Raw genomic sequence first — 57,671 nt, forward strand, 5'->3', positions numbered from 1 at the left:
CCTCGGTGGCCTTTTTTTATGGGGGCAAAAAGTGTTTTAATAGCAGTTCGTATCCAAAGGGAAAACTGTGTTGAATAAACCAACTGCTAGCCCGTTTAAAATGCGAGGCGATAACATGACTCGTATCGAGACCTTTGTAGCTGCAGCTTTTGCATTTGCGGTTACTATGCTGGTGATCTCGGTTGGATCCGTACCAGAGACAATGCAAGATTTTGTGGATGCCACGAAACAAATTCCCGCCTTTACTGCTAGTTGTGCATTAATTATGTGGATTTGGCATTCTCATGCTGTGTGGTGTCGGCGCTATGGGTTAGAAGATGGAATGACGATATTTTTGAGCTCTGGCCTAATCATATTAGTGTTGACCTATATCTATCCACTTAGATTGATGATGCAAGCTCTATTTAGTAGTGTGAGTAATGGTTATTTTCCTATGGAAATGACAATCAATTTTGTGTGGGAATTGCGCTTTATGTTTGCTTTTTATGCGATTGGATTTTTGCTTTTGTCGATTAACTTTGTTGCCCTCTATCTTTATGCTCATAGAAAAAGAAACGATCTTGGATTAGATGAGGTTGAATGTTTTGACACTCAAACTGAAATCTATATTTGGTCTATTGGCACTGGGATAGGGGCGATTTCATTATTGTTTTCGTTAATCCTACCGGCTGATTTTATTGGCTTTTCCGGATATGTGTTGTTTGCATTATTCCCCTTTTTATATGGGCTAGGGTTCTATAGAACAACAAAAAGGGCGTCCATAGTTGCTAAAGTAGTATGACTATAAAATGTGGCTATTGACCTTAATTAATTGGTAAACTCAGGTTAAGGTAATTATTCAAGCTACAAGATGAAACCACTCTTTTTATTTTTATACATCTCGATTTTATGTGTGTCTAAGGTTAAAGCCGCAGATTTATCTGTAGGGTGGGAGTTGTGGTATCCCTATCAATATCACAATGAAAAACATCAACTTGTAGGATTAGATATTGATTCTTTTAACGCCATCATGGCTGAAGCAAAACTAAGCTTTTCTGCTGCTGAAGTTCCTTGGAATACACATCTCAATTTCCTTAAGTCAGGAAAGATGGACGTGGCAATGGGGGCGTCTTGGTCAAAAGAACGCGAAGACTATGCGTATTTTTCAAAACCCTACCGTAAAGAAACGGTCAACCTTTTTGTTAGAAAAGGTAACGCTAAAAATATCCATCTTGAAACCTTGTCTGATTTAGCGGGTAGCAAATACGTAGTAGGTGTAGAAAGTGGCTATTACTACGGTGAGGATTATGCCGAATTAATTAAAACAACTAAGTTTAAAAACAATATACATGAAGTCGTAGATCTCGAAGAAAATGTTACGTTTTTGATGCAAGGACATTTAGATGGCTTTTTGGTCGACCCTAACACTATGCAGTCCTTTGTAAAAAAATATCGCATGCAAGGCGAGTTCGAAGCCCATCCCTTAACGATTTACAGTACTGATATTTTTATAATGTTGAGCAAAAAATCATCTGACATCAGTACGTTGAATAGAATTAACCAAGCAATCACTACCTTAACTGAAAATGGCGAATTAAGCAGGATAAGTGATAGTTGGAGAACCTTACAGAGCGAAGATTGAAACGAGATAGAGTGATTTAACCCACCCTATGGGGATTTTTATTGTTACCTATTGAAAGCTAATACTAAAAGTTTTCCTTAATCTAACTCTAGACAACCTCTTTAGCCTTACTGAAACAGCGGCGGTTGGTGACAATAATTTTCACCAATCGCCGCGTATTATCTAAAGTCCAGATTACATACACCTAGCCGGTATTGCGCATGCCAACAGCTATACCTGCTATGGTTACCATCATAGCGCGCTCTAGGGTCGCGTCATGTTCGTTCTCATCTAGTTGCCTAATCCTCTTTAGAAGCTCTATTTGCAAATAGTGTAGAGGTTGCAAGTAACTGGCACGTATATTCATGGATGTTGTACCTTTAGGATCACTTTCCATAACCGTTTTTTGATTTAGTAATTGCAACAATAAATCTATGCTTTCTTGTAATTCGGTACGTAGGGCATCACCGAAGTGCCTAAGCTCCTCAGGCACAAGGTTTTGGTCGTATTCTTGGCTGATTTTCGGGTCAGCTTTGCTGAAAACCATGTCTAACATAGAGAGACGTGAATAGAAAAATGGCCAATTATCTAGCATATCGCGAATGGTATTTTCTTTGCCAGCGTCTAAAGACGTTTGTACCGCTTTCATCGAGCCCAGCCAAGAAGGTAAAACCATGCGGGTTTGCGCCCATGCAAATATCCATGGAATAGCACGTAAACTCTCAATACCACCTGTAGGTTTACGTTTTGCCGGGCGGCTGCCTAATGGTAATTTTCCTAATTCTTGCTCTGGTGTGGCCACGCGAAAGTAAGGAACAAAATTTTCGTCATGCCTGACGATTTTTCGGTAGTTATCTCGTCCGTCCGCAGCCATTTTTATAATAGCTTCTCGCCATTCTTGTTTAGGCGCAGGTGGCGGTAAAATTAAGGCTTCTAATATCGCGCTGGCGTATAACGCTAAGCTGCGCTGGGCTAAAATTGGCATGCCAAATTTATAACGTATGGTTTCGCCTTGTTCGGTAACTCTGAAACCACCAGTTAATGAACCAGGTGGTTGTGACAGTATTGCAGCATGAGCGGGTAATCCACCACGACCAATAGTACCGCCACGGCCATGGAACAAGGTTAATTCAATGTCATTTTCTTCTGCTAGGGCAACTAGGGACTCTTGTGATTCATACTGAGCCCAACCGGCAGCCATAGCGCCTGCATCTTTAGCCGAGTCTGAATATCCTATCATGACATGTTGGTGGCCTTGAATATAACCACGGTACCAGTCAATAGACAATAATTTTTTGGTGACACTTGCCGCTGCGTTTAAGTCGTCTAATGTTTCAAACAAAGGGGCCACTGGCATAGGCCAAGTTACGCCTAACTCTTTAAGTAATAGGTTTACGCTTAGTACATCTGAAGGCAGACTGGCCATAGAAATAATATAAATGCCAAAACCATCTTTGCCGTTTGCTGCAATCACTTTGCAGGTATCTAATACTTCCTGTACATCGTCACTGGCTTGCCAATTGGTAGGAAACAACGGGCGTTTTGAGCCTAGTTCTTTTAGCAAAAACGCTTGTTTATCATCTTCGCTCCATTGACCATAATCACCTATTCCTAAATATCGGGTCAGTTCTGAAAATACATCGGCATGTCTTTCTGAGTCTTGGCGTACGTCTAATTTAAGTAAATGCACGCCAAAACAATGCACTCTGCGAATAGTGTCTTGCAGATGGCCTTGGGCAATAACCGACATACCACAAGATTGTAGCGAGTGATAACAAGTCATCAACGGAGCAAGCAATTGTTCTTTGTCATTAATCCAGTCGCTCATATCCACAGGCCGATCTTTCAGCTTTTCGACTATGCCTACTTGGGTTTTCACTAATTTATCAAGAAGGGGTCTAATAAGGGCACGATAGGGCTCTAATACGTCGCCAACTTGTGCTCTAAGTGCTTCGTCACAATCGCTCATTGATAATTCAGTTTGTAAAATATCAAGGTCTTGTGCGAACAATTTGGCTGCGCGTTTACGAGCTAGCAATAACACTTGCTCTGTTACTTTTGATGTAACAAAAGGGTTGCCATCTCTATCGCCACCCATCCAAGAGCCAAATTTAACCGGTGAGACATCTAAGGGGATAGCCACACCAAACTTGTCCACAAAGCGTTTATCTAATTCGCGAATAAACTCTGGCACGGCTTCCCATAAAGAGTTTTCAATTACAGAAAACCCCCAACGCGCTTCGTCTACCGGGGTAGGGCGAATAGTACGGATTTCTTCGGTATGCCATGCTTGGCTAATCAGTTCAGCAATTCGCGTTTCAATTTTATCTCGTTCAGAATCCTGCAAATTCGAAACATGCACTTTGCTCAGGCATTTTGCTAATTCACTGTGTTTATGGATTAGTGTTCTGCGAGTGACTTCTGTTGGGTGGGCGGTTAGCACTAACTCAATATTTAAATGCTGCAGTGCTTTTTCAAACGTATCGGCTTGAATTTCGGCATTGTCTAAATGACTAAATAAGGTATTGAGAGGATCATTTGGGTCGTTGTTACTATTAAATTCTTGTTCCGCGATATTCGCCAAATTTAGAAATTGCGAAAAAGCGCGTCCTACTGTGAGTAACTCGTCATTCTTAAGCTCGGAGAAAAGTTGCTTAACACGCTTAGTTGAATCTTCGTCACCTTGGTGAGCTTTGCGACCATCCTTTCTGACTGCTTCAATTCGCTCTAACCAATGTTCACCTAACTGGTCACGTATTGTGTCGCCTAACACTGCACCTAAATTGCGCACTGTTCCTGTTAACTGGGAATCCAAAACCTGTGACATCTACGTCTCCAAAACTGATTAAAATCTTTAAGTACGATACTTATATGTAAACTATTTGTCTAAGTAAATAGCGCAATTATTCCTTCCAAGATATGCTTTTTGTGTAGTTTATCTATATACTGACGCGCTTTTACAGCAATAGTGTCAAGATCTCTTGAAGACAAGAGGCAAAGGCCAGTTAGGAGCCAAAGTGTCAGATAAATTTTCCAGCATACAAACACAAGCTAGTTACGGTATTGGTTTACAAATGGGTGAGCAATTACGCTCAAATCCTTTTGAAGGTTTGGACATTGCAGCAGTGCAAGAAGGTCTAGCCGATGCGTTTAACAATCAACCTGCTCAGGTAGATAACGATACTTTACGTGTTGCCTTCAATGAAATACATGAAATTATGCAAGCGGCTAAATCAGCTGAATTTGCTGAAGTGATTGCCGAAGGTGAAGCCTATTTAGCTGAAAACGCTAAGCGTGAAGAAGTGACAGTAACCGACAGTGGTCTTCAATATGAAGTCATTACTCAAGGTGACGGAGACACACCTACTTTAACCTCAACTGTGCGTACTCATTACCACGGCACGCTTTTAGACGGCAGTGTATTTGACAGCTCTTACGATCGGGGTCAACCAGCTGAATTCCCAGTTAACGGTGTCATTAAAGGTTGGACTGAAGCGTTACAGTTTATGAAAGTAGGTACTAAATTGAAATTGCACGTACCCGCGGAGCTGGCTTATGGCGAGCAAGGTGCCGGTGGTGCGATTGCACCTCATAGTACACTAATCTTTGATGTTGAGTTGCTTGATATTATTGCGTAGGCGATATCAGAGTTTTTGAAAAGGTCGGCGATGTCGGCCTTTTTATTTGGATGAACGCTTTGTATTAGTCAATCACACATCCATGATGATCGGCACCCAATCTCGACTTCCTTGTCGAGCTGTTCAACTGGGCGAAGCTGTGCTTCTAAATAATCCAGTTTCACCCTTTTTATAACGTCTTTAAATACTCCAACAAAGCAAGTTTTTCGTTTTCAGCAAGTTTAGGACCCACAATCCCATTTTTGCCAGAAGTTTTGTCATCGAACCAATGTCCAATATTTGTATTACCAGGTTGTCGGGTATCGAGCATAAAATGTCCATCCGAATAATCTGGCGTCAACTTGTAGGATTCATCCTCGTAGCGTTCAGTAAACTTACCTACACGAAGAGATTGAACGATCCCCACTTTTACTGCATCGAAGCCTTGATTACCAAGTTCAATAAACGTTGGTCGTTCAGTGGATAATAAGTCGTAGAGATTTGCAACAGAACCGTTATGTAAAAATGGTGCTGTGGCCCACACTCCGTTCAGTGGCCGCGCTTTATAACCTTTGCCTACTTGCAGACAATTAGGGCGCTGACCCTCCATATTGTTTTGAATGTCAGGCGATATGTAGTTTTGTTTGAACCACTGCTGATTGGTGCGCTGCACAAATGCACCTAACGCCAATCCAAAATTAGATGTTGCGCTGTCTTCTAAAGGTACATAGGTTAACCAACTTTTCCCCGAAGCTGGTTTGTCAACCCAGGTACACACATCATCATTTAAGTTTAACCCCGTAGTATCAACGGTACGAGTCTGGAGCACCATAGCTTGCGCCGGATCGGTCCCGATGATGCCAAGTTCAATGATATTCAAATTAATGTAAGCTGCATCCGTTTTGGCTGACGTACCATTTGATTGTATGTAAGAGATTTTTTGCCAATGCTCAGGCGTCCAAAATGCATCGTTATCTATCGTAGGTAAGTGACAACCTTGACAGAGTCGTCGATATAAATTTTTTCCTTCATTTGCAACTTGCCTGTTTATCGCTGGAAATTCATCAGGCCATTTAGGTGCTAATAGACCATTGAATTGTTTGCTTTGTGATGGGTGAGTTCCCCCAATCCATTCTTCCATTTTAACTAAGTTGGCGTAATCCACAGAAGAAGCAAATCGCTGTTTATCAGGGCCGCTAGTGTCAACATAGGAAGCAACTCCCAATGCCTCCCCAGCATTTCTGGTCAAGGGTTGCATAATAGAACCGTCATATTGTACCCAATCAAACCATGAAGTCGTCCAAATGTGTGGGTAATTTACCGGTGCATTGATTGCCGAGTAGTTACTGCGACGCGCCATATCTTCATCAAATACTTGATTACCAATGCGATTTAGTGCGTCCAATCGTGAGAATCCCTCAGTGACATTTATGGTGTCACTGTTTTTACCCAACAATGTCAAAGTTTTATCTAAATTTTCCTTCAAGGCATTGCGAGTCAGAATATTATCATTGCTACCAAGCACTTTGCGGGCAAATCGGTCAAATCGCCCATCTAAAATATTGACCTTGCTCGATAGTAGAGTTTGCCCTAATGCCGCGCCTAACGAACGAGTAAACAATCCCAAATCAGTGGTCGCTGGCGCACCATCAACGATGTAACGCTTGTTTTCATAGGTCATCTGGCCGGTATGGCAAGCGGCACATGTAAACCCCGCTGCAGTAGCTTTACGATCAATGCCCTCAAAATAAATGCTTTGAGTTTTGGCGATTCCAATAGGTAAACCTTGTGGGTTTTCAGAAGAGGGTTGCTGAGGGATAAACCCCAAACGCGGCATATATTCAGCCACGAAGTCATCTTCTTTACCAAAAAACAACAACCATGGTTTGCTTTTAGGTGCTTCTAAAGCCACTAACCAATTATATGGTACTGGGATGGTAGCGGTACCTTGCGACGCATAATGAAACCATTCTGATGATTCGTTCGGCCACCCCGAATCATTTAAATAATCTACATCCAAGGGGGCATATTGAGGCAGTTCCGGTGGTGTTAGTGCGTATCTAATACTATCGATTGCCCCGGTAATTTTTATAAAAAAGTAAATCACCACAAGGGAGACTAATAAAACCGAGCCGATTGACCATTTAAATTGGGAGATGCGAGAAAATAGCATAGAGTTGTCCTTGTAAAAATTAATTGTCTCTGATGCGCTATGTGATGTTTATCAATGCAAATACATTTTTCTTTTGTGTGATAACAAACATCTTGAGATTGCGCTTTCAACTTCCCTGACACTTCCAAGAGAATTTTTTCTACCTCTACGTTATAGCATAAGCTGTGCGATTTTCGCACAGCTTATGCTAATTAAAAATTGAATCTCAGGTTTTCTATAAGTATCGGTTGCCCTTGTCGGTGTTTGACTCGAATCCCTTCGAGAGTAAGACAAAAGCATCGGCGTTGCCGGCTAACAGTTTAGATTGGCTGCGCCCAAAATTAACATGCGTGTCGTTTTAATTCGTTTGAAGGACCCCTTATAAATTGCATCAACCGTGGTTTAGCCATCTATATTCTGTCTTCTTTAACCGCAGGTAAGTGTGCGAGTACTGGTGAAGCGAATCCCGTTAGTTGGGGGGCACTGACTGTGGTTGAATAGGACTCTTTTAAGATACTTACGATTTCATCTGCTTTTGGAGTATTACCCATAGCGTTATAAGCGGCTCGTTTGTAATTAAGTGCGCTGATTTGAGGAAAGGTTGCTGTGGAAATTGAGGCGATTTGGTCGGCTAAGGTAATGACCTCATCGTAGTTTGCAGCTGTCAAGTTAGCATGTGCGAGCAACATTAACGAACCTGTCTTAGGTTTTGGTTGACGTTGAATTACATCAGACATCAAGTCTAGCGCTTTTTGTGGCAGTCCCATTTTAATATAAGCCGTGGCAACGTGATGCTTCAAAAATAAAGCGTCTTCAATAGGTTGTTCTGGATACAGTTTATCGTAGGTAGCGGGAATTTCGTCATAACGTCCTAGTTTGTCTAACAGGTAACAACTCATTGTAAAACTCATCAGTTTTATTGAACGCTCCGATTGTTTGTCTGTTGCATGTTTTCTAGTGACATTCCATTCATCCAGATTGTTTAGAATGTTACTAATGAGCAGAGGGTCGTTACTCTTAGCTAGCTTAGTGACTTCCAGCAACTCATCAACTAACTCATTATGAACTTCATTTTTTCGATAGAGGCCAATTTTTGTTTGAGCTTTAGGTTTGCTTTCTGAGCTCAATTCATTTTGAACCAGAGGTTGTGTTTGATCGCTGATAGCGACGCCAACAAAGCTGGCCATGCTAATCCCTACCAAGAGAGTCAATAGATGTTTAGTTTTCATTTTATTTTCCTTATTTAACTTTTCTAAACGTTTGATATTAAAGTTTTTGCGGCTTTTTATAGTGATGGCGGCTATGTACCTCGTAGTTGTGACGGAGCCATTGAGTAAAATTTTAGCTAAGTCGGTCGAATATTGACCTTGTAACTGCTGACGACATTTTTCATCACAACTGAACTCTAGTTGTTCGCGGGCGATATTGGAGAATAGGTACGCAAAAGGGTTCCACCAGAAAAAACGTTGTGTAAAAGTGATAAACCACATCCAAGCTGGATCATGTTGCATGATATGGTTTAGTTCATGAGTCAAAATAGTTTGGGTGGTACTCGCATCGAGAAAGTTTTTATCAAGCCAGATAGTAGGGTTAATTGGGCCTGTAGCCATACCAGGAGATCCCCCGTCTAGTATTCGAATAGAAATATTTTGATGTTTAAAATCATGCTTTTCCCACAAACCATTGTTTTCTTTTGAGTTGCGACGCCAGTATTTTAGGTTGGTGTGATAGTTAGCTATATCTTTCACGAAGTAGAGTAAGCCTCCTAAAGACAAGAGTATAAAAAGTGTTTGGTAACTTGATAACTCATAAAAGACAGACTCAATTTTGTCTGCCAAGTTAAAAGTGTTTGGGGTGATTGACTCAATGGAACTGCTAATAGCAAAAGGGCGGTCATTTTCAAGCCAAACGAAAGAATTAAACACTTGGTCGGTTAGTGGACTCAGTGACTCAGACATGATTGGGATAGTTGTTATTAAATTCCAAGGCATAAACCAGCTGACCAATACTGAAATAGCGATATAAAACCGAAATCGTGCTGGAGAGTCTTTTAATATCTCCAGTAGGCATAAGGCAATCAAACTAATTGCGATATTAGTAAAAAAATAATCCACCATGACTATTCCCCTTTATTAGTTTTTCTGTTCGCGAGGAAGGTTTCTAAGTAGCTAATATCTTCTTCACTTAACTTGTCATCTTTAATTAAATGGGCCACTAATTGGCTACTGTTACCATGGAAAAAGCGCCTTACAAATTCAGGTAATAATTTGGTGGATATGGCTTCTTTTTTAATTGCGGCCGCAAAAATGATGGAACGTCCTTCGATAGAGGTGCGCTGGATCGCCCCTTTTTCTTCAAGTCGGTCAATAATGGTTTTAACCGTTGTATACGCCACATTTTTATCTTTTGTTATCCATTTGTGGATGGTTGCTGCAGAACTCGGACCTTCATCCCAAAAAAGTTGCATCACATCTAATTCAAAATCACTTAATTTCATACTTTACTCTCCCATAAACTACATTTGTAGTAGTTTTGTGCTACAAATGTAGTTTATAAGGAAAGCCTATGTCAATTAATTTTTTGAAACGAAAACTAATTTGTTGGTGATGCAGACGCTGCAAATATGAACGATATTAAAAATTCATTAGGTACACGCAAACTTCCTAAAGGACCAATGACCTTAATTTGACCTTTTTTGTCCTCAATACGTAATAAGAAAATTCTCAAACAATAAGAAATTAATGTTGCCGAATTCGGTCTAGTGTTTATAAGCTACAACACAGAGAGGTTTTATGAATCGTAGGAAATTTATTACGTCTACCATTGCAACAGCTACTAGCATAGGATTGGGTGGTACGGTATTTTCAGTTTTGAGTGAAACACCTTCTAAGAAGAGCAGAACCGCTATAGCAGTAGCGCAACAATGGCAAGATTTCTTACCAAAGGGTTACACTGGTAGTTTGGCCTTAACACCTATCGAACTAAGCGAACAAGAATGGCAAAAACGTTTAAGTTCGGCCGCCTTTGATGTGCTGCGAGAGGAAGGTACAGAACCTCCCGGTTCTTCTGCCCTAAATAAACAACACAGGGATGGAATATATGCTTGTGAGGGGTGTGAACTGCCATTATTTACTTCTGCAATGAAATACGAAAGTGGCACTGGTTGGCCTAGTTTTTTTACCCACATTCCTGGGCATCTAGCGACCAAAAGAGATTTTAAATTGATTTGGCCTCGCACTGAATACCACTGCATCCGTTGTGGTGGTCATCAAGGGCATGTGTTCGATGATGGCCCTAAACCAACAGGCCAGCGTTGGTGTAACAACGGTGTTGCACTAAAATTTTTACCAAAGTAAGGTAAATATAAACAATTTACTCCTTTGGCGGATTAAGACTTAATAGATGATTTTCTGGTGGTGGGTAAAAAAACTGACATCTACCCACGCCAGGTTAATTAGCTAATTAATATACTGCATTTCCTCATGCCGCAAGGTCAGCACTTCAAAGCCTGAAGAGGTGACAAGAATAGTGTGTTCCCATTGGGCGGATAACTTTCTGTCTCTAGTGATAACAGTCCAGCCATCATTTTTTTGTTTAGTTTTATAGGAGCCTTGATTGATCATAGGTTCAATCGTAAATATCATACCTTGCTGTAAGGTCATGCCAGTGTTGGGTTTGCCAAAATGTAGTATTTGCGGATCTTCGTGCATTTCTTGCCCTATACCATGACCACAGTAGTCTCGCACTACACTAAAACCATGTTTTTCGGCGTGAGTTTGGATGGCGTGACCAATGTCGCCAATGGTGGCGCCGGGTTTCACCGATTCGATACCTTTCCACATTGCATCGTAGGTCACATCAACCAGTTTCTTAGCTATGGGTAGCACATCACCTATCATGTACATTTTACTGCTATCGGCTATGTATCCATCTTTTTCTAGAGTGATATCTAAATTAACAATGTCCCGCTCACGAAGTTTTTTGCCCACAGACGGTACACCGTGACATACCACTTCATTTATCGATGAATTTAAAACATATTCATAGTCATATTGCCCTTTACTGGCGGGGCGCGACTTCAACTCGTTGATTATGTAATCTTCTACAAAATCGTTGATTTCCATGGTGGTCACCCCGGCTTTAACAAAATCGTCTAGTACCTTAAACACGCTCGCTAGTAATCTACCCGCTTCACGCATAAGAGCAATTTCGTCTTCGGTTTTAATTAATATGTTACTCATTGACTAGCCTAACTGAAGTTACGTTTTGAGTTTGCATTTCACGCTTGAGAATTTCTTCGTAAGTCATAGTGGGATTTTGTTCAGCTAATCTGCCAATTTTTATCCAGAACTCAGCCTGTGAGTTGATGGAACGCTCCATTACTGCGCTGTTTTTACGAACGTCTTCATGCAGTGTATCTGAAATTTTTACTATGCCCATAGAATATCCAATAAAATACGTTTTGCTATATATTGTAGTGTAACGTATTTATCTGTGTGGTGTAAATAAATGACTGGCGAGAACAGAAAAGTCTAGTGGCAATGTTGATTGGAGCTAATACATTGTGGTTTTAGTCCAAGAATTAACAATCTGTTAAAAGAAAGACTAAGGTAAGTCTGCTAGACTCCGCGGCTAATTTTTAAACATCGATCATTTATGAGGAATTCAAATGTTTGATTTGATCACCAATAAAGACAGCAACGTTAAAAACGACGTGTTGTCTGGGATCACTGTAGCTTTAGCGCTTGTTCCAGAAGCAGTGGCGTTTGCCTTCGTAGCAGGGGTTGAACCTATGGTGGGTTTATATGCTGCGTTTATGATGGGTTTGATAACGTCAGCGGTAGGTGGCAGACCAGGTATGATTTCTGGTGCGACTGGCGCAATGGCCGTGGTAATGGTGGCACTAGTTGCACAGCACGGCATTCAATACTTATTTGCGGCGGTCATCCTGGCGGGGTTATTACAGCTGATGTTTGGCATATTTAAGCTGGGTAAGTTTATCAGATTGGTGCCATATCCCGTTATGTTGGGCTTCGTAAATGGCCTGGCAATAGTGATTTTTCTAGCGCAACTAGGGCAATTTAAAGTGTTAGATGGTTTAGGAAATCAAGTTTGGATGCAAGGAGCCGCACTGTATTGGATGTTAGGACTCGTTGCCTTAACAATGGCAATAATCTTCTTTTTACCTAAATTAACTACCGCTGTTCCTGCTTCGTTAGTGGCAATTGTAGGTGTGACAGCGCTGGTTCATGGCCTAGATTTAGAAGCAAGAACCGTTATCGATTTTGTGCGCGACATGTTACCTGCAGACCAAAAAGAAACAGCCACTTTAGCCGGTGAATTACCTAGTTTTTCAATTCCTATGGTGCCCTTTAATTTAGAAACCTTGTATATCATTTTGCCTACGTCGATTATCTTGGCGTTAGTGGGTTTAATTGAATCCTTATTAACTTTATCGCTGATAGATGAAATGACCGATACCCGTGGACATGGCAACAGAGAATGTTTAGGTCAGGGTTTCGCCAATACAGTAAACGGATTTTTCGGTGGCATGGGGGGTTGTGCCATGATAGGTCAAAGCATGATCAACATTAACTCTGGTGGCCGAGGCCGTCTATCGGGGATCACCGCAGCTCTAGTGCTACTTGGCTTTATTTTGTTTGCGGCACCTTTGATTGAAATGATCCCTTTAGCCGCTTTAGTTGGTGTGATGTTTATTGTGGTGATTGGAACATTTGAATGGGCGTCATTTAGAATTATCCGTGGAATTAATAAAGAAGATGCTTTTGTGCTGTTCTTAGTAACGGCTGTCACTGTTATATCCGACCTAGCGGTGGCTGTAGTCGTGGGTGTGATAGTTTCGGCACTGGTTTTTGCATGGAAACATGCCACTCACATTAATGCACGTACTCACACCGACGAAGATGGATGGAAAGTGTATGAACTTGATGGACCGTTATTTTTTGGGTCAGTGTTACATTTTAAAGACTTGTTTGATCCCCAAAATGACCCTCAAGATGTGGTGATTGATTTCAACGAATCGCGAGTTTGGGATTCGTCGGGTATTGACGCAATCGATGGCTTGGCTGACAAGTATAAAATTCAAGGCAAAAAATTACATATCAGGCACATTAGCCCCGAATGTCGTGAATTGATGACTAAGGCTCAAGGATATGTAGAAATGAATCTAAATGAAGATCCTCGATATCATATTGCCACCGACAAATTAGACTAGATCTTAATTTTTCAGTTTTCTAAGCCCAGTTTTTTTACTGGGCTTTTTGTAGTGAGCAGGAAATCCCCTAAACAATCGCCTGACAAATAATCGCAATGATTAAGCCTCATATGAAATATCAATAAACCCTATGGGAAGTAATTTACATTAGTACTGTATTGGGTACTATATTCTCCAATCGGCGCGGGAGTTTTTAAATGGATCAAAGGAATAATTGATGTACAACTGCAACATTGCGGTAATTGACGACGACACCATCACTCTTGAATTAGTACAAATTATTCTTGAAGAAGTCACATCAGGTGAAATCGTCGTCTTTTCTGATAGCAAACAAGCATTAGAATATGTACAAAGCGACAAAATGGATGATATTTCCTTAGTGATGTGTGACTGGTTAATGCCAGATGTGAGTGGTTTAGATATACTAGCGGCGCTGCGCAAATCTCGCCCTAGTTGCCCATTTTTAATGTTAACTGCCAACGCAACTAAACAGCTGGTGGTTGATGCCATGCGCTTAGGCGTGAACGACTTTGTAGTTAAACCTTTTCACACCAACGATCTGATCAACAAAGTTGAGCAACTTATCCGTGATAATGAAGGGGCGTAAAGTCGCTTTCGTTATTTTTTAACCCTTTTCAATTGAAGTGATGATATCCATGCAGTTTGACAAAATTATCGATAGAACTCCTAGTTATGCGCTTAAATGGGCTAAATATAAAGACAGTGACATCTTGCCAATGTGGATTGCTGATACCGAATTTAGGTGCGCCGAACCTATTTTGGATGCGCTTAAAGCCCGCACCGAACACGGGTTAATGGGGTATACCTTGCCAGCAGATCATGTGGGCGCTAACCAAGCCGTAGTGGATTGGTTAGCACGGCAGTATGATTGGCATATATCAGCTGATAGCATTGTTTGGACGCCCGGTGTGGTGCCCGCATTTAACGTTGCATGTAAGGCATTATGCCAGCCTGGTGATAAGGTCCTGATACAAACCCCCAATTACCCACCGCTTATTGCCGCGCCTAAGCTAAATAATTTAGTTAAGGTAGATATTGGAACAGTAGAAATTGATGGACGTTGGGCAATCGACTTAGATGAGCTAGAAAAACAAGCCGCTGATCCTAAATGTAAATTATTTATTATTTGCAACCCAATGAATCCTGTCGGGTCAGTCTTGACTGAACAAGAACTACAACGTATCGCCGATATATGTTTAAGCAATAACGTGATGTTGTGCTCTGACGAAATTCACTGCGACATTATTTTAGATGAAAAAGCTAAACATATTCCAGCTGGAAAGTTACCCGACTTTAAAGGTCAAGCGATTACACTGATGGCGGCAAGCAAGACCTTTAATGTTGCTGGTTTAGGAACTTCTTTTGCGATCATAGAAGATCCTGCAACAAGGCAAAAATTTAATAGCGCAGCTAGGGGATTAGTGCCATGGGTAACCGTTTTAGGACTGACTGCTACCCAAGCCGCATTTACCGAATGTGATGATTGGCACCAAGAATTGTTGCGTTATTTACGTGGAAATCGAGATTATCTAGTCGCTGAAATCGCAAAAATCAATGGCCTAAAATTACTCGCACCTCAAGCTACTTTTTTAGCTTGGATAGATGCCAGTGGATTGGGTGTTGAAAATCCTCAAAAACACTTTGAAGATTTAGGTGTAGGACCTTCTCCAGGAGTGGATTTTGGAGATAAGAATTTTATTAGGATCAATTTTGGGTGCCCCCGCTCGCAACTAGAGCAAGCGGTGGCTCGCATTAAAGCAGGTTGTTAAAACCTAACTTTTGCACCAATCACAAACGAACGAGCTGGCAAAGGGGCGGTATCCTTTAGAAAAGAGCTATGTACTTTGGCGAGTTCGTTGGTGAGGTTATTGGCTTTCGCGAATAACGTTATATCTACATTGCTCAAACTTAGATAATAATTGAACGCTGCCGAGACTATCGTATAGCCGTCTGTCTGGGTTTCAAAATCCGCAATTTTATCTTGTTTAGAATATCGAGTAGCACCTAATTCAGCATGCCAATTTCCTTTCTCCCAATGTAGCTCAGCGCCAAATCTCATTGCCGGGATCCGCGGTAAATTTGTGTTTTCATCGTTACTGTGACTCAATTTAGCGCGAGTGTAATCAGTAAAGGCGTTGACCCTTAAATTGTTATTTAAGTGCCAATCTATATCAGCTTCAAAGCCGTAGAGTTCGGCATCTTGTTGGCTAAATATGTAAACAGGTGAGCCTTCATCATCATGCTCCTCTTCTTCATGAACTTCGTCGTGTTCTTCTTCCTCTTCTTCATGGTCGTGAAACTCTAGACCGGTATTTTGTTGAAATAAATAGTCATCTACTTGGTTATAAAAAATACTGACATTTGCGTGCAAGGTATCTGTTTGAATTCTATAGGTAATATCTATGTTGTTAGATATTTCCTTTTCCACATCAACGTTCGACTGTACAACCGAAAACTCCACATCATCGGGATCAGTGTCGTCTACAAGCAACTCAAACCCTGCTCCTACTTCGTATGTTGAAGTACTAATGTGTATACCGTTTGAAAAAATTTCTGATGATGACGGAGCACGTTCTGAACGCGCATAATTTAGCGCCAGTGATTGATCATTACCTAATTGATAAACAAATCCAGCCGATAAGCTACTAGCGGTATAGGTCAACTTGCTGAAGTTTGCGTCTACTTCGCTATGGGTAAAAAAGTCATTGTCAGGTTTGTGGGATACTCGCTCAACTCTTGCACCTAATTGCCATAAAAAGTCGCCAGATTCTTTTTCTTCTAGCACAAAGATTGCGCTACTACTTGTATTGGTTGAAGGTGTAAATGCTTCTTCACCTTCAGCAGAAAAGTCGGAGTCGTTGTAATGTAATCCAATGACACCTTGCCAACCGTTTACTTTAGCGTGTTTACCCCATAACCGAGATTCGAATGAATCATTGGTGAATGTTGTACCCACTTCACCATCTTCTATTTCACTGTGTTGGTAGTCGGTATATGCGTTGTGCCAATGGACTTCATTCAACCAGCCTGATAAATTTTTCCAGTTGACGACAGATTGAAATCTGTCTTGTTTCATTTTTGCGAATACCACTTCTTCTTCATGGCTTTCTTCATCGTGCTCTTCGCCTTCATGCTCCTCTTCATGTTCGTGCTCATGTCCGGGAATACCATAATCAGTATCCAGTTGCCCAAAGGAGAATGACGCTGAAACATCGTCTCCTATCCATCCAGCTCCGATTGAAAACCCTTGAGAGTCGATAAAAGAATTTTCTAGGCTATCAACAAGGTCACCGTCTTCGAGTTCAAATTCAGGTATATCATAGTCGTCTGTCTTACGAGTGTAGGCATCAAAATGCCATGCAAGGTTGTCTTGCCCACCATTTAGGTCAGTGGATAAAGTGCGTTCGTTGGACACAGAATCGTATAACGCACTCGCTTTCCCCGACAAACCATCTTGACGGGTATCAGGTAAACGATTGTCTACGACATTCACCACGCCACCTATTGCTCCGCTACCATACAATAAGGTAGCGGGGCCCCGAAGTACTTCAATTTGTGTTGCTGTAGAGGTCTCATTGGTGGTGATATGGTCTGGACCGACTCGTGATGCATCCGAGCTATCCATACCATTTTGTACTACTTTCACCCTTGGACCATCTAACCCTCTAATGATAGGACTACTCGATACTGGCCCAAAATAAGTACTGTTTACACCGGGCACAGATTTTAGCGTTTCACCTAAAGTTGCAGATTGATTTTTTTCTAATCGTTCGCCACTTAAAATTGATACAGGTGTACTCGACTCTAATACTGAACGTAAAAGCGGCGTAGAAGTAATCAGTAACGTCTCCACCTCATTTTCATCTTTTTGAGTAGGTTTATCAGCGGAGAAGACGTCCTGGCTAGACAGGCATGCTAAAACAACAAAGCATATTTTTGAAAGTGGGTAATGCATCATGGGTTCTCTGGGAGCGTATTAAAAGCGATGTTATAATATAACAATAAGTATTTATTGCAATAGGATTTTTATTCGTTGTTTGGGGTTGTTAGGCGGTTCGGTATTGTACTTACACTAGGCCTATGCTTAAGTTTAACTATTATAAATCAAATTATTAGGATCTATGTCGACTTTTGAATCACCTGAGTATGCTGTTTTGCGTGACCTTTGTGACTCAGCAACGCTTCGAGATGTAGTGCATCCTTACCCATTTATTCAAGGCTTAATTTTTGCTGTGGCCGCTGTGCCTGAAATTCCCATGCCAGAGCAGTGGTTGCCTTGGGCGATTAAAACGAGCAATCAACTTACTAGTGTCGAACAAGCTGATAACCTCACCGATGTTTTAATGAAGGTGTTACAGCAACAATTGAAAAATATGAGCGCCGAAAAAATTCAGTTACCCCAAGGGATAACATTTACTCAGAAAGGGCCAGAGAAGAGTGCAGTCGCCCAGTGGTGCCAAGGGATATTGTTTGGGCACAGTCAACTCGAGCCTGTTTGGCAAGCGGCTTGGAATAAAATGAAACTGAGTGAAGAAGCACAAATACAGCAACTTCAAAAAGACTTACGGCATTGTTTGTATATGTTTACTACCTTCGCGGATATTCCTTTGGCGGTTAAACAAGCCGAAAGTAGAGGCAACGATCAGTTACTTAATATTTTGCCTAAGATATTTTTGTCTTTTCCGCAGACTTTAAAAACTTATGTTGCGCTTTCAGGTCGCTTGGTGGACTTTCTACCTAATCAGTTCGAGACTTTTGAACAAAAATGATGGAACAAGCGTCATAGTGACGCTTGTTCGTAGATTCTGATTAGTTTTTATTTTCACTTTGTTAATCTGTATACTGCTGTTAAAAATCAACACCTATAATTTTAAGTTGTTGATTTAAAATAATAATATATAAAACCATTTGGGAATTAATTATGAAAATTATTACAAGGAGCAACAATGTTGCACTACTCACCTTGTGCTTGGTTATTCTGTCTGCTTGTACAGTTGACAATAAAATGAATACCGCTAAGCCTATAAAGAACGGCGTAAAACTAACTAACGAAGCCATATACGGTAGTTGGGAATACAATGCCAAGCGACCAGGAACAGTAAGGTGGTTAGATGAAGGCGCTAACTTTAGTGCCTTAGAAACTGCGCCAGGTTACGAAGATGCCAAGCTCGAAAAAGATCAATACGGTGATGACATCAAAGTGTACGAGGAAATTGTTAAATACGATCCTGCTACTTTGGAGCGAACAGTATTACTGCCCCTAAAACAACTGATTCCACCAGGCTCAGACAAAGCCTTAGCGGTAGATGATTATCAGTGGTCTAAAGATAAATCGAAAGTATTAATTTATACCAATGCCAAGTACGTTTGGCGAAGAAAAGATCGCGGTGATTATTGGGTTCGTGACCTTAAAACCAATGAGTTGTGGCAACTAGGTGGCAAACAATCAGCGCCAGCTGAAATGATGTTTGGGAAATTTTCACCTGACGGTTTGAAGTTTGCCTATGTATGGAAAAACAATATCTATGCCCAAGACCTCAAAACCCGAGAAGTGACGGCATTAACCAGTGATGCGTCAAATACTATCATCAATGGGTTATTTGATTGGGCTTATGAAGAAGAGTTCTCGATTCGTGATGGCTTCCGTTGGAGCCCAGATAGTAAACGTATTGCGTATTGGCAAATGGATACCCATGCAGCCAAAGACTTTTTGATTATCAATAACACCGACACTCTTTATCCTGAAGTGACGGCTATTCCTTATCCAAAAGTAGGTGAAGAAAATGCGGCGGCCCGTATTGGTGTGGTTAGCCTAGATAAGGCTAAAACTCAGTGGGTAGAACTACCAGGTGTCGCCAAAGACATGTATGTGCCACGCATGGACTGGGCTAATAACAGTGAGCAGTTATTGATTCAGCAGTTTAATCGTAAACAGGACACTAATACCTTGTTTTACGCAGATGCAGACACCGGAAAGGCCGAACCATTTTTAACTGAAAAAGAAGACACTTTTATTGAGTTAATGATAGAGCCTAAGTGGCTTAAAAACTCAGATGACTTTATTTGGCAGAGTGAAAGAGATGGCTGGAAACACATCTATCTTGTATCTCGCGATGGTAAAAAATATCAAGATCTCACGCCTGGGGAGTTCGATGTCACTGAATTGGTTTCGGTTGATGAAGCAAATGGGTGGTTATATTTTGTTGCCTCTCCAGACAATGTATCGCAACGATATTTGCAGCGCACGCGTTTAGACGGCAGCGGTAAGATGGAGCAGGTTACTCCAAGCCAATATAGCGGTAGCAATTCCTATAAAATCTCTGCCGATTCGAGCTGGGCTATCCATACCCATTCTTCGTTTTTGTCTCCACCGGTTTATAGCTTAATTTCGCTGCCAGATCACAAAGCGCACCATGTACTTGAAGATAACGCCGCGCTTGTTGCAAAACTTGCTCAGTTAAACATAGGTGACGTTGAATTTTACAGTGTTAAAGCCCAAGATGGCTTGCGTTTAGACGGGTATATGTTGCGCCCCGCTGCACTCGATGAAAACAAAAAGTACCCATTAATTCACTATGTTTATGGTGAACCGGCCGGGCAAACCGTGCGTGATGCTTGGCAAGGTAACCGCGGTATGTGGGGCATAATGATGGCTCAACAAGGATTTATTATTTCTTCTATCGACAACCGAGGTACGGCAGCACCTAGAGGCCACGATTGGAGACGCTCAATTTACGCTGGTGATGGTAGCTTGGAAACCCAAGATCAAGCTGATGCTATCAACGCCATGTGTGACAAGTGGAATTATATCGACTGTGACCGTGTGGGTGTTTGGGGGCATTCTGGTGGCGGCTCGTTAACGCTAAATTTAATGTTTAGGCATCCTGATGTGTTTAAAGTAGGTGTGTCTCAGGCTCCAGTGCCTGATAAAAGGTTATATGACTCTATTTATCAAGAACGTTATTCAGGTTTGTTAGCTGACAATATTGAAAATTATGCTCAAGTTTCGGCTATTACACATGCCTCCAAACTTGAAGGAAAATTACTGCTTGTTCACGGTACTGGCGATGATAACGTGCACTACCAAGGCAGCGAGCGATTAATCAATGAGTTTGTTAAACACAACAAGCAATTTGATTTGATGTCCTACCCGAATAGACGTCATGGTATTGTTGAAGGTAAAGGTACCTCATTGCACTTAAGCACAATGCGAGCGAATTATTTTATTAATAATTTGTAATCTGTTTAGATTAACCTGACTTGATAATACGGCGGCCTTTATTTTTTAGAAGCCGCCGTTTTTTTAGGAATTATTGTTGATAAAGAGGCTAAAAGAAGGTTTCGCGCAATCACCCGTGCTGCGTCCGGCTGATTCTTTTTGTCTCGAATCCGTCCGAGTCAGTTACTCTTTATCTATTCCACTCAAATGTGCCAAATCCCGTCATGCTACACTTGATTGGGAATCTCTACTCAGGTGCCAATAGCTGATTGCAGACGGCGAGGAATTACAAGCTATTACACGTCATTCCCGCGAAGGCGGGAATCTACTAATAGCGACCGTAAACTCAATTGAAATGTAATAAAGAAAACACAACAAAGTTATATTTTCACTCACTTTTTAATAAGCTGAAAAGAAGGCTCTTTATCGATTTCTCAGATGTTGATGGAGGTTCCCGCCTTCGCGGGAATGACGGTAGCTATGCGAGTGGATGTCACTGACTGCAATCTAATTTAAACCAGCAATAGGCGTGAACGTCTTCGGCTGTCTTCTGGTCGCTCGGAGAAGACAATCAGGTTACTAACCTGTCAACTTCCGCTTTTCACACAACCTGCGCTTATTGCAGTCTGTCAATTTGATGAAGTTCTATTCATAATCAGTGGTATAGCGAGTGTGGATTAATCGAAAATGCTTTATCTCTTAGATTTGGTTTTCAATTCAAAATCAAATTCTTGAGCAGAAATGACCAATCCTTCTTCATTTTCGCTAGGAAACACCGCTATAGCTACCTCGTCGTCTTCTAATCCTTCGGTCCAGCGACTATGCCAAGTGTTTAAATCAATCGCCTTAGGCGCACATTCAGCCCACTCTCCGGTGGCCCATGCTAGAGCAAAGGCTTCACTTGGCCAAACTGGGGTGCAATCTTCATCTTCTGTATTAAGCATTACGCAGCCGTCTTGATCGGTGAGTATCCATACTTGTTTATTTGCTACACATTCTTTAACTAAGTAACTTAAACGTTGTTCTGGGGTAAATTGCGAAATATTTTCTAAGGTATCTGACATGAATGATCCAAAATGGTTGGGCTGAAAAATAAAAGGCTAAAACAATTGCGCATTCTAGCCTTTTGTTACTGCTAATTCTCAACCATAAATGGAATATTTGCATTACCTACTTTGTTTTTTCCGTCGAGCGCGTAATTAAACAAACGATACTCACCCGCTTCATTAGGTGTAGTGAAGATCATGGTTACGAATTTTTCCTGCGTATCGGATGAGATGATTTGTAAAGGTATTACGGCTGGTTTTTCTTCGTGGTGGCCACCTTGACTGCGTACTTCTACTTCTTTCATTAATACCCATTGATGAGTGAGTGGGTCGCCGTCTGGATCGCTAACTTCCACCTTAACTTTGGCCGATTGGTTTGGTTTTAAACGCACGTTATCAATGGCTTTAGTGTTATTGATGGTGATGGCTGTTGACAGAGGAGCGCGGTTCGCTGGATAGTGACCAGTCCACATTCGGGTTAGTTCGTCTATCCGAGCAGTTTGTTCTCCTGATTCATTGAACATACCGTACCAAGTTGGGGTGCGTTCTTGTTTTTGCCCCCAGAAAAATGCGAATGAACCAATGATTTTACCGGTTTTGTCATTAACAATGACATCTTGCATACGTTTGGCCATACCCGCCGCTTTGATGGCACTTGGCTCTTCAATTTCGCGCCCCCATTTTGTGGTCGGTAACTCCCAATGTCCCATTGGACCAAATTCGGTCACCATGTAAGGTTTGTCTGCGTGACTTTGGGCATCAACCTGCGCAATACTGTCTGGCAATGTGATTAAGTCACCATAGGTCTGCACAGATAGTATATCGATATTGGGCGCATGCTCTAATACCTGTGCAATATCTTTTGGATTGGCACCAGCAAGGCTAAAAGACACTGGGTGGTTAGGATCGTTTTCATGAATATAATCAATGATGTCACCCATGGCGGTATACACCTTAGTGTTGACCTGTTTTAAAACGCCTTTTTCATCAAACAGAAGATTAGGCTCGTTATTAATCACCCACATCAATACGTTTGGGTGATTTTTATATTTTTCGACTGCTAGGGTGACACGTTTGTATTGCTCGGCTACCGCTTTTTCATCGTTGTAATCAAAACCTAATAATTCTTTACCGGTTCTGAAACCTACCGCAACCATCAGTCCAAGCTGTTCTGCCATAGCGAGCTCGCGTTCAATATTCTTTATGCCCCAAGTTCGAAAACTATTACCGCCCGCATCTTTTAAGGCTTTGACACTTTCATCGTTCTTATAACCCAAGCCTACTCCCTTCACTTCATAGGGTTGACCATTTACGGTTAGGGAGTATTGATTATCCTGTTTGATGACTTTAACCACAGAAGGTGATTGGGCGGCGCTATTAAAAGCAAACAAAAGGCTGCTTAGGGTCAAAAATGCTAGTGAAGAAATTACCCCTGAGGCCAAAGAAAAATGTGATTTCATAGTGTGTCCCGAAGTTTAAGAATAAATGACTAAGTAAGGTTGTGGATAAATTGTATTCTAGATGCGCAGCATTACGAACATAAACAAGGCATAATTCGGCCAGTTGGGTGGTTGTTAGGACTAAGCGGATGCACAAGGTGTTTTTTTGGAACGGTAATAAGTCTGTTGCTAGGCAGAGTTATGAATTGGCCTTATTACAAGCATGTTTAAAAGCCACTAATCAAGAATATGCATCAGTCGAGTTGCGAGTAGATAACACTGATTATCCTAGTGCCAAAGACGAAGCCAATATTTTTTCCAATGGTGCCGATATTTTGGTGACTGTGGCTGGAAACCTAAAGTTTAAAAACATCCAAAAGTGGGTGATCACTCAACCTATTACGAAAGGATTGTTAGGTTACAGACTGCTCATAGTTCGAGACGAACTATTGCCCAGTTTTTCTCAGGTTATTCACCATCAACAACTTCAAGTTAAGTCCATAGGTATACCTCAAACCTGGGCTGATGCCGAACTCTTTAGGTATAACCAATATAGAGTTGTCGAGAAGGGCAATTTTGATGAGTTGTTTATGCGATTAAAGAACGCAGAGTTCGATTACGTTGCCCTAGGAGTAAACGAAATTGAGGAAATTTTTAAGAATACAGCAGCCCCTTTAGGCGGCTTAAGTCTTGAACCATCACTAATGCTTTATTATCCGTTCCCGTTAGTGTTTTATGTCGCTGCAAACCAAGCCCGTTTGGCTCACCGGGTAGAAACGGGTCTCAACAAGATTATTGCCAGTGGTGAATTTGAGGTACTATTTAAGAAACATCACGGAGGGTTGGTACAGCGACTAAACTTAAAAGACAGAAAAACATTTACTTTGACTAACCCAGAACTACCGATTGAATTCAAAGGCTTTTCTAGTTCGTTATTAGATTAGTGTTGTCGTGTCGGTCCGAGTAGTTTTAGATACTATTCACTATTCACTATTCACTATTCACTATTCACTATTCACTAACCACCAATCACGCAGCAATACAGCATAAATTACGTCCCGCGTCTTTTGCACGGTACATCGCTTTATCAGCCCTGCCTATCCATTCAAAGCCTGTTTCATGGGGAGCGTACTGGGCAATGCCTAATGAAATGGTTACGTGTAGGTTCTTATCAAAACGATGTTGGTCAATAGATTCTCGTAGTAACTCAGCTAATATAGACGCTTTTTCTTGATTACTAAAATGTGAAATGACCACAAATTCTTCGCCGCCAAATCGATAAAGATGCTCATTTTTAGTCAACTTTTGACTCACTAAGTCAGTAAAGTCACGCAAAATATTATCACCTACACTATGTCCAAATTGGTCATTAATTTTTTTAAACTCATCTAAATCAATAATTATTAGACAAGGAGTCTGATTTTTGAGTTCGCTATCCTGTTCAGTTACGCGTAACAACTCTTCTTCTAGCGCTCTTCTATTGCCAGCCCCAGTTAACGGGTCCTTAATTGACAATTCTTTGAGTTGGTTTTTCTGGCGCAACATTCGGTCGGCAAAGGAATAACTAAACAACAGCGTAATCAGAGTTGAAAATACGTATTGAACAACAAAAATATAATTGAGTTGCTCCCATAAAAATATGCCTAATACACTCACCATGGCAGTGGCAATAATAAAAGACTGTTGTGGATTGACTAGAAAAAATATTCCTATGATCGCTGGATATAACCAGACTAATTGTTGAGGTCCTTTTAGGCCAATGGTCGCCACTACAATCACAACACATAGAAAGGCCAAAAACCTTCGCGCGAAAAGAATCTTACCAGTGAGGAAAACATAGATAAAAAGAAAGGCTGTAGACAAAACAGCAAACGAATCCAACAATGCCATTGCCCATTCACCGTGAAAAAACCTAATCAAAACGAATGGTGCAATACATAATGCTGAAGCACCACTAATAGACAATACGATATATTCTTCAGTCGATCTTATTCTACGTTTCATCATTAGTACTCTGCGCCTCGTTCTACTAACCTCATTACTTTACACTAAGTAATTTTAGGTCAAATGAAGTACCTAATTTTAATAGCCCTTATCAAAATCCAATACATACTGCAGGGCGTGACCATCTATATAATTAACATAATTATTACTAAATATGGCGAAAATTTCTTCAGGTATTGATTCTGCGGCAGTGTGCTGAGTGATATAGAGATTATCTAACTGCCAAAACGGGTGAGATTTAGGTAGAGGCTCTTGCGTAAATACATCTAAAACCGCAGCGTGAAGTGCCTTACTTTGTAGGGCCGCAATTAAAGCTCTGTCGACTATTGAAGCGCCGCGTCCAGCATTAATTAATACGCAGTGGGGCGGTAAATAAGATAGAAATGATTTATCTATAAGCCCTGTAGTTTTTGTGCTTTGTGGTAACAGGCATACTAAGTAATCCAGATCTGTAGCAAAATCCTGTTCTTCGTTGACTTTGTAATATTGATCAATGCCTTCGCAGTCATGGCTGTTTCGCGTATAGCCGCGAGTAATCATGGAGAAGTTTTTCGCCATATTAGCAACACCTTTGCCTATATCGCCTACTCCCATTATTCCTAATGTTTTGCCTGCAAGTGATTGATAACTGGGTGGCTCCCAAGTTCCTCGTTTTTGTGCTTCAACGAATCCCTTTAAATTACGGGAAAAATACAACAAATAGGCGAACACATATTCTTGCATGGCTCGCTGAAATACCCCTTTTACACCACATAGTTGATAGTCGTTTTTATCCACGGCAAACAATGGCGCATTCCCGGCCCAAGTAGATTGAAGCCATTTCAACTCGGTACACTGCGCCACAATTTGTGACGTTAGATCAGGATCGCCAAATAAAATATCTACTTTACTGTAATCAAAAGACTCAGAAATTTTGTTGTTTACTAGTACTAACTCTAGATCGGGCAACAGTGATTTTTTTATTAAAGCGCGATAGCGCTCTGAATCACGGCTTAAAATGGCAACCTTATGCATAGTTATTTATCTACCATGTAAAGAAAAAATTACTAAAATACATTATTGTGAAATTATATTTGTAAAAATTATCTATATTTAGAATTAAATTCGGATTACTGTTGTTTGAATCAATAAAAATACAAAGAGATTGCAACATGAGTACTACAGATACCGCTTCTGACAACGTAACTTCAAACACAACCGAACTCGCAAAAATTCTATCGCCAAAAAGAAACACCACGCAAGCCAATACTGTTGAAGAATTAACAAACGAACAGCTTGCCCATTTTGGGATAGATAAAAATAGCGAGTATGGCCAAGCGTTGTTTAATACTGCACAGCATTTATATTACACACAAGCCAATATGCAGCAACTTTGGCAGGTTACCAGTGACACCCTGGAAGGGTTGAGCAAGGAAAACAAAGTCGCCTATTTTAATGCCAAAAAGTTTCTGTCGTTTCAGATTGCCAAAATTCTCGACACCCTACAAAATCCGTTTCGTGCCACTTATCAAAGTTTAAGTAAACAATCCGGCTCTCAAGTTAGCAAGAGTCATTACCCATTGTTTGACAATGTGACCGCACTTTTTTCGGCTACTCCTGTTGTGGTGAGAACCGCTACCTATGTTTATGCTTGCACCGAATGGGTAGACGACGCCTTTCAAGGCAAAGAGTCAACTCACCAAATTTATTCACGCTTACTTAATCCAACGAACATTTCGCTGGCTAATGCGATAGTCGACTTAGAAGCAGGCCCTTACTCTGCAGATTATTTAGCCTGGAACTTTAACTCTGGTATGGCGGCAATTGATGCGCTGTTATCCAATGTATTAAGCCATGATGATGTGTTGATTGTATCTCGAAATGTGTATGGTGGGGTGTATCAGCTACTACATGACTTTTTTGCACGTGACAATCGCTTGAATGTGCAACTTGAGTGGTTTGACGGCTATACCGCACAAGAATTTTCTAGCTTTATGCAACAAACCAAAGTTAAACATGCCAAGCGCCTTGAGGCGGGGAATGACTTACATGTATACATGGAATCCCCCTGTAATCCTCACGGTTATGTGCTTGATGTTGCAGGGATCTGTAAAATAGCCCACGCATCAGGTCATGTAGTGATGTTAGACGCCACTCTTGCAACGCCTATCTTACATCAACCCTTGCAGCGACAGGATAAAGACGAACGCCCAGATTATGTAGTACATAGTTATACCAAAGACATTTGTGGTAGTGGTGCCACTACCGCAGGTGTGGTCATCGGCGAAGCTTATCGCATGTTCCAAGGTAAAGGTGATTGTGTAAATGGATACTCTTGGTCAAAAACCATGTTCTGGGATGTTTATTATATCAAAGGCGCGTTTTTGGACTCAGAAAAAGCCTTTGATGTGTTAACGGGAATGAAAACCCTAGAAATGCGCATTATGCAAAAAGTAATTAATACTTGTGTATTCAGTCAATTTTTGGCGTCTCACAAAAGTTTTAACGTTAATTGCCACGCCATTGACGGCCACCCTAATGCGGAACTAAGAGAAAGCCAAATGCGCCATGGTTGGCCATGCGCACTCTTTACTGTAGATATGCAAGGCACCGATATAAGCCGCGATACCTTTGTACGCTTTTTTGACGCCCTTGAACCAGCCTTTAGTCACCAAGTAAGCATTGGCCAGCACAATACTATTGTTTTATGTCCAGCACTGACTTCTCACAGTGAATTAGACTCACAAGCCCAAGCTAAAAGCGGTATTTATCTAACCACTATGCGTGTGGCAATGGGCACCGATAATGTTAGAGAGTTAATTGCACAAGTGATTAATAGTGCCAAGTTACACATCGATCCTGAAATTACTGGGTTCAGTGATTCCTTTATGTCAGCACAAGAAATCGACGATTTGTATTTGCAAACTTGCATGCGGGTGAGCCAACAACACTTTTCTAGTGGCGGAACGATGAGTGATATGTTGAATTAATTTTTAAGGATTTTCTTGTCACCCGAGTATGGCATACTCGGGTTTTTATTTAAAACGAGATGAGATAAAGCATGGCGGAGATAGAATTTCCAGCACAGCAAAAGCAACAACTAGTTCAAAAGCTTCAAAAGTATATGAGTGATGAGTTAGAAATTGAATTAGGGCAATTTGATGCAGATTTTCTTCTTGATTTTATCTCAAAAGAAATGGGCAAACATTATTACAACCAAGGCCTTTATGATGCTCAGACCGTGCTTGCGGATAGAATGGATTCTTTGGTTGAAGTGATTTATCAACTAGAAAAGTAGTGCGATATAACTAAGATAATTAAGTTGTGGCTTTCTTTAAGCCACAACTTGCCTGTTACATTCTAAGCATTTAGTAACATTTTCCTCGCATAATTGTTTTTATTCCTTGTGATATTCCCGTCAAAAAAAGGTAAATTAGCTGCACTTAAATTATCGCGGAAAAACCATGGCGTTCACCATCAACAAACTTAGACAGCAACCTGCTTGGATCGCACTGATTATTTTCGTTGTTCTTTGTTTATGGGTTGCATCGGGTATGCTTGAAGCACAAAACCAAGATAGCTCGGTCTCGCCCAAAAAGACCGAAACGTCGTTAGTTAAGGTGACGGTAGAACAGGTAACCGCCAACAAAGTGACCCGTGAAATCAGTTTGTACGGCAGAACCGAACCCGATCGTGTTGCCACCTTGCGCGCCGAAGTAAAAGGCTTAGTAACAGCCGTGCATGTGCAAGAAGGTGAGCGTGTTAGTAAAGGCCAAAAATTAATCAGCCTAGAAAAAAGCGACTACCAAAGTCGTTTACAGTCAGCTAAAGCAACGTTAAAGCAGCGCGAAGTAGAGCTAAAAGGTGCAGAGTCTTTAGGTAAGCAAGGCTATCAATCACAAACTGCTTTAGCTCAAGCTTCAGCCAATTTAGAAATGGCTCAAGCCGATGTCACGGCTTATGAATTAGCGGTATCTAGAACCCAAATAACGGCTCCGTTTGATGGCATTGTTAATGAACGATTTATCGAAGTGGGAGACTTTCTTAAGGAAGGCGACAAAGTTGCGATGCTTGTGGATTTAGATCCATTGGTTATTACTGCAAATGTCACTGAAGCCAATGTTAAGGGGCTCAAAGCGCAACAGCAAGCTTCTGGACGTATGGTGTCGGGTGATGTGTTACAAGGTAAAATTCGTTATATATCCAGTGTGTCGGAACTAGGTACCAACACCTTCAAAATTGAAGTGGAAGTACCTAACTCCGATTATTCTCAAATGGCTGGCATGAGTACCGAACTAGCTTTGCCACTGGAAACAACTTGGGCTATGCGGATTACGCCAGCGGTAATGGCTTTAGACGAACAGGGTAATCTGGGAGTCAAAATTGTAGTTGATGAACACGTAAAGTTTGTGCCTATTGATATTGTAAAAAGTGACAGCCTAGGCGTGTGGTTATCTGGCTTGGGTCAACAAGCAGATATCATAACTCTTGGGCACGGTTTTGTACGCGATGGCGATAAAGTAGAAGTGAGCCGTGTTGACGAAGGCGCTAACGGCGCTAACAGCCTTGCTTCAAAGGCTAACTAATGAATAATCTAATTCATGGTGCCTTAAGCCATAGCCGCACAGTATTGATGATATTTGTATTACTGCTGGTTTCTGGGGTAGTGACTTATTCGAATATTCCTAAAGAATCTAATCCAGATGTGCCTATTCCATTTATCTATATTTCAATTATTCATGATGGTATCTCCCCTGAAGATGCAGAGCGGATGTTGGTTAAACCTATGGAGCGAGAATTACGTGCTATAGATGGCCTAAAGGAAATGCGCGCGACTGCTGGAGAAGGGTTTGCCAGTATCAACCTCGAATTTATAGCAGGCTTTGATTCTGGCGAAGCGTTAGCAGATGTTAGAGATAAAGTAACCGTTGCCCGAGCAAAACTGCCCTCTGAGTCTGAAGAGCCGACTATTCACGAAGTCACTATGGCCGGGCAACAAGCGGCGATTACTGTGGTGTTGTCTGGACCTGTTTCAGAGCGAGCATTGGTGACCGTTGCCCGAGAATTAAAAAACCAATTAGAAGGATTAAGCGAAGTTCTTGAAGTGGATATTGGCGGCGATCGCGAAGACATAGTTGAAATAGTAGTCGATCCATTACTGATGGAGTCTTACGGGCTGGATCAAAGCGATATTTTAAACCTGCTATCACGAAATAATAAATTGGTACCTGCAGGCACAATGGACAATGGTAAGGGTAGTTTTGCGGTCAAGGTTCCCTCTGTTTTTGAATCAGTAAAAGATGTGATGGAACAACCGGTGAAAGTGCAGGGTGACAGTGTCATTACTTTTCAAGACGTAGCACAAGTCAGACGCGCCTATAAAGATCCCAACAGTTTTGCACGATTAAATGGTCATACATCAGTGTCGCTAGAGGTAAAAAAACGGCCAGGTGAGAATATGCTTGAAACTGTGGCTAATGTGAAATCACTAGTTTCTGCGGCACAACAATCCTCTATATGGCCGGCTAGTATTGAAGTGAGTTATACAGGTGATCAAAGCATTGACGTAAACATGATGCTGACCGATCTACAAAACAACGTGTCTAGCGCCATTATTTTGGTGGCTGTAGTTATTGTGGCGATTTTGGGTTTGCGCACAGCCATATTGGTGGGTGTGTCTATTCCAGGCTCATTTTTGACCGGAATTCTGATTATTTCGTTATTTGGATACACCTTAAATATGGTGGTGCTGTTTTCACTTATCATGGCTGTGGGCATGTTAGTTGATGGTGCCATAGTTGTGACTGAATACGCCGATCGCTGTATGAGTGAAGGCATGGATAAAAAAGCCGCCTACAGTAAAGCGGCGCAAAGAATGGCATGGCCAATAATCGCCTCTACTGCGACTACCTTAGCTGCCTTTGCTCCTTTAATGTTTTGGCCGGGCATGATGGGTGAATTCATGAAATACCTGCCTTTTACCTTGATCGCTGTATTGTCAGCATCACTGTTAATGGCATTGATATTTGTCCCAGTATTGGGTGGTGTATTTGGTAAACCGCGCTATGTCACCAAATTTGCAAAGCAACAAATGCTTGAAACTGAAACGGGTGACATAAAAAAAGTACAGGGTTTTTCAGGTAAATATATCCGTGTCTTAGCGACGGCTATTGCGCATCCGTGGAAAATATTGATGGGTGCAATAGTGGTTGCCATATTGTCCTTTACCGCTTATGGGATGTCCGGTTTAGGGACACAGTTTTTTCCTAACGTTGATTCCAAAGGGATTAATATTACCGTGCGAAGTGCGGGGGATTTATCGATTTACGAAAAAGATAAAGTCATCAAAACAGTCGAATCTCGATTGTTAGATATGGATGCAATTGAAACCCTCTATGTGCGAACCGGTGGTAGCGATCAAATCGGTTATTTGCGCATGAATCTATTGGATTGGCATTTACGTGAACACTCAGACGAGGTCCTAAAAGAAACCCACGCTAGGCTTGATGATTTAGCAGGTATGGATATTGAAATTACACCGGATCAAAATGGCCCACAGCAGGGCAAAGATTTACAAATTTTACTGTCTTCTCGTTTTCCTGAATTACTCGATGAAGCTGCATTAAAAATACGAGCCGCATTAAGTAATAACGATAAATTTACTTCTATTAGTGATACAGCGTCAAAACCGGGTATTGAATGGCAACTTAAGGTTAACCGCAGTGATGCGGCGCGATTCGGCGCAGACGCAACCCTAGTTGGCAGTACTGTTCAGTTTATTACTAATGGTCTAAAAATTGGCGAGTATCGACCAAACGATGTTGATGATGAGTTGGATATTCGAGTGCGTTATCCAATGGATTCCCGATACGTTGGTAAACTCGATGAATTACGTATGAAAACCGCGAGTGGCATGGTGCCTATCTCCAATTTTGTAGAACGTAGTCCGCATCCTAAAACCGACCTTATTCGGCATATCGATAGTCAGCGAGTGATTACGGTTGAAGCGAATATGGTCCCAGGAGAATTGTTAAGTATTGAACTACCTAAATTGCAGGCATTACTACCTGAATTAGATCTCGATCCTAGAGTGAATCTACAGGTAAAAGGCCAAAATGAACAACAAGATGAGTCAACCGTTTTTTTGCAAAATGCCTTCTTAGTGGCGTTGTTTGTCATGGCGATAATTTTGGTGACACAGTTTAATAGTTTCTATCAAGCCTTTTTGATTCTAAGCGCAGTATTGTTTTCAACTGTAGGGGTGTTTTTGGGTCTATTGGTATTTCAGCAACCCTTTGGAATTGTCATGTCTGGTATTGGTGTCATAGCGCTGGCGGGAATTGTAGTAAACAACAATATAGTACTTATCGACACCTATAACATTTTGCGTAAAGAGGGTCTTCCTTATTCTGAGGCAATCTTGCGTACAGGAGCACAACGTTTACGGCCGGTGTTAATGACAACTGTCACCACCATTTTAGGATTGTTACCTATGGTGGCCAAAGTCAATATCGATTTTGTTGGTCGTAATGTCGATATTGGGGGGCCTTCAACCGAGTGGTGGTCACAATTGGCTACAGCAGTGGCTGGTGGCTTAGCCTTTGCTACTGTGCTCACCTTAATTCTGACACCTTGTATGTTAGCCTTGAAAGCACGAAGAGAAGAGCGTAAGGCTTCAAAAAATACTGGGCGGGAAATTAACTACTCTGCTGAATCACTAGGTGATGCTTAAATGACGGTATACACACTTGTCATCAAACGGTCTCAAAAGTGAAATAATTTATTCAAACTGCAATGTTAGCTTAAGCCAAACCAGTTGGCCTAAGCAAAACTATGCAAATCAGTTACATCATTTATTTTGTTCTTATATTAGTAGGGTGTTATGTAGTTTCACGGCTATTGACTCGCCTGCAACTCTCCCGAGCTAAACATTCTTCTCTTCGAGGTCATAGCAAATGGTCGAGGCGTATTGCTGCCAAAATCCCCTTTTTTACCTATAGCGATTCTGAGTATTTCTGTACCGATGGAGCTCCCCATAACATCGCCTCGCTTAGACGTAATGCGATGCAAAAATTGCAAGATAATCTCGCAAAGCGATCTGCTGATACCTTGGCATACAGCGAGTCGATTGAACGCAGCATTTCAGATGTACGTTTTACTAGTCATTATCGTATTCCATTCCCGTATCGAAATCAGTTAAGCAAAACCTTTAAACTTGGCTCTATTGCTGATGAGTCTAAAGGTAACCAAATAAAAGACCTAGATGGTAACTGGCGTTATGACTTGTCGGGTTCTTATGGCGTCAATGTGTTTGGCTACGATTTTTACAAAGAATGTATGCAACTGGGCGCACAGCAAACCCAATCCCTAGGCCCCGTGCTTGGCGCATACCATCCAGTCATCGCTGAAAATGTGGCACAAATCAAAAAAATATCGGGTTTAGACGAAGTTTCTTTCCATATGTCCGGTACCGAAGCGGTAATGCAAGCCGTCAGATTAGCGCGATATCATACCGGTAAAACCCATCTTGTTCGCTTGTGTGGCGCCTATCATGGCTGGTGGGATGGGGTACAGCCTGGCATAGGTAATAATCGTAAAACCCACGATGTGTATACTTTAGAAGACTTAAGTGAACATACCTTACATGTGCTTAATACTCGCAAAGACATTGCCTGTATCTTGATTAATCCGTTACAAGCGTTTCATCCTAATTCTGACTCGGCGTCAGACGTGTCACTGATTGCAAGCGACCGTGATACCCATTTCGATAAACTGGCCTATAGCAAGTGGTTGACGAAAATCAGAGATATCTGCACCCACAAAAACATCGTGCTTATATTTGATGAAGTATTCACGGGTTTTAGATTAAGTTATCGCGGCGCGCAGGGCTTTTTTGGTGTCCAGGCAGATATGGTGACCTACGGTAAAACACTAGGCGGTGGATATCCTGTTGGGGTGTTAGCGGGTACTCACTCTCTAATGAAACGTTTTAAAGACGCTAAACCGGTGGACGTTTCTTTTGCTCGAGGCACCTTTAATTCTCATCCTAGTGTGATGGGTGCAATGCATGAGTTTCTCAAAAAAATTCAAGCGCCTGAAATTCAGACTTTATACCAAACCTCTGAAGTCACCTGGAGTCAGCGAGTGGCGCGTTTTAATCAGCGCCTATTAGCTGAAAAACTGCCTCTAAGAATTACCAACATGCACTCTATTTTATCGGTGATTTATACCCAACCTAGTCGTTACAACTGGATGTTGCAGTTTTACCTACGAGACTCAGGCTTAGAGCTGAGTTGGACCGGCACCGGGCGATTTATCATGAGCTTAAGTTATAGCGATGATGAATTTGAAGCAGTGATTGAGCGTTTTATCACAGCGGCAAAACAGATGTCTCAAGATGGTTGGTGGTGGACCTGTGATGCACTGACCAATAAAGCTATCAAGCGGCAGTTCTTAGGAGACATGTTAACGGCAATGTTTCCAATATTACGTCCTGTATTACCTGCACCGCTGCACAAGCTTAAAAGTCAAAATAATCCAAAGGCACCCAATAGCAAATTCGTAGCGCAGTCAGATAACAACTCAAGTCAGGTAGGTTAGATATGTTGATAACAAAAGATACACGAGTACAGCAAAGCTTTAGGCCGTCTTTAAACGTTGAATTTGATGTCTTTTTACAACAACAGAGCAAAAGGTTTGCACCTGAAAACTGTCTTAAGATTGATTTTCATTGCCATGATCAAAATAGTGACGTACCCGACGAGTTATGGGGGCGTATTTTGAGATTGCCAGAAACCTGGTTGAAAACCAAAAAGTTAGTGAAGTTGCTGCAGGCAAACGGCAGTCAAGTCTTAACCATTACCAACCATAACAACGCCCGTTCTTGTTGGGATCTTAAATCTAAAGGTATAGATGTTTTAGCGGCTGCGGAATTTACGTGTTTTTTCCCAGAGTACGATTTGTTTATCCATGTTTTAACTTACGGCTTTAACCAAGAGCAAGAAGAGATACTGAATCGTAAAAGACAAAACGTGTACGAGTTTTTACGCTACGCTGCCGCCGAAGATTTGCCAGTGATTATGCCGCACCCTTTATACTTCTATACTCGTAATGAAAAGATTGACCTAAGCCTGTTTGAAAAACTGGCAGTAATCTTTGCCCGCTTTGAAGTCTTAAATGGGCAACGAGACTTGTGGCAAAGCGTTCTAACGTTAAATTGGGTACAAAGTTTAAGTCCAGAAAAGGTCCTGAGTTATGCTAAAAAGCATAATTTAGATCCAGCTGAATTTGGCGTGGATCCCTATAAAGCTAAGGTCCTCACTGGTGGTTCTGACGATCATACCGGTATTTTTGCTGGGCAGTGCGGATCTTACTTATATGTGGAAAATTTGGCTGAACGCCTGAAAACAACTCCTGCCTCTGAACTTGCACTAGAAGCCATAAAAAATGGCGATATCGCACCCTTTGGGCAAGTGGGTGAAAATCAAAAACTGAATATTGCGTTGTTAGACTATTTCTCGCAAGTGGCTACCAAAATCAAAGATCCTGGTTTGTTTAGGATCATGCTGCACCGCGGTTCAACCTGGGACAAAATCGGCTGCTTTGTTGTCAGTAACTTATTGTTAGAAATGCAAAAACACAAAAAAACAATGAAGTTCTTTTCTTTTGTTCATGAATCCTTGCAAGGTAAAAAGCCAAGTAAGTTACTGAAATGGCAAGTATCCAAGGACTATAAGTTTTGCATCAATCAACTAGAAAAAATCGCCGACAGCAAAAAAGAAGGTCCTGAGATATTTACCGAAACGGTGAATACTGCCATCAGAGAACTATTTACACATTTGAATCGTTTGATCGCACAACGTGTGGAAGCGGCCATCAAAAATAGTAATGGTCTTCGCCTAGACAGCTTCTCTACAGAAGAGATCACCCGTAAATTTGAAGTGCCTAGTCAACTCACCGCCTTGTTTTTGGGTGAGGGTAAACGCCAAGACAACATGAGTAACGTACGGGTTGAGAAGTTGCTCGACAACTTATCATTCCCGATTTTAATCAGTTTGATTTTAGCAGGGTCGACTTTGGCGTCTACCCGAGTGTTGTATCAGAATAGACAATTGCTGAATCAGTTTGCGCAACACTTAGGCAAAAATCAGCACTCTAATCGCGCACTATATTTGACTGATACTTTGTTAGACAAAAATGGCGTTTCAACCTCATTAAGTGGCAAACTAAAAGAAATTCAACGTGCCGATCTACCAGTTGATTTTTTGATTTGTCATGAAGAGGCAGAGTCAGCGCCACATTTACATGTGGTGCGCCCTATTACTGAATTTGAAGTTCACCGCTATGGGGAACAAAAAATTCGTATTCCAGACTTGATGGAAATCGCCAATATATTTTATGACGGTGGCTACGACAGAATTATCTGTTCGACAGAAGGCCCAATGGCGGCGGTCTCTTTGTTTATCCAGCAAATGTTCAACGTACCAAGTTACTTTTTTATGCACACCGACTGGGTGGATTTTATTAAACATACCACCGATTTGAATCAACACGAACGTGACAGAGTGAGACGTTTAATGCGTGCCTTATATAACAGGTACGATGGTGTGTTTGTGCTTAATTCTGAGCACAAAGACTGGTTAACAGGTTTTGAGATGCAGCTTCCTGAAGACCAAGTATTTGTAACTGCGCATCACACTCAGCCAAGAGATTTAGGAATTCAAAAAGTGAGTAAGGCTAGCATTATTCCCGGTGCGACTGATGATACTCCAGTATTGTTTATTGCCTGTAGAATAAGTAAAGAAAAGGGGATTTTAGAGCTCCCCGAAATTGTTAAACAAGCCAAAAAGCGTATTCCTAATTTAGAAATTGTGGTGGCCGGCTCTGGACCTGCAGAACAACAACTCAAAGAAGCTTTGCCAGATGCTGTTTATCTTGGCTGGCAAGATAAAAAACAACTCGCTGCACTATATCTAGGATTGGATTTGTTTGTTTTCCCGTCACGCTTCGATACCTTTGGTAATGTCATCTTAGAGGCATTTGTGCACGGTATGCCAACGGTTGCCTACAATTGTAAAGGCCCTAAAGATATTATCCAAAATAACAAAAATGGCTATTTGGTAGAAGACATTGCCGCCATGAGTGACAAAATCGTTGAGTATTTTTCGAATGCAAATACTCAAGAAAACATGCAACAAAAAGCCTTACAGCGAGCCAGCGAGTATCAAGCTGAACCTATCATGCAACAGTTTTTACATGACATGGGGTTAGAGTTACCGGTTTTATACAACAATCAAAGAACGGTGGCCTAAGCGTGGTAAGCGGAGTACAAACTTTAACTAAACGAGAACAGCTTAATTTTTTACTGACTAACCGTATTCCTAGACGGTGGCTTACCTTCTTTATGGGCTGGTACAGCCAAATTCAAAGTCCGTTGTTAACTAAGCTTTCCATTTGGTTATGGTCGTTATTTGCTGAAGATTTAAGGCTGCAAGATGCTAAAAAGCAAAACTTTACTAGTTTAGGTGAGTGTTTTACTCGCGAACTTAAAGATGGCTTAAGACCTATTGCAATGGATCCGCAGCAAGTGGTGAGTCCATGTGACGCTATAGTGGGTGAATGCGGTGAGATACAAGGTACTAAGGTTTTTCAAGCTAAGGGCTTTCCTTATGATATCAGTGAGTTAATACCCAATATTCACTTAAATCATAAATACCGTGATGGTAAATACGTCACGCTGCGTTTGAAATCCAGTATGTACCATAGGTTTCACGCACCTGTAGACTGCAGTGTGAGTAATGTCACCTATATTTCGGGTGACACATGGAATGTCAATCCAGTGGCACTTAAAAAAGTACAAAAACTGTTTTGTAAAAACGAGCGCGCAGTAATCGAACTTAAAAATAATCACCCTACCAGCAGCATTACATTAGTGCCAGTGGCCGCTATTTTGGTGGCAAGTATGAAGTTTAACTTTTTGTCGCAAACTTTAAATTTGAAATACCAAGGTCCCAACGAAATTTCTTGTGATGCACAGTTTAATAAAGGTCAAGAAATGGGCTATTTCCAGCATGGCTCTACCATTATTTTATTCGCCACTAGTAATTACGAATTTTGTGAAGGCATTAAACAAGGAACGCCCATTAAGATGGGGCAGCCTTTACTTAACGGGCATTTAACCAGTTTTCCATAACACTTAGACGACAAAAAGGTCGTCGATTTTACATTGACTAACTAATAGGTATAAATATGACTTTTCTAGAAGAATTACAAAAACAACGTTGGGACGATCATCGCTATTATCACCATAATAGAATTAACCAATTCTTGCATTTACTTAGCGCCAGCTGTTTCATAGTAAGTTACATTTTGGTGTTTTACTTTCCGGCGGCTGCGGCGTTAGTGGGCTGGCTATTGGCAATGGTACTGCGCCAAACAGGGCATTTCTTTTTTGAGCCTAAGACTTATGATGAGGTCAATAAAACTACCCACGAATATAAAGAAAGCGTTAAAGTTGGGTACAACCTACAGCGTAAAGTTGTGTTGTTGTCCATATGGGCGCTGGTACCAATAGTGCTATTTTTTGAACCGACATTTTTTGGTATTTTCACTGCAGCCACTACTTTTGACGGTTTTATCAATAACATGGCGATCATTTGGTTAGTCGTGGGTCTAGGTGCGATTGTATTTAGAACTGTACACCTATTTAAATTGATGGGTGTTCAATCAGGTCTAGTTTGGTTTTCTAAAATTGCCACAGACCCTTTCCATGATATTAAGATTTACCATAAATCTCCTTATTATATTTTGAAAGGTGAGATGTACGACAACATGGATGATTGGTATGAAGATGCGTCATTCGAAAACAAAGCAAAAATCTAATTTATTCGTAAATAATTAAAAGTTTCGCAAACTTTTTTAGTTGTGTACTCGACTTAGATGTTGATTACACAACTAAAAGGTTTATTCATGAAACATTCCACTAAATTTCTAATTTCTTCACTCGTGTCATTGGTCGTTTGTCAGGTTGTTGTGGCAAAGGCAGATAACAATGCAAGTAATGACTACTCGGTAGTTGCATTCAAAAATTGTGAAATCGTAAGCCACCAAGCCATCACAGAGCAAGGGGTGAAGGCTTATCTTGGCTTGCAGCAACAACAGCAAAAAATGCATAGGTTAGAATTACCAATCCAAGGTATTGAGCAAGAAATGCAGCAGTATACGGATTCTATTGAAAAGCTCACAAAATTAGCCATTCAAGAAACTGATGAATCACTGTATATCGATAAAAAGTTGATGCAACAACAAAAGGTCGTAGCTAAAGAATTCGATGAGTTTATGCAAAAACATCAGCAAGACTTTGATGCCGTAGAAGCTCAAGGAATTGTGATTGGGCGATATGCTGATAAATTCTCGGATAGCATTAAGGATACGTTAGCGGGGTTCGATTACGATCAAGTTCAAGTGTTAACGCCAGGTAAAAGCCCTTCGACATCCCATTGCGATAAATCACTCAAGATGATTGCTATTTAAACGTGGTCCAAGTACTAAGTTGTGGGCAAGCCAAGCCATTCGTACATTTATTATCTGATTGTAAATATTAGGTTTTGCTACAATAAAACTTTAGCTTAATGAACAATTTAGGTTGCCTTAAACTGCAGTTCACCCTAATGTTTAAGGCAACTTTATTTGTCTAATTGTTCGATTATTTAAGGGGTTATTATGCTGAAATTGTATGGTTCTACTACTTCTCCTTATGTACGCCGTCTGCGTATTTGGTTAGCCAACACCGATCATGAGTTTATCAATTTGCTGATTTTTTCTGAGGATGACAGGCAGATTCTTGCGGCTAAAAATCCAACCATGAAAATTCCAATGTTAGAGGATGAAATCAACGGCAAAGAACAAGTTATATACGATTCGAGAGTGATATATCGTTATTTAACCGACAAGTTCGATGACCCAGTATTAAATTGGCAGCAAGAAAATCAACTGACGCTAATCGACTCCGCCAATGATTCTCTGGTGCAAATGTTTATTTTGTCTAACTCTGACATTCAAGCGGATGAAGATAAGCTGTTTTTTAAGCTGCAAAAGCAGCGAGTCAATGGCGTGCTTGTTCAGCTAAACGAAATGGTGGCGAAACAACAATTCGCTAGCTGGAATTATCCCGCTATATGCCTGTATTGTTTAATTGATTGGATCGAATTTAGAAATTTACATAATATGCAAGGTTTAACTGACTTGTTGGCGTTTCATGACGACAATGCACAACGAATTGAAGTCACCGCTACTGATCCTCGTAAATAAAAGGCCACTTATGAATCAACAACAAAAAATTGCCGCTGAAGCGGCTACTTTTAGACATTTACTTAAACACTTAGATGCCAACAAAGATGTACAAAACATTGATTTGATGGTGTTAGCCGATTTTTGTCGAAACTGTTTAGCTAAGTGGTATATGGCCGCAGCCAAGGAAGAAGGGGCTGAAATGGATTATGACCAAGCCAGAGAAAGGGTTTACGGCATGCCTTTTAGCGAATGGAAAGAAAAGTATCAATTACCGGCCACTCCCGAGCAATTGGCTGGTTACGAAGCGCGCCAAGAAGCGAAAAAAGCCGCAGTTGAGCCATCAACTTCAGGTTGCCAATAAGCCTTATTAAACTTTAGGTGTTATTAAAACAATATAGCCATATTCCATCGCGACAGCGGCAGAATATGGCTTATCTACACTTATTGCACTTGAGAGATAAAACTGTCGGTTGATCGGCGTACTTTTTCTAAATCAACCAACCAGTCACCTTCATCTGCACGGTAACCTAACGGCAACAGTACCACTGATTTCAATCCACGTTCCTTAAGGCCAAGTATTTCATCAACTTTCTCAGGATTAAATCCCTCCATAGGGGTGCTGTCTACTTTCATTTCAGCTGCAGCAATTAGAGCCGAACCTAAACCAATATATGCTTGTCGTGCGGCATGTTGAAAATTGGTTTCTGGATCACGTTTAGGGTAAGTGTTCAGCAACATTTGGCGATAGTTTTCCCAGCCTTCGTTTTTAAAACCACGTTTTTCGTTAACCAGATCAAACATAGTGTTGATACGTTCCGCGGTATAATTGTCCCAAGCTGCAAACACTAATAAATGTGAACCATCAGTAATTTGTTTTTGATCCCACGCATGGGGCACAATTTGCTCCCGTATTTCAGGATTAGTCACAACCAATACGTCATAAGGTTGCAAGCCACTAGAGCTGGCACTTAAACGAATCGCTTCGAGTATGAAATCAACTTTTTCAGAGCTTACCGGTTTTGTTGGATTCATTTTTTTTGTGGCGTAACGCCATTGTAGATTTTGCAATAATTCAGACATTGATACTTCTCATTTAGTAGGGACAATTCGACAATAGCCTGACTTGACACTAATAGTTTAGTGTCAGTCGCTAGCACACAGTGATATAGGCAGACTGACGGTTTATCAATGGTTCGCTAAAAATGAAGCAATGCAGTCAATAAAACGGTTTCTAACCTCGACATATTTTGAAACAGTTAAGCTTGGTGTAACAAGGCAGTTTAATGTTCGCTGCATTGATAGTTGATTGGCATCTGTATAAGGTAAGCCTAACGCCATTTTAGTTAGATTATCATGCTCGAACTCCGTCATATTGCCAAATCTTTTGCCAATGGATCTGAAATTGTCCACGCGCTTACAGATATCTCTTTAACTATACAAAAAAACGAATTTGTAGCCTTTATGGGAAGTTCTGGTTCCGGTAAATCTACCTTGATGAATATTTTGGGGTGTTTAGACACACCCAACAGTGGTCAGTATTTTTTGGACAATAAAGATGTAGCGACTATGGACGATGACACCCTATCGGCTATTCGCAATCAACATATTGGGTTTATCTTTCAAACCTTTCATTTATTACCTAAATTAGATGCCATAGGTAATGTGAAGTTACCCTTACGTTTTAGCGATGTTTCCGAGGAGGAAGCCAATGAGCGCGCCCATGAACTTTTGGATAAAGTGGGCTTAGGACATCGCAAGACTCACAGGCCATTCGAAATGTCTGGTGGGCAAAGGCAACGTGTTGCTATCGCCCGTGCGCTAATTAATCGTCCCACAGTGGTTTTGGCAGATGAACCGACGGGTAACTTAGACAGCAAAACGTCAGTAGAAATCATGGCTCTATTGACCGACTTACATCAGCAGGGCCAAACCATAGTGATGGTAACCCACGAAGATGATATTGCGTCCTACGCCCAAAGAGTCATCACCATGCGCGACGGCAATGTTTTGCGTGATACCGGTCAGGGCCAGCAAGTGCCTATAGCAACCAAAGGTTAATTGTTTTATGTCATTAAAATATCTACTTATTTTGTGTAGCTTGGTGATTGCGAATTACGCAAAAGCTAACGAGCCAGTCACTTTGCTGACAGGTATTATTTCATCATCCAAATATCACTTGGTGACTGCACCTAAGACCAACCGTTGGCAAGTACAAATCCAATGGATGGCAGAAGAAGGCACCATAGTCAAAGAAGGTGACTTGGTTGTAGTGTTTGATTCAGGTGGAATTGAATCGCAACTAGAAGTGAATGAGGAAAAACTCGAAACCGATGTCTTAGAATTGTTGAAACTCGAAATGGACAAAGGCCAAGCGGTATTGGAAGCAGATGGCGCATTAAAATTAGCAAACATAATGGTTGAAAAGACCCGCATCGAAGCCTCAGTACCAGACGGCGAGGTGAGCGCTTATGAAAAAGGCAAAAATGTCATTGAATATGAAAAAGCCATCACCGCAAAAATAAAAGCCCAAGAAAACTACAAACTGAAGTTAGAAGAACAACAAATCGAGTTAAACAAAAAAAATATCGAAATCCTTAAGCTAAAAGAACAAATCGCCTATCAACGCAGTCAACTGGAAAAATTAAGTGTTAGGGCCAAGGTGACAGGCCCTGTCACCCATGCGATGCACCAATGGATGGCACAAAAAGTGGCCGCTGGTATGAACATACAAGCTAGTTGGGAAGTGTTAACCGTGCAAGCGGCTTCAACTTATCAGGTTTCTGCGTGGTTACACGAAATTGATGCGGCGCGAATCGATTTACAAAAAAGTAGCTTTGAATTGACCTTAGACGCCTACCCAAATCAATCCTATCAAGGAAAGGTCATTTCGGTATCGAGTCAGGCAGAGCAAAAAAGTCAGTGGAGTGATAGCGCTTACTATCGCGTAGAGCTAGGTTTTGACGAACAACCTAAGCAAGCAATCTTTCCGGGAATGAGTGTGCGTGTGAAGCTAAAACAGCAAAACTTGGCACACAATGGCCAATCCGATACGGAGCGTGGAATATGAAAGCTTTAGTTAATGTTTTGCAAATTACGTTTGCGCTAAGTTGTGTATTGTTGGTGGCCTGTGATGAAGAACAAAAAACGCTAGAAGAAAAAACAGAGGCACCCAAGGTGACCGCTTCTGCTGAACTTATCTCACTTAAAAACGCCACTATTGGACCACCCAATGTATCACGGATGTGGCAATTCAAAATTCAACAAATGGCGCCTGAAAACAAGCTCGTTAAAAAAGGCGAAGTAATAATAGTTTTTGATGGGCAGCGATTAAAAAATGATTTGATTGGTAGGCAAAGTCAACTCGATGCAGAGATTAAAAAGGCAGAAAGTGACAAGCTAAAAGATGAAGCTACCACACAAGACTTAATGCTAAAGCTAGCCGAAGCTGAAATGGAATACCAAAAGGCTAAACGTAAAGCAGAAATTGTGGATGCATCCAGTTCTAATATTGAACGCCTTAAACAGCAAGCTGATTTTCGTTATCAAACAGAAGGGTTAGCCCAAGCCAAACAAAAGTTGGCGCATCATAAAAAGGCGATGTTGATTAACGAAAAAGTATCTCAAGGTAAAATAAGGATCATGCAAAGTAGGGTCAATAGGATCCAGCAAGAAATTGTCAAACTGAGTGTAAAAGCGCCTAAAGATGGTTTAGTGATGTACCAAGAAAATGGCAGTGGTGAAAAAGTGGCAGTAGGAGAAACGGTTTATATGGGGCGCAGTTTAATGCAATTACCCTCACTCGACGCAGTAGCACTAAAAGCTGAGTTTTCGGAGCCAGATAAATCTAAACTTAAAGAAGGTCAGGGAGTACGAGTGATTTTTGAAGCCTATCCAGAAATGTCCTATATGGGTAAAATTTCCAAATTAGGACAAGCCTTCTATCCCAAATCAACCAACAATCCTAAAGTGATATTTGATGCACAAATTGAACTCGGTGAAAGCAAGCCAGATGTGATGCGTCCTGGCATGAAAGCAAAAGTAGAGGTGGTTGATTCATGAAATACAGGCTTTTACTGAGTATTTGCGGGATCTTGCTGGCGTCTTGTAGTGAGTCACCACAATCTAATGTGCCTTTATATCAAGTTGAGCAAAAGGAATTTGCGGTAGTTATTCCAGCTGTAGGTGAACTAGAGGCAGCCCAAGCCGAAAGAATCAACACGCCAGGACGCAGCCCAATGACAATTGATTGGCTCGCAGAAGAAAATAGTTGGGTGAAAAAAGGTCAAGTGGTAGCGCGTTTTGATGCTGAACAATTGCTGCTTGATAGCCGTGAAGAAGAATTGGAGATGATGCTGTTAGATATGGATATGCGTCAACAATATGCCCAAGAAAACCAACAGCAAAACGAGTTGGATTCTGACAAAATTTTAGTGGGTAAGGAATTCAACTTTGTCGACACCTTTGCCATAGACGACTTAAGACTGTATTCCAAAATTGAGATTATCGATACCTTGTCAAACCGAGATTACCTTGGCGCCAAAGAAGAATTTATCGAATGGAAAGAAAGCAGCATAGGCGACAGAAATCAAAGTGCACTAGACGTGTTAGATATACGCAAAGGAGGCCATCAAGCCAAATTCCAGCAACATCAAACCGCACTTTCGCAATTAGAGGTGTTAGCACCTTATGATGGAATGTTGGTATACGAAAAAAACTGGAGAGGTGACAAGGCCAGTATTGGGCAAACTGTTTTCCCAGGCAGCACTATTGCCAAGATCCCTAACTTAGAAAAGATGCAAGCTAAGATAAATGTGTTAGATAAAAACGCCATTAATCTAGAGATAGGCCAGAAAGTAGATGTAACCCTAGACGCTTATCCTGAAGAAAAACTAACAGGTGAAGTGTTATCTGTCTCAGGGTTTTCACGCACCATAAAGCGCGGCAATCCTACAAAGTATTTTGAATTGGTCGTTTCGATAGACCAACAATCTGATTTACTACAACCTGGCGCTAAGGTTTCTGCATTGGTCAGTGTTAGCGATGCACAGTCTAAAATTGTTATTCCTTTGCAGGCGATATTTAACGAACAAAGTGAAAATTACGTGTATCTAAAAGACCGCAATAGCTTTATTAAGCGACCGGTGAAAACCGCGGAGAAAAATCTATATTTTGTAGAAATTGCAGAAGGTTTGGCAGCGGGAGACACCATTGCTTTGAGTGTTCCGGATGATGCCTTAGGTGCGCCAAGTGGTGCAACAGGGAGTAGTGATGAATAATAGTTTTATGCCTTTAGTGTTAGATGCGCTAGGCGAGATGGCAGCGCATAAACTCCGTACTTTGTTAACCTTGTTAGGCATGATTTTTGGTGTCGGCGCGGTCATTGCCATGTTGAACATTGGTGAAGGAGCCGAGCGTCAAGCATTAAAAATGATTGATTCTATGGGACTTCGAAATTTGATTATTGAGGCGAAACAATTTGCTGATGATGAATTAAATGAAATACGTCAAGAGTCCTTAGGATTAACCTTGGCTGATGTTGAATCCGCTAAACAAACCCTGCCTTTTGTAGAAGATTATAGTGCCGAAAGACACATCAAAACCCAATCGGTTTACAGTGATTTAGGTAGCGCAGATTTAAAAGTGGTAGGGGTCAGTGACAGTCATTTCAGATTGTCTAACATGCAAGTGCAATCTGGACGACTACTGACAGAGCAAGATGATAAAAATGTGGCTCAAGTAGCAGTTATAGGAGCTAACGCCGCAAAACAGTTATTTCATAATGAACAAGCTGTTGGTCAATACTTAAAAGTGAATCACTTATGGTTGCAAGTAGTGGGGGTGTTGAATAATCCTTTTTTCGATAAGGAAGAATTTCAAGGAGTGAAAATAGGCGGTGATAGTGCGCGCATATTTGTGCCCCTTAACACCAGCATCAAAAAACTCAGTAGTCCGGCATTAGCCAGTGAGTTGGATTTGGTAAAACTAAAAATTTCAGAGAGCACTGATCCTGTAGTGGCTGCAAAAGCGGTATCTCATTTGTTTAAGCTACGCCATGGTGAGGCAGATGATTATCAATTGGTTATCCCTGCGGCTTTATTAGCGCAACAAAAACAAACCCAACAAATATTCAATATTGTGATGGCTTGTGTAGCTGGTATTTCTTTATTGGTTGGCGGAATTGGAATCATGAATATTATGTTAGCTAACGTACTCGAGCGTACCAAAGAAATTGGCTTACTACGCGCGGTAGGAGCGACGCAGAAAAATATCAAAATGCAGTTTATCGCTGAAAGTTTCACTATTTCTGTGTTAGGTGGATTGTTAGGCATTGCCTTTGGTCTGATTTTATCCGAAGTCATAGGTTTTTATTCTGGTTGGGCAGTGAGTTGGTCAGTAGTGGCAATAGTGTTGTCGCTCACCATTTGTATGGCAGTGGGTATTGGTTTTGGGGTGTATCCAGCGATTAAAGCATCGCAGCTCAACCCAATCGACGCGTTACATAGCGATTGAGCTAGGTGGTTTAAAAATGTTCAGTCCGAGTATGAAATAAGCCGCGATTTTGACTGCTCATAGGTGTACAAGAATTAATGAAACAGTTGAAGAAAACTAAACCAAACAAATAGCGCCACCTAAATATTCAACACCAGCGATCCAAAAATAAACTTATGTATGGCTAGCGGTGTAAACAACATAATCGGGCAGATTCAGTTAATCGATTCAGCCTACAAACCCCTTAAGTGGAGAGAGTGATGAGTCAGAGTATTAAGATTAACGACAAAAGTTATCCTATCGATGTAGACGGCGAAATGCCTTTGCTGTGGTTTTTGCGAGATAGACTTGAGCTAACCGGCACCAAATTCGGTTGCGGCATGGGGTTATGCGGTGCCTGCACTGTGCATATCGATGGCCAAGCAACACGTTCATGTGTGATGCCGGTTTCAGCCGCAGCAGGTAAAACCATTACGACTATAGAAGGTTTATCAGAAAATGCTGACCATCCGCTGCAAAAAGCTTGGATTGCTAACAAAGTACCACAATGTGGATATTGTCAGGCAGGGCAGATTATGAACGCTGCTAGCTTTTTAGCAACCAACAAAAAACCCAGTAGTGAAGATATAGATAATGCAATGCAAGGCAACATTTGCCGCTGTGGTACTTACCAACGTATTAAACAGGCAGTAGTTGATGCCGCTGACGAAATGTACAAGGAGGCCTAGCATGAGTCTTACAAACCCACTACCTTCTTCAAATAAAAACACGGTTTCTAATCAAAGTCGTCGCCAATTTCTTAAAAACTCAGGCATAGCTACAGGTGGTTTAGTCTTGGGTATAAGTTTACCGCAAAAGACTATTGCTGGTATTAAAATGGGCGAAGACAGTACGTTTAACCCTAACGCGTTTGTTCATATAGCCGACAATGGCGACACCTTACTTTACTGTGGTCGCTGTGAAATGGGCCAAGGTATTAGTACTGCCTTGCCAGCAGCAGTAGCTGACGAACTCGATGCTGATTGGACTCGAGTTAGTATTAAACAAGGTGAAGGTAACGAAGAAAAATACGGTCCTCAAGCCACTGGTGGCTCGGCGAGTATTCGTACTATGTACATACCTATGCGCGAAGCAGGGGCCGCAGCCAAAGTAATGTTAGTGGCAGCCGCAGCCAAAGTTTGGGGAGTATCTAGTGAGCAGTGTGTTGCTGATAACCATTTTGTTATTAATAAAAACAACCAACAAAAATTAGGCTATGGCGAGTTGGCTAGTCTTGCTGCCGATCAACCTGTACCAGACAGTGTGACCTTAAAAGAGAAAAAAGATTACAAATACATAGGGAAAGATTTAGCTAGACACAACCAAGGCGACATAGTGGTGGGGCGATTAACCTATGGCGTTGACACCAAGATGCCGGGGTTAAAATATGCGGCTATTACTCACTGCCCGGTTATGGGCGGTAAACTCAAAAGTGTCGATAAAACCCAGGCCATGAAAGTAAAAGGCGTCATTGATGTCGTCGAAATTCCAAGGTTTGAAGTGCCATTTGGCTCACTTGGTGGCGTAGCGGTAGTGGCAGACAATACATGGACAGCGCAACAAGCCCTAAAAAAACTAAAAATAGAATGGGATTTAGGTGAGCACCAAAGTTACGACACTAAGGCGTATAAAGCGCATTTAGTGAAAAACGTAGAAAACCCTGCGCAATTAGCTGCCGAACGTGGCGATATTAACAAAGCCTTTGCCGAAGCCGAACACGTGGTCAAGGCTACGTATACGGGAGGGCATTTATCTCACTCTCCTATGGAGCCGAATGCGTCGGTAGTCTGGGTACAAAAAGACAGTTGTGAAGTATGGGCTGCGACACAAAGCCCTGGTGATATTCAAAAAGTCCTAGCGCAATATTTGAAACGTGAACCCAAAGACATCATGGTCAATGTGACTATGGCCGGTGGCGCGTTTGGACGTAAATTTAAGTGTGACTACGTTCATGAAGCCGCTGTATTGTCTCAGGCGGTCAATGCGCCAGTGCAACTGACATGGTCTCGTGAAGAAGATATGCGCACCGGCTATTATCACTCAATTAGCGCTCAGCACATTGAAGCTTCATTAGATAAAGAAGGTAATGTGACAGGCTGGTTGCACCGCGCTGCTTTTCCGGCTATTGCCTCACTGTTTAACCCATCACTTGATAGAGCCCCTGCCAACAATTTAGGTGATGTGGATAATCATCCTTTTGGTATTGCCAACTATCGCAGTGAAACAGGCGAAGCCAAAGCGCATACTCGAATTGGTTGGTATCGAGCAGTGTACGCCATATTTTATGGCTTTGCCTTTGGTAGCGCCGCTGACGAACTCGCCCATGCCAGTAAAACGGATACTGTTAGCTTGTTGAATAACATTTACGACAACAACAAAAATCCCGAGCAAGCAGAACAGGTGGCTCGCTCAAAAGCCGCACTAGCAATGGCAGCCAAAAAATGTAATTGGGACAATCGCGGCGCATTACCTAGCAATCAGGGTTTAGGGATAGCCGTGCACTTTAGTTTTAATTCCTACGTGGCCATGGCAGTGCGAGTTGAAGTTAACGGTGACGACATAAAAGTATTAGAAGTCGACGCGATAGTCGACTGCGGCCAAGTCCTCAATACAGACAGCGCTACCGCGCAAATGGAAGGGGCCGTAGTCATGGGCATGTCGCTGTCGTTACGCACCGAAGTCGTCTTTAGAGACGGCGCTGTGGTGAACTCCAATTTCCATAATTACCCTGTGTTACGTATTAACGAAATGCCACAGGTGAATGTGTATTTTATGGAAAATGACTACAAACCCACGGGTTTAGGTGAGCCGGGTCTAGGGCCATTTGCACCAGCCTTAGCTAATGCCGTTTTCGCGGCTTCCGGAAAACGTTATCGAGACCTACCCTTTAAACCTATGCCTATGTAGATGGTAAACTGTTTCGTAAAGCCGTTCGCTTTTCTAACAAAGCTCGCGGCTTTTTTTGTGCGTAAGTGTAGCGTTTAAAAAAACTTAGCTAGGTTAGTGTTTCCGATTATTAGTCTGTTAATATTGCATAATACATGGTGTTCCTAGACCCATAGTTTTTGGTCGAAATGTTTAGGTTTTGGTATTTTTAGGAAAAATACCAAAAAGTGCGACAGCCCTTTGATCTATATTCAGGAGAATTAACAAAAGTGGCAATAAAACAAAAAGAAAACGCTCAAGTATCGTTAGGCAAGGATGGGATAAAACCTACAGAAAACCGTGCAATATCCTTAAATAAGGCAGCATACGACAAAATTCTGCAATGGGTGTTTGATGGTAAATTAGCGCCCGGTGCGTTTATGTCACAGAGTGAACTATCCAAGTTAATGGATATTCCCATGCAGCCATTACGAGATGCATTACGTGTGCTTGAAAGCGAAAATATGCTCATTATTCACCCAAGATCAGGCATACAATTTAGAAAACCTGATTTGGAGTTTATACGTGCTACTTATCAATTCCGCTCAATCATTGAAAGTGCAGCGGCACGACACTTTGCACAATACGGTCAAGAAAGTGTGATTACAGATTTGATTAATGAACACCATCAATTAATCGAAAAATTAGCGAAAGAGGGAATTACTAAAGGTTTGTTAGAAGAAATTGAAGCCATAGAGTTGAAGTTTCACGGCACCATGATTTCAAGTTTAAAGAATGAGTTTGTTGAGGTGACTGCCACCCGCTTGAAATATTATATAAAACTTATTCAGCTAGAACATCATTTTACCCCTAATTTAGTTAAAAGTTCTTTGTTAGAGCATATTAAAATATTACAAGCATGTTTAAATCGCGACCAAGAAGCCGCATCACAAGGATTACTTTTACACTTTAAAGAAGCGCTGCATCGTCATATGCGATTGTTTTAACGCACCAATTAAGTCACTTAAAAAAGTGACTTAATTGTTTCTATCTGTTGTTGCAGTAGCAAACTAACAGAGTGGGGCATGATGGTATGCTCCTTTTGGTTATCGATAATCGCTGCACTGACTTGTTGTGCTTCGTGATGCAATCCCCAGCCAATTGAGTTGTCATTAAAGGCTTCAATTTTTTCATCAAGTTGGTATAAAGCACATGATTTCGCCCGCCAGAAATTTGGGATTTTGATATAGCCTTTATCACCTATTATTAACGCCGCATTTTGCAGTCGGCATTGAAAAGAGGTCGCCAATGAAAGTGTGATGTCATTGCAAGTTGCCAGTATGACTAAGTCATCTTCCACATTGTGAGGTGCAAAGTGAGTTTTAATGAGCACATCTTTAAGCTCACCAGGATTAAAATATTGCGCAATCGCAAGGGGATAAATTCCCATATCAAATAAGCAGCCACCCGCCAAATTAGGGTTATACATTCTCCCGTTGGGCTCGTAAGGCACTGAGTAACCAAAATCGGCCTTAATATGTTTTATGCTGCCAATACGGCCTTGTTCGATCCATTGCTTGGCTTGTGAAACCGCAGGAAGAAAATAGGTCCACATCGCTTCCATTAAGAATAAACTTTTCTGTTTCGCTAAGGCTGCAAGGGTTGTAAATTCGTCACTGCTTATGGTGATAGGTTTTTCACATAACACATGTTTATTTGCCATCAGGGCAGCATAGACATGTTGAAAATGAAAGTTATGGGGAGTGGCCACGTAAATGACATCTACTGAAGGGTCATCAAATAATGTTTGATAACCTTGATAGGCTTTCTCAATATTATGTTTTTGTGCAAAGGCCACAGCATCTTCTCGCTTTCTGGCGGCAACAGCCGTGACTTTCGCATTTTTGACATGTGGCATATCGGTACAAAATTTATCTGCAATTGCGCCTGTACTGACAATTCCCCACTTTACTATTCTAGATTGATTCAATGTCTGTTCCATCTTAGATTATCAAAAAAATGAGCCATCATCTGAGTATCAATGGCTCATTTTAGTTGTTTATTATTACTTTTGTTTGGCGAGCAGTTTTTTTTGTATAGGTAATAGTAAAAAACCAAATAAAACGAGTAAGCCTGTGGCAGGAGCCGGTACTGATACCGTTGGGGCATCAAGATCTGCTCCATTTGCATCAGCCAAATAGCTATCTGTTAATGCAAATTCAGGGCTGTAATTCTGCTGCGCTGTAAAGCTTACTTGGCCAAGGAAAAAGCTGCTTCCAGGCAAGTAAGTACTGTCCAACCAAAGCACAAAAACTTCGATAATATTATTATCGAAAAATGAAACATCCGCTGCCGGAAGAAATGCGCTATTGATCACCTCAGTACTAAAATCAAAGGAATCAAAAATAAGCGCGCTGCTATCAAAGTTCAAATTAAAGCCGAGTTCAGCAGTATCTAAACTGACGTTTTCAAATGCTATATCCAGCAGTACAGTATCACCGATATTGTAGTTAAGCTGATCCGTACTTAATGTAATGGTTGTTGCCTGACTTTGTAGGCTGGCTAGGGTTAAAACTATAATTGAGATGAATAGGGTTAATTTTTTCATGGTTGTTCCTAATTGTTGAATAAGTGATGACTCAGTCTCTTTGTTGCTATTAAAAACAAGGTTGGCCTCAAAGTGCCAACCTTGCTTACTGTTATTCAGTCGCGCAAGCTGCTCGCGTACACAGCGACATAAAACCTCTAACATCTCTGCTAGATAACTGACCGTCATGAGTAAAGTCGTAACTTAAATCGCTGAGTGTTTGGGCGCGGATGTGTTGATAAAATAAATTAACATCATCCATATCTACGTCTTGATCAGCATCAAAGTCGCCAAAGACAGGCAGAGCTGAATCAAACTCAAGTTGGATATAATCTAGGTTAATCCAACCTGTATCATCTTCGTCTAGTTGAAATTTGATGGTATTAGTGCCGGCTTGTAAGGGAATTAAATCAGAGTTATCACTCCAGTTATCCCATTCAACTGTAGTGCTAAAGCTGCTTTGAACTGTGTCTTCATCGTTGACATACACGCTCAGGGTACGGTTGCCAGAAGGCCCAAAAGTGCCCATGGTGTAGCGGCTATTCAGGACATAAAAACCTGCAGTATCAAGATCAACCGTAAACTCGATTTTGTCACCAATGGTAATGATATTACCTACAAAGCCACTGCCATTATAGCCAGGGTGTTCGCTGCTGATACCGATTCTATTGCCGCTTATCGAGGCATCTTCGGCTTCGTATAGATTAGGTAAATCTATAGGGGTGTCATCGTCATCATTATCATTAGTCAGGCCTAAATCGATAAGCAAGTAATCAAAATTAACCCAGCCTGTGTCGTCAGCATCAAGGCGGTAAAGGATAGTGTTTTCACCCGATTGTAGGCTTACGGTTTCAGTTTGATTGCTCCAACTATCCCATGTCCCTGTTGATGCAAAGCTACTTTGCAGAAGGTCAGTATCGTTCACCACTACACTCATGGTGCGTTCACCGGCAGGCCCATCTGCTCCCACGGCATAACGCATATCAAGGGTATATTCTCCGGCAATAGCCACATTTACTGTGAATGCAACTGAGTCACCTATGTCGTCAATCTCAGACACAAATCCAAAGCCACTGAATCCTTCATAACTATTATCAGATGTTGTGCCTGTTAGCGTTGCTTCTTCAGCTTCATATATTTTTGTGAGACTAAATTGATCTAGGTTGATCACGCCGGTGTCATCTGCATCAAGTTGCAATTTAATATCATTAGCACCAGGAAGTAAGGTAATAACGCTGCTACTTTCGCCCCATACATTCCATTCCCCAGTAGAGGTAAACATATGTTGTACTTGGTCGCTGCCGTTTACATACACACTCATAGTGCGAACGCCTTCAGGTCCATATAGTCCCATTGCGTAGCGAGGCGTTAGAATGTACTGGCCCGGGTCGATAACGTTCACACTGAACTGCACTGAGTCTCCAATGTTGAAAATATCGCCAACAAAGCCAGTACCTTCAAATCCAGCATGCTCAGTACTCACCTTAGCTGCCCCAAGCAAAATGCCATTTTCTGCTTGTTGGGTTAAGCTTTGATTAATGAGAGAAATATAATCGATGTTAATGCCTGAATCGTCACTGTCTTTTTGTAGCGTTAACGTTGCGCCTTCGGGAATATTAACCGACACCGCTTCAGTATTGCTGTAGGTGCGAGACCATCCGCCTGTTGCAGTAAAATTTAAATCTGCAGCATGTTCACCATCAACATAAATACTATAACTACCGGTGTTTTTCGAGGCATAAGTGACAAACAATGATGTTGCAGCGGCCATATTGGTAAATGTTACGCCCGAACCTGCAGTATGTATGTTTTCTATCCCAGCTCCGCCAGATGCGTTACTGTCAGTAAAGACTGAACCACTGCCAAATAAGCTGCCACTTTCAGCTTCTAAAAGGGTGTAACCTGATGAATCAATGAGGCCGGGTACATCTGGCGCATCAGGTATGCCGATTAATAGGTGAAGGTAATCGTCTTCTAAACCACTGTTAGCAATAATATCTAATGCTTCTTGAGGCCAGTCAGCATCAGGCACTACTGTTAAATTAGTGATGGTCGAGTTGGGAGCACCAATTTGATAGGCCCCAGAGGTTGAGTAGATGTTGTCGTAATGATTATCACGTTTATCACGCCATTTGTTTAATTCAAAATTATCTTGTCCAGGGACAATTTCAAAAACCAAGTCATTGCCCGTGTAGTAAGCGGTGCCTTCATCGGGATGATAAACCCCTTGAAAAAACGTTGTGGGGGCTTTTACGTAGTTACCATTTGCTTCTGAGTTTGGTTGGCTACCTAATGTATAAAAGGCTCCACCATCATGGAGATAGGTCATAACATCGTATACGTGATTGTTATTAAACTTGTTGTTGCGGGCAACCGTTGTTGGGTTGTCTGGTAGTGTTTCTACGGCGAAATTATTCCATCCCCAACCAAGACTGACACCTGAATATTTTGTTTTTTGAATTTGGTTATGTTCAATGGTTAAACCATCGGTAAAAAAAGCGGTTATAGCCGCATGTCCGTAGTAAATTTGTGTCACATCATAGATAAGGTTGTTTTTAACTAAAATATTTTGTACTACGCCTTCAACACCTATAGGGTATTTTTCGTAGGTGCCACCGTCACCAATATAAACGTGTTGTGGGTGGGAAATGTTGATACCTGAGCCACCCATTCCGGTAATGGCATTACCCACAATTTGTGAATCAATAACGTCATTGGTGAAGTTAATTCCTTCATTACCTGCATTTTTAATTGCACCATCTTCAATACTGATGGACTGTGCATTGTTAACGTTTATTGCACCATTTAGTACATCGTAGCCGGTGTATTTATCGTTGTGCCAGTTACCATCACTGTAAGATAATTTCCATGTTGCCGCTTGTACTGTTGATTTACCCGCTGAGCCTGCCACTTCCGGTAACTTAGCTTGGGTATTAGCAAAAGTAATACCGCTGAAAGTAATGTTTTTTATGCGATTGTCCGTAGAGTCACCCGCTAAGTTTAATATTGCATCGGTTTGTGGCGCATAAACTTGGGCAGAATTCATATCAAGGCCATCATTGTAGTAATACAGAGTGTTACTACTGCGATCCAAATAGAACTCGTTAGCTTCATCAAGAAATTCATAGGCATTAAACAAGGTATGGGTACCACTATTGCTGAACGCGCCCCAATTTTGGTTTTGTGCTATGGCTGCATAGGGTTGTGAGAACTTTAATACCCGCTCAGAACCTTCAATGACACTTTCACGAACAGTAACAAAGTTGGTATTCCAAGTGGTTTTGTTCATAATTTCTACATCTGACGCATTGGTCAGTGTAGGTATGTCACTGAGGTTATATCTGCCACCATCTGCCTCTGTGCCATTTACTCTCGCCCAGTCAGCTTGGCCAGCGGTAATTGTATAAGTTCCCCAGTCACCATTAGGCCTAGCATCGGTACTTGCCATATAGGCACGTTCACCATTGACGATTAAAGTACGTAATTTTTCATCACTGTTGAAAGTCGCTTTGTAAATATTGCCATCATGTTGGGTCCAGCCAGTGACCAGAGTTGCCCCGTTTAGCACAGGGGTTTCATCATTATATGCTTGGTAAACTACACGGTGACCATTAGTGCCTGAGTCGACAGACGTAAGGGTAATAGTATCCGTTATTGGGTAATTCCCGCCGCGAATGTTGACAAAAATATCGCCGGTCATGTCGCTATTTATGCTGCGTACTGCGTCTCGGGCTTTTTCAAGGGTTTTAAAAGGTGCAGACAATGTACCTGGGTTGAGAGTGTCGTCTCCTGTTGGAGAAACATAAAAATTCTGTTGTGTTGCACTAAAAACAGAGCTTGTAATGAGGCAAAGTCCTAGAACTGAGCCTTGAATTCCTCCTGTTTTTCTTACGGCATTTTTAGATTTGACGTTTTTTAACATAACCTTGCCTCTTGTTGTTTGTTGTTTGATATTTCAATGGTAGTAATTAAGATATCATATGTAAAGGAAAAGTTATTTTAATGCTGGTTAAATGTTATGTGGATGTGGGGAGAGGTGAAAATGGAACAACAAATGTAACGCGGCTGGCAATAGAGCCAGCCTTTAGTAGATAAAAAAACGCAATGAAATTAACTTAAGATAAGTGTTTTAGTGAGCACTATGCACAAGAAGGGGTGAGCTCTTTTATGGCTAACTCAGATAATGTCAATCCATGACCAGAGACGTCTGGTAGTAGGATATATCCGTCTTTCACAGTAAAGGGTGTCTCGATGATATCATCCCAATTGAGCATAGAATGTTCAGTGTAGATCACCTCAGGTAAAGCCGATGCGATATGGGCGCCCATTTCCATTGGGGTATTGCCTAAAGCAATGGGAATACCTTTTTCAGCACATAACCAACCAATTTTTAAGGCGGCAGAAAAATCACCATGAATGTTGATAATGTCTGCTGCGTGGTTATCTACTAGGGCTTTTTTGCCACTTAGTGGTAAATATTCCCCTGCATTTAGGTAGGTGTCTTTGAGTCCTGCTTTGACTTCCTGCAGACCAGCAATATCATGCCTTAAAATAGGATCTTCGACCCAGAAAATGTCTAACCCTACTTTTTCATAGGCGCGGATTTTGGCTATCGCTTCTTTGGGTGACCATGCTTCATTGGCATCTATCATCAGTAATTTGTCTTTACCAATAATGTCCGACACTAGCTGTAATCTTTTAATATCCCATGCTAAATCGGGATGGCCAATTTTAACTTTGTAACCAGAGAAATTGTGCTTAATGGCTTTTTCGTAAAAGCTCGTGACTTGTTGATCTGATAGATGAAAACACACGCCGCTACCATAAGCTTTGACTTGACTGCTATTACCGCCAAGTAGTTTATAAAGTGGTAAGTCGGCTCGTTTAGCGGTTAAGTCCCACAAAGCTTGGTCTATAGCTTGATCTAAGTGATAAGGAAGCTGCTGAATATTTCCTCCTCTTGGCCTAGATATCTTATGGATCAAGGCTTCTGGTGGCTGCCCAAGTATCCCGTCTAAACAGCTAGATTCTAATAGTGTTCTGATAACTTTAGCTTCTGGCAAAGGCGCCGTGAGAGATTGAAAAAAG

The 57,671-nt window shown here is 41.4% G+C and carries 46 protein-coding genes (1 of these 46 running past the window's edge); 29 read left to right on the top strand and 17 right to left on the bottom strand.

Annotated elements, in window-relative coordinates; genetic code table 11:
* Window positions 1–70: 70 nt before the first annotated feature.
* Window positions 71–781, top strand: a complete 711-nt coding sequence (locus KO534_RS10795) for a TMEM175 family protein (RefSeq protein WP_215929669.1) — start codon at window positions 71–73, stop codon at window positions 779–781.
* Window positions 782–850: 69 nt separating this feature from the next.
* Window positions 851–1,621: a substrate-binding periplasmic protein gene (locus tag KO534_RS10800; RefSeq protein ID WP_215929670.1), complete on the top strand. Its 771-nt coding sequence runs from the start codon at window positions 851–853 to the stop codon at window positions 1,619–1,621.
* 184 nt (window positions 1,622–1,805) lie between these two features.
* On the opposite strand, the gene ppc is transcribed toward KO534_RS10800, so the two are convergent.
* Window positions 1,806–4,427: a phosphoenolpyruvate carboxylase gene (gene ppc, locus KO534_RS10805; RefSeq protein WP_215929671.1), complete on the bottom strand. Its 2,622-nt coding sequence runs from the start codon at window positions 4,425–4,427 to the stop codon at window positions 1,806–1,808.
* Window positions 4,428–4,617: 190 nt separating this feature from the next.
* Here ppc and KO534_RS10810 point away from each other — a divergent pair, with 190 nt between their 5' ends.
* On the top strand, window positions 4,618–5,238 hold the full coding sequence (locus KO534_RS10810; protein ID WP_215929672.1) for an FKBP-type peptidyl-prolyl cis-trans isomerase: 621 nt from the start codon (window positions 4,618–4,620) through the stop codon (window positions 5,236–5,238).
* A 169-nt stretch (window positions 5,239–5,407) separates the two neighbouring features.
* Here KO534_RS10810 and KO534_RS10815 read toward each other — a convergent pair whose 3' ends face one another.
* The 3 genes from KO534_RS10815 to KO534_RS10825 all read right to left on the bottom strand — a co-directional run bounded on the left by KO534_RS10815 (window position 5,408) and on the right by KO534_RS10825 (window position 9,866).
* On the bottom strand, window positions 5,408–7,390 hold the full coding sequence (locus KO534_RS10815) for a di-heme-cytochrome C peroxidase (RefSeq protein WP_215929673.1): 1,983 nt from the start codon (window positions 7,388–7,390) through the stop codon (window positions 5,408–5,410).
* 389 nt (window positions 7,391–7,779) lie between these two features.
* Window positions 7,780–9,486 (bottom strand): M56 family metallopeptidase, encoded by a 1,707-nt coding sequence (locus KO534_RS10820; protein WP_215929674.1) that lies wholly within the window; start codon window positions 9,484–9,486, stop codon window positions 7,780–7,782.
* Between the two features lie 2 nt (window positions 9,487–9,488).
* Window positions 9,489–9,866 (bottom strand): BlaI/MecI/CopY family transcriptional regulator, encoded by a 378-nt coding sequence (locus KO534_RS10825; RefSeq protein ID WP_215929675.1) that lies wholly within the window; start codon window positions 9,864–9,866, stop codon window positions 9,489–9,491.
* 295 nt (window positions 9,867–10,161) lie between these two features.
* Between KO534_RS10825 and msrB the strand changes: the two genes are divergently transcribed.
* Window positions 10,162–10,725: a peptide-methionine (R)-S-oxide reductase MsrB gene (msrB, locus tag KO534_RS10830; protein ID WP_215929676.1), complete on the top strand. Its 564-nt coding sequence runs from the start codon at window positions 10,162–10,164 to the stop codon at window positions 10,723–10,725.
* A gap of 102 nt (window positions 10,726–10,827) precedes the next feature.
* On the opposite strand, the gene map is transcribed toward msrB, so the two are convergent.
* Entirely contained in the window at window positions 10,828–11,610 is a 783-nt protein-coding gene (map, locus tag KO534_RS10835) for a type I methionyl aminopeptidase (RefSeq protein ID WP_215929677.1), read from the bottom strand.
* Window positions 11,603–11,809: a ParD-like family protein gene (locus KO534_RS10840; protein ID WP_215929678.1), complete on the bottom strand. Its 207-nt coding sequence runs from the start codon at window positions 11,807–11,809 to the stop codon at window positions 11,603–11,605. Before KO534_RS10840 ends, map begins: the two co-directional genes overlap by 8 nt.
* Window positions 11,810–12,038: 229 nt before the next feature.
* Here KO534_RS10840 and KO534_RS10845 point away from each other — a divergent pair, with 229 nt between their 5' ends.
* From KO534_RS10845 to KO534_RS10855, 3 genes are all read left to right on the top strand, one after another.
* Window positions 12,039–13,604 (top strand): SulP family inorganic anion transporter, encoded by a 1,566-nt coding sequence (locus KO534_RS10845; RefSeq protein ID WP_215929679.1) that lies wholly within the window; start codon window positions 12,039–12,041, stop codon window positions 13,602–13,604.
* A gap of 217 nt (window positions 13,605–13,821) precedes the next feature.
* Window positions 13,822–14,211 (top strand): response regulator, encoded by a 390-nt coding sequence (locus KO534_RS10850; RefSeq protein WP_215929680.1) that lies wholly within the window; start codon window positions 13,822–13,824, stop codon window positions 14,209–14,211.
* Between the two features lie 49 nt (window positions 14,212–14,260).
* On the top strand, window positions 14,261–15,394 hold the full coding sequence (locus KO534_RS10855) for a MalY/PatB family protein (RefSeq protein ID WP_215929681.1): 1,134 nt from the start codon (window positions 14,261–14,263) through the stop codon (window positions 15,392–15,394).
* Here KO534_RS10855 and KO534_RS10860 read toward each other — a convergent pair.
* Window positions 15,391–17,580, bottom strand: a complete 2,190-nt coding sequence (locus KO534_RS10860) for a TonB-dependent receptor (protein ID WP_215929727.1) — start codon at window positions 17,578–17,580, stop codon at window positions 15,391–15,393. The two genes, KO534_RS10855 and KO534_RS10860, sit on opposite strands and share 4 nt — an antisense overlap.
* Window positions 17,581–17,746: 166 nt before the next feature.
* On the opposite strand from KO534_RS10860, the gene KO534_RS10865 reads away from it, so the two are divergent.
* Together KO534_RS10865 and KO534_RS10870 are read left to right on the top strand one after the other, a co-directional pair.
* Entirely contained in the window at window positions 17,747–18,394 is a 648-nt protein-coding gene (locus KO534_RS10865) for a UPF0149 family protein (RefSeq protein ID WP_215929682.1), read from the top strand.
* A 152-nt stretch (window positions 18,395–18,546) separates the two neighbouring features.
* Window positions 18,547–20,865: a S9 family peptidase gene (locus KO534_RS10870; RefSeq protein ID WP_215929683.1), complete on the top strand. Its 2,319-nt coding sequence runs from the start codon at window positions 18,547–18,549 to the stop codon at window positions 20,863–20,865.
* A gap of 671 nt (window positions 20,866–21,536) precedes the next feature.
* Here the strand turns inward: KO534_RS10870 and KO534_RS10875 are convergent.
* Both KO534_RS10875 and KO534_RS10880 read right to left on the bottom strand, forming a co-directional pair.
* A complete protein-coding gene (locus KO534_RS10875) occupies window positions 21,537–21,908 on the bottom strand; it encodes a DUF2750 domain-containing protein (RefSeq protein ID WP_215929684.1) in 372 nt (123 codons plus the stop codon).
* Window positions 21,909–21,979: 71 nt separating this feature from the next.
* Window positions 21,980–23,350, bottom strand: coding sequence for a glycoside hydrolase family 2 TIM barrel-domain containing protein (locus KO534_RS10880; RefSeq protein WP_215929685.1), 1,371 nt, complete (start codon window positions 23,348–23,350; stop codon window positions 21,980–21,982).
* A 128-nt stretch (window positions 23,351–23,478) separates the two neighbouring features.
* On the opposite strand from KO534_RS10880, the gene KO534_RS10885 reads away from it, so the two are divergent.
* Window positions 23,479–24,273, top strand: a complete 795-nt coding sequence (locus tag KO534_RS10885; RefSeq protein ID WP_215929686.1) for a hypothetical protein — start codon at window positions 23,479–23,481, stop codon at window positions 24,271–24,273.
* Window positions 24,274–24,358: 85 nt separating this feature from the next.
* Here the strand turns inward: KO534_RS10885 and KO534_RS10890 are convergent, their stop codons facing one another.
* Entirely contained in the window at window positions 24,359–25,336 is a 978-nt protein-coding gene (locus KO534_RS10890) for a GGDEF domain-containing protein (RefSeq protein ID WP_252732082.1), read from the bottom strand.
* Between the two features lie 75 nt (window positions 25,337–25,411).
* Complete coding sequence (locus tag KO534_RS10895; RefSeq protein WP_215929687.1) at window positions 25,412–26,347, bottom strand: D-2-hydroxyacid dehydrogenase; 936 nt, start codon at window positions 26,345–26,347, stop codon at window positions 25,412–25,414.
* 137 nt (window positions 26,348–26,484) lie between these two features.
* On the opposite strand from KO534_RS10895, the gene KO534_RS10900 reads away from it, so the two are divergent.
* The 4 genes from KO534_RS10900 (at window position 26,485) to KO534_RS10915 (ending at window position 33,044) form a co-directional block, all read left to right on the top strand.
* Window positions 26,485–28,302 carry a trans-sulfuration enzyme family protein gene (locus KO534_RS10900; protein WP_215929688.1) on the top strand — a complete coding sequence of 606 codons (1,818 nt, stop codon included), beginning with the start codon at window positions 26,485–26,487 and terminating at the stop codon, window positions 28,300–28,302.
* Between the two features lie 71 nt (window positions 28,303–28,373).
* Window positions 28,374–28,610, top strand: coding sequence for a DUF2164 domain-containing protein (locus KO534_RS10905; protein ID WP_215929689.1), 237 nt, complete (start codon window positions 28,374–28,376; stop codon window positions 28,608–28,610).
* A 166-nt stretch (window positions 28,611–28,776) separates the two neighbouring features.
* On the top strand, window positions 28,777–29,898 hold the full coding sequence (locus KO534_RS10910) for an efflux RND transporter periplasmic adaptor subunit (protein WP_215929690.1): 1,122 nt from the start codon (window positions 28,777–28,779) through the stop codon (window positions 29,896–29,898).
* Window positions 29,898–33,044, top strand: coding sequence for an efflux RND transporter permease subunit (locus KO534_RS10915; protein ID WP_215929691.1), 3,147 nt, complete (start codon window positions 29,898–29,900; stop codon window positions 33,042–33,044). Before KO534_RS10910 ends, KO534_RS10915 begins: the two co-directional genes overlap by 1 nt.
* A 164-nt stretch (window positions 33,045–33,208) precedes the next feature.
* On the opposite strand, the gene KO534_RS23405 is transcribed toward KO534_RS10915, so the two are convergent.
* The gene (locus tag KO534_RS23405) at window positions 33,209–33,349 is read right to left on the bottom strand and encodes a hypothetical protein (protein WP_252732083.1); all 141 of its coding nucleotides are present in this window, start codon (window positions 33,347–33,349) and stop codon (window positions 33,209–33,211) included.
* 27 nt (window positions 33,350–33,376) lie between these two features.
* Here KO534_RS23405 and KO534_RS10920 point away from each other — a divergent pair, with 27 nt between their 5' ends.
* From KO534_RS10920 to KO534_RS10950, 7 genes are all read left to right on the top strand, one after another.
* On the top strand, window positions 33,377–34,912 hold the full coding sequence (locus KO534_RS10920; protein ID WP_252732084.1) for an aminotransferase class III-fold pyridoxal phosphate-dependent enzyme: 1,536 nt from the start codon (window positions 33,377–33,379) through the stop codon (window positions 34,910–34,912).
* 2 nt (window positions 34,913–34,914) lie between these two features.
* Window positions 34,915–37,623: a glycosyltransferase gene (locus KO534_RS10925; protein ID WP_215929693.1), complete on the top strand. Its 2,709-nt coding sequence runs from the start codon at window positions 34,915–34,917 to the stop codon at window positions 37,621–37,623.
* A 2-nt stretch (window positions 37,624–37,625) separates the two neighbouring features.
* A complete protein-coding gene (gene asd, locus KO534_RS10930) occupies window positions 37,626–38,504 on the top strand; it encodes an archaetidylserine decarboxylase (protein ID WP_215929694.1) in 879 nt (292 codons plus the stop codon).
* Window positions 38,505–38,560: 56 nt separating this feature from the next.
* On the top strand, window positions 38,561–39,193 hold the full coding sequence (locus KO534_RS10935; protein ID WP_215929695.1) for an Mpo1-like protein: 633 nt from the start codon (window positions 38,561–38,563) through the stop codon (window positions 39,191–39,193).
* An 87-nt stretch (window positions 39,194–39,280) separates the two neighbouring features.
* Window positions 39,281–39,844 carry a hypothetical protein gene (locus tag KO534_RS10940; RefSeq protein ID WP_215929696.1) on the top strand — a complete coding sequence of 188 codons (564 nt, stop codon included), beginning with the start codon at window positions 39,281–39,283 and terminating at the stop codon, window positions 39,842–39,844.
* A 189-nt stretch (window positions 39,845–40,033) separates the two neighbouring features.
* A complete protein-coding gene (locus tag KO534_RS10945; protein WP_215929697.1) occupies window positions 40,034–40,621 on the top strand; it encodes a glutathione S-transferase family protein in 588 nt (195 codons plus the stop codon).
* 10 nt (window positions 40,622–40,631) lie between these two features.
* A complete protein-coding gene (locus KO534_RS10950) occupies window positions 40,632–40,964 on the top strand; it encodes a DUF1244 domain-containing protein (protein WP_215929698.1) in 333 nt (110 codons plus the stop codon).
* Window positions 40,965–41,044: 80 nt separating this feature from the next.
* On the opposite strand, the gene KO534_RS10955 is transcribed toward KO534_RS10950, so the two are convergent.
* Complete coding sequence (locus tag KO534_RS10955; RefSeq protein ID WP_215929699.1) at window positions 41,045–41,683, bottom strand: NAD(P)H-dependent oxidoreductase; 639 nt, start codon at window positions 41,681–41,683, stop codon at window positions 41,045–41,047.
* A 273-nt stretch (window positions 41,684–41,956) separates the two neighbouring features.
* Here KO534_RS10955 and KO534_RS10960 point away from each other — a divergent pair, with 273 nt between their 5' ends.
* The 8 genes from KO534_RS10960 to KO534_RS10995 all read left to right on the top strand — a co-directional run bounded on the left by KO534_RS10960 (window position 41,957) and on the right by KO534_RS10995 (window position 51,003).
* Window positions 41,957–42,661 carry an ABC transporter ATP-binding protein gene (locus KO534_RS10960; RefSeq protein ID WP_215929700.1) on the top strand — a complete coding sequence of 235 codons (705 nt, stop codon included), beginning with the start codon at window positions 41,957–41,959 and terminating at the stop codon, window positions 42,659–42,661.
* A 7-nt stretch (window positions 42,662–42,668) separates the two neighbouring features.
* Window positions 42,669–43,670 (top strand): HlyD family secretion protein, encoded by a 1,002-nt coding sequence (locus KO534_RS10965; RefSeq protein ID WP_215929701.1) that lies wholly within the window; start codon window positions 42,669–42,671, stop codon window positions 43,668–43,670.
* Window positions 43,667–44,662: an HlyD family secretion protein gene (locus KO534_RS10970; protein WP_215929702.1), complete on the top strand. Its 996-nt coding sequence runs from the start codon at window positions 43,667–43,669 to the stop codon at window positions 44,660–44,662. Before KO534_RS10965 ends, KO534_RS10970 begins: the two co-directional genes overlap by 4 nt.
* Window positions 44,659–45,879: an efflux RND transporter periplasmic adaptor subunit gene (locus tag KO534_RS10975; RefSeq protein WP_215929703.1), complete on the top strand. Its 1,221-nt coding sequence runs from the start codon at window positions 44,659–44,661 to the stop codon at window positions 45,877–45,879. The genes KO534_RS10970 and KO534_RS10975 overlap by 4 nt, the downstream gene beginning before the upstream one ends.
* Window positions 45,872–47,113, top strand: coding sequence for an ABC transporter permease (locus KO534_RS10980; protein ID WP_215929704.1), 1,242 nt, complete (start codon window positions 45,872–45,874; stop codon window positions 47,111–47,113). Before KO534_RS10975 ends, KO534_RS10980 begins: the two co-directional genes overlap by 8 nt.
* Before the next feature lie 239 nt (window positions 47,114–47,352).
* Window positions 47,353–47,820: a (2Fe-2S)-binding protein gene (locus KO534_RS10985; RefSeq protein WP_215929705.1), complete on the top strand. Its 468-nt coding sequence runs from the start codon at window positions 47,353–47,355 to the stop codon at window positions 47,818–47,820.
* A 1-nt stretch (window position 47,821) separates the two neighbouring features.
* Window positions 47,822–50,038, top strand: coding sequence for a xanthine dehydrogenase family protein molybdopterin-binding subunit (locus KO534_RS10990; protein ID WP_215929706.1), 2,217 nt, complete (start codon window positions 47,822–47,824; stop codon window positions 50,036–50,038).
* 248 nt (window positions 50,039–50,286) lie between these two features.
* On the top strand, window positions 50,287–51,003 hold the full coding sequence (locus KO534_RS10995) for a GntR family transcriptional regulator (RefSeq protein ID WP_339724745.1): 717 nt from the start codon (window positions 50,287–50,289) through the stop codon (window positions 51,001–51,003).
* Window positions 51,004–51,020: 17 nt separating this feature from the next.
* Here the strand turns inward: KO534_RS10995 and KO534_RS11000 are convergent, their stop codons facing one another.
* From KO534_RS11000 to KO534_RS11015, 4 genes are all read right to left on the bottom strand, one after another.
* A complete protein-coding gene (locus KO534_RS11000) occupies window positions 51,021–51,986 on the bottom strand; it encodes a Gfo/Idh/MocA family protein (protein ID WP_252732085.1) in 966 nt (321 codons plus the stop codon).
* Between the two features lie 75 nt (window positions 51,987–52,061).
* Window positions 52,062–52,604, bottom strand: coding sequence for a hypothetical protein (locus KO534_RS11005; protein WP_215929708.1), 543 nt, complete (start codon window positions 52,602–52,604; stop codon window positions 52,062–52,064).
* A 91-nt stretch (window positions 52,605–52,695) separates the two neighbouring features.
* A complete protein-coding gene (locus KO534_RS11010; RefSeq protein ID WP_215929709.1) occupies window positions 52,696–56,505 on the bottom strand; it encodes a CBM35 domain-containing protein in 3,810 nt (1,269 codons plus the stop codon).
* Between the two features lie 217 nt (window positions 56,506–56,722).
* Window positions 56,723–57,671 carry the 3' portion of a mandelate racemase/muconate lactonizing enzyme family protein gene (locus tag KO534_RS11015; RefSeq protein ID WP_215929710.1) on the bottom strand. It continues 143 nt past the right edge of the window, so 949 of the gene's 1,092 nt are visible here — the last part of the coding sequence; its start codon lies off the right edge, out of view; it ends in the stop codon at window positions 56,723–56,725.

This window comes from Paraglaciecola arctica (genome assembly GCF_018861065.1).
Lineage (GTDB): Bacteria > Pseudomonadota > Gammaproteobacteria > Enterobacterales > Alteromonadaceae > Paraglaciecola > Paraglaciecola arctica_B.

Coding starts and splice junctions, on each gene's coding strand:
- KO534_RS10800 (WP_215929670.1), top strand. CDS start 851: ATGAAACCACTCTTTTTATTTTTATACATCTCGATTTTATGTGTGTCT.
- ppc (WP_215929671.1), bottom strand. CDS start 4,427: ATGTCACAGGTTTTGGATTCCCAGTTAACAGGAACAGTGCGCAATTTA.
- KO534_RS10815 (WP_215929673.1), bottom strand. CDS start 7,390: ATGCTATTTTCTCGCATCTCCCAATTTAAATGGTCAATCGGCTCGGTT.
- KO534_RS10820 (WP_215929674.1), bottom strand. CDS start 9,486: ATGGTGGATTATTTTTTTACTAATATCGCAATTAGTTTGATTGCCTTA.
- KO534_RS10825 (WP_215929675.1), bottom strand. CDS start 9,866: ATGAAATTAAGTGATTTTGAATTAGATGTGATGCAACTTTTTTGGGAT.
- msrB (WP_215929676.1), top strand. CDS start 10,162: ATGAATCGTAGGAAATTTATTACGTCTACCATTGCAACAGCTACTAGC.
- map (WP_215929677.1), bottom strand. CDS start 11,610: ATGAGTAACATATTAATTAAAACCGAAGACGAAATTGCTCTTATGCGT.
- KO534_RS10840 (WP_215929678.1), bottom strand. CDS start 11,809: ATGGGCATAGTAAAAATTTCAGATACACTGCATGAAGACGTTCGTAAA.
- KO534_RS10845 (WP_215929679.1), top strand. CDS start 12,039: ATGTTTGATTTGATCACCAATAAAGACAGCAACGTTAAAAACGACGTG.
- KO534_RS10850 (WP_215929680.1), top strand. CDS start 13,822: ATGTACAACTGCAACATTGCGGTAATTGACGACGACACCATCACTCTT.
- KO534_RS10855 (WP_215929681.1), top strand. CDS start 14,261: ATGCAGTTTGACAAAATTATCGATAGAACTCCTAGTTATGCGCTTAAA.
- KO534_RS10860 (WP_215929727.1), bottom strand. CDS start 17,580: ATGCATTACCCACTTTCAAAAATATGCTTTGTTGTTTTAGCATGCCTG.
- KO534_RS10865 (WP_215929682.1), top strand. CDS start 17,747: ATGTCGACTTTTGAATCACCTGAGTATGCTGTTTTGCGTGACCTTTGT.
- KO534_RS10870 (WP_215929683.1), top strand. CDS start 18,547: ATGAAAATTATTACAAGGAGCAACAATGTTGCACTACTCACCTTGTGC.
- KO534_RS10875 (WP_215929684.1), bottom strand. CDS start 21,908: ATGTCAGATACCTTAGAAAATATTTCGCAATTTACCCCAGAACAACGT.
- KO534_RS10880 (WP_215929685.1), bottom strand. CDS start 23,350: ATGAAATCACATTTTTCTTTGGCCTCAGGGGTAATTTCTTCACTAGCA.
- KO534_RS10885 (WP_215929686.1), top strand. CDS start 23,479: ATGCACAAGGTGTTTTTTTGGAACGGTAATAAGTCTGTTGCTAGGCAG.
- KO534_RS10890 (WP_252732082.1), bottom strand. CDS start 25,336: ATGATGAAACGTAGAATAAGATCGACTGAAGAATATATCGTATTGTCT.
- KO534_RS10895 (WP_215929687.1), bottom strand. CDS start 26,347: ATGCATAAGGTTGCCATTTTAAGCCGTGATTCAGAGCGCTATCGCGCT.
- KO534_RS10900 (WP_215929688.1), top strand. CDS start 26,485: ATGAGTACTACAGATACCGCTTCTGACAACGTAACTTCAAACACAACC.
- KO534_RS10905 (WP_215929689.1), top strand. CDS start 28,374: ATGGCGGAGATAGAATTTCCAGCACAGCAAAAGCAACAACTAGTTCAA.
- KO534_RS10910 (WP_215929690.1), top strand. CDS start 28,777: ATGGCGTTCACCATCAACAAACTTAGACAGCAACCTGCTTGGATCGCA.
- KO534_RS10915 (WP_215929691.1), top strand. CDS start 29,898: ATGAATAATCTAATTCATGGTGCCTTAAGCCATAGCCGCACAGTATTG.
- KO534_RS23405 (WP_252732083.1), bottom strand. CDS start 33,349: ATGGGGAGCTCCATCGGTACAGAAATACTCAGAATCGCTATAGGTAAA.
- KO534_RS10920 (WP_252732084.1), top strand. CDS start 33,377: ATGCAAAAATTGCAAGATAATCTCGCAAAGCGATCTGCTGATACCTTG.
- KO534_RS10925 (WP_215929693.1), top strand. CDS start 34,915: ATGTTGATAACAAAAGATACACGAGTACAGCAAAGCTTTAGGCCGTCT.
- KO534_RS10935 (WP_215929695.1), top strand. CDS start 38,561: ATGACTTTTCTAGAAGAATTACAAAAACAACGTTGGGACGATCATCGC.
- KO534_RS10940 (WP_215929696.1), top strand. CDS start 39,281: ATGAAACATTCCACTAAATTTCTAATTTCTTCACTCGTGTCATTGGTC.
- KO534_RS10945 (WP_215929697.1), top strand. CDS start 40,034: ATGCTGAAATTGTATGGTTCTACTACTTCTCCTTATGTACGCCGTCTG.
- KO534_RS10950 (WP_215929698.1), top strand. CDS start 40,632: ATGAATCAACAACAAAAAATTGCCGCTGAAGCGGCTACTTTTAGACAT.
- KO534_RS10955 (WP_215929699.1), bottom strand. CDS start 41,683: ATGTCTGAATTATTGCAAAATCTACAATGGCGTTACGCCACAAAAAAA.
- KO534_RS10960 (WP_215929700.1), top strand. CDS start 41,957: ATGCTCGAACTCCGTCATATTGCCAAATCTTTTGCCAATGGATCTGAA.
- KO534_RS10965 (WP_215929701.1), top strand. CDS start 42,669: ATGTCATTAAAATATCTACTTATTTTGTGTAGCTTGGTGATTGCGAAT.
- KO534_RS10970 (WP_215929702.1), top strand. CDS start 43,667: ATGAAAGCTTTAGTTAATGTTTTGCAAATTACGTTTGCGCTAAGTTGT.
- KO534_RS10975 (WP_215929703.1), top strand. CDS start 44,659: ATGAAATACAGGCTTTTACTGAGTATTTGCGGGATCTTGCTGGCGTCT.
- KO534_RS10980 (WP_215929704.1), top strand. CDS start 45,872: ATGAATAATAGTTTTATGCCTTTAGTGTTAGATGCGCTAGGCGAGATG.
- KO534_RS10985 (WP_215929705.1), top strand. CDS start 47,353: ATGAGTCAGAGTATTAAGATTAACGACAAAAGTTATCCTATCGATGTA.
- KO534_RS10990 (WP_215929706.1), top strand. CDS start 47,822: ATGAGTCTTACAAACCCACTACCTTCTTCAAATAAAAACACGGTTTCT.
- KO534_RS11005 (WP_215929708.1), bottom strand. CDS start 52,604: ATGAAAAAATTAACCCTATTCATCTCAATTATAGTTTTAACCCTAGCC.
- KO534_RS11010 (WP_215929709.1), bottom strand. CDS start 56,505: ATGTTAAAAAACGTCAAATCTAAAAATGCCGTAAGAAAAACAGGAGGA.